Origin of the sequence: Natronincola peptidivorans (assembly GCF_900111615.1) — a bacterium.
Lineage (GTDB): Bacteria > Bacillota > Clostridia > Peptostreptococcales > Natronincolaceae > Natronincola_A > Natronincola_A peptidivorans.
Map to the genome: position 1 here is coordinate 1 of NZ_FOHU01000010.1, position 57,671 is coordinate 57,671.

At 34.4% G+C, this 57,671-nt stretch carries 55 protein-coding genes and 1 other annotated feature (1 of these 56 running past the window's edge); of the genes, 2 read left to right on the top strand and 53 right to left on the bottom strand.

The features are described 5' to 3' along the window. Positions 1 to 2,604, bottom strand: a 2,604-nt coding sequence (locus BMX10_RS18465) for an MBG domain-containing protein (RefSeq protein ID WP_139176440.1), incomplete at its 3' end; no start/stop codon positions are given. A gap of 169 nt (positions 2,605 to 2,773) precedes the next feature. Here BMX10_RS18465 and BMX10_RS11105 point away from each other — a divergent pair. After that, positions 2,774 to 3,397 (top strand): TetR/AcrR family transcriptional regulator, encoded by a 624-nt coding sequence (locus BMX10_RS11105; RefSeq protein ID WP_090443908.1) that lies wholly within the window; start codon positions 2,774 to 2,776, stop codon positions 3,395 to 3,397. 208 nt (positions 3,398 to 3,605) lie between these two features. Here BMX10_RS11105 and BMX10_RS11110 read toward each other — a convergent pair whose 3' ends face one another. From BMX10_RS11110 to BMX10_RS11135, 6 genes are all read right to left on the bottom strand, one after another. Next, entirely contained in the window at positions 3,606 to 4,793 is a 1,188-nt protein-coding gene (locus BMX10_RS11110; protein WP_090443911.1) for a hypothetical protein, read from the bottom strand. Between the two features lie 100 nt (positions 4,794 to 4,893). Continuing rightward, positions 4,894 to 5,631, bottom strand: a complete 738-nt coding sequence (locus tag BMX10_RS11115) for a hypothetical protein (protein ID WP_090443915.1) — start codon at positions 5,629 to 5,631, stop codon at positions 4,894 to 4,896. 11 nt (positions 5,632 to 5,642) lie between these two features. Then, complete coding sequence (locus BMX10_RS11120; RefSeq protein WP_090443918.1) at positions 5,643 to 6,872, bottom strand: hypothetical protein; 1,230 nt, start codon at positions 6,870 to 6,872, stop codon at positions 5,643 to 5,645. A 60-nt stretch (positions 6,873 to 6,932) separates the two neighbouring features. Then, positions 6,933 to 7,538, bottom strand: a complete 606-nt coding sequence (locus tag BMX10_RS11125; protein WP_090443922.1) for a hypothetical protein — start codon at positions 7,536 to 7,538, stop codon at positions 6,933 to 6,935. Positions 7,539 to 7,673: 135 nt separating this feature from the next. Next, the gene (locus tag BMX10_RS11130; RefSeq protein WP_090443925.1) at positions 7,674 to 9,878 is read right to left on the bottom strand and encodes a sensor histidine kinase; all 2,205 of its coding nucleotides are present in this window, start codon (positions 9,876 to 9,878) and stop codon (positions 7,674 to 7,676) included. Between the two features lie 565 nt (positions 9,879 to 10,443). Further along, positions 10,444 to 11,139 carry a response regulator transcription factor gene (locus BMX10_RS11135; protein ID WP_170834789.1) on the bottom strand — a complete coding sequence of 232 codons (696 nt, stop codon included), beginning with the start codon at positions 11,137 to 11,139 and terminating at the stop codon, positions 10,444 to 10,446. A gap of 393 nt (positions 11,140 to 11,532) precedes the next feature. On the opposite strand from BMX10_RS11135, the gene BMX10_RS11140 reads away from it, so the two are divergent. Next, a complete protein-coding gene (locus tag BMX10_RS11140) occupies positions 11,533 to 12,420 on the top strand; it encodes a copper amine oxidase N-terminal domain-containing protein (protein WP_090443931.1) in 888 nt (295 codons plus the stop codon). Between the two features lie 78 nt (positions 12,421 to 12,498). On the opposite strand, the gene BMX10_RS11145 is transcribed toward BMX10_RS11140, so the two are convergent. The 46 genes from BMX10_RS11145 to mtaB form a co-directional block, all read right to left on the bottom strand. Continuing rightward, positions 12,499 to 13,986, bottom strand: a complete 1,488-nt coding sequence (locus BMX10_RS11145) for a UxaA family hydrolase (RefSeq protein WP_090443934.1) — start codon at positions 13,984 to 13,986, stop codon at positions 12,499 to 12,501. A 1-nt stretch (position 13,987) separates the two neighbouring features. Continuing rightward, positions 13,988 to 15,439, bottom strand: coding sequence for a tagaturonate reductase (locus tag BMX10_RS11150; protein ID WP_090443937.1), 1,452 nt, complete (start codon positions 15,437 to 15,439; stop codon positions 13,988 to 13,990). 98 nt (positions 15,440 to 15,537) lie between these two features. Beyond that, on the bottom strand, positions 15,538 to 16,566 hold the full coding sequence (locus BMX10_RS11155) for a zinc-binding alcohol dehydrogenase family protein (protein ID WP_330387889.1): 1,029 nt from the start codon (positions 16,564 to 16,566) through the stop codon (positions 15,538 to 15,540). 85 nt (positions 16,567 to 16,651) lie between these two features. After that, positions 16,652 to 17,578 carry an amidohydrolase family protein gene (locus tag BMX10_RS11160; RefSeq protein WP_090443940.1) on the bottom strand — a complete coding sequence of 309 codons (927 nt, stop codon included), beginning with the start codon at positions 17,576 to 17,578 and terminating at the stop codon, positions 16,652 to 16,654. Between the two features lie 54 nt (positions 17,579 to 17,632). Continuing rightward, on the bottom strand, positions 17,633 to 18,838 hold the full coding sequence (locus tag BMX10_RS11165; RefSeq protein ID WP_090443944.1) for an MDR/zinc-dependent alcohol dehydrogenase-like family protein: 1,206 nt from the start codon (positions 18,836 to 18,838) through the stop codon (positions 17,633 to 17,635). 25 nt (positions 18,839 to 18,863) lie between these two features. Next, complete coding sequence (locus BMX10_RS11170) at positions 18,864 to 19,292, bottom strand: RbsD/FucU family protein (protein WP_090443946.1); 429 nt, start codon at positions 19,290 to 19,292, stop codon at positions 18,864 to 18,866. A gap of 102 nt (positions 19,293 to 19,394) precedes the next feature. After that, positions 19,395 to 20,402: a LacI family DNA-binding transcriptional regulator gene (locus tag BMX10_RS11175; protein ID WP_090443949.1), complete on the bottom strand. Its 1,008-nt coding sequence runs from the start codon at positions 20,400 to 20,402 to the stop codon at positions 19,395 to 19,397. Between the two features lie 212 nt (positions 20,403 to 20,614). Continuing rightward, the gene (locus BMX10_RS11180) at positions 20,615 to 21,604 is read right to left on the bottom strand and encodes an ABC transporter substrate-binding protein (protein WP_090443952.1); all 990 of its coding nucleotides are present in this window, start codon (positions 21,602 to 21,604) and stop codon (positions 20,615 to 20,617) included. A gap of 115 nt (positions 21,605 to 21,719) precedes the next feature. Then, a complete protein-coding gene (locus BMX10_RS11185; protein ID WP_090443955.1) occupies positions 21,720 to 22,700 on the bottom strand; it encodes an ABC transporter permease in 981 nt (326 codons plus the stop codon). Between the two features lie 39 nt (positions 22,701 to 22,739). After that, positions 22,740 to 24,236: a sugar ABC transporter ATP-binding protein gene (locus BMX10_RS11190; protein WP_090443958.1), complete on the bottom strand. Its 1,497-nt coding sequence runs from the start codon at positions 24,234 to 24,236 to the stop codon at positions 22,740 to 22,742. An 871-nt stretch (positions 24,237 to 25,107) separates the two neighbouring features. Then, positions 25,108 to 26,190, bottom strand: coding sequence for a GerAB/ArcD/ProY family transporter (locus tag BMX10_RS11195; protein WP_090443961.1), 1,083 nt, complete (start codon positions 26,188 to 26,190; stop codon positions 25,108 to 25,110). Between the two features lie 247 nt (positions 26,191 to 26,437). After that, positions 26,438 to 27,595, bottom strand: coding sequence for a Ger(x)C family spore germination protein (locus BMX10_RS11205; protein ID WP_090443967.1), 1,158 nt, complete (start codon positions 27,593 to 27,595; stop codon positions 26,438 to 26,440). Next, positions 27,582 to 29,135 carry a spore germination protein gene (locus BMX10_RS11210; protein ID WP_090443970.1) on the bottom strand — a complete coding sequence of 518 codons (1,554 nt, stop codon included), beginning with the start codon at positions 29,133 to 29,135 and terminating at the stop codon, positions 27,582 to 27,584. The genes BMX10_RS11205 and BMX10_RS11210 overlap by 14 nt, the downstream gene beginning before the upstream one ends. A gap of 305 nt (positions 29,136 to 29,440) precedes the next feature. Then, positions 29,441 to 29,860 (bottom strand): type VII toxin-antitoxin system HepT family RNase toxin, encoded by a 420-nt coding sequence (gene hepT, locus BMX10_RS11215; RefSeq protein ID WP_090443973.1) that lies wholly within the window; start codon positions 29,858 to 29,860, stop codon positions 29,441 to 29,443. 21 nt (positions 29,861 to 29,881) lie between these two features. Then, complete coding sequence (gene mntA / locus BMX10_RS11220; RefSeq protein ID WP_170834790.1) at positions 29,882 to 30,301, bottom strand: type VII toxin-antitoxin system MntA family adenylyltransferase antitoxin; 420 nt, start codon at positions 30,299 to 30,301, stop codon at positions 29,882 to 29,884. A gap of 710 nt (positions 30,302 to 31,011) precedes the next feature. After that, the gene (locus tag BMX10_RS11225) at positions 31,012 to 32,226 is read right to left on the bottom strand and encodes a M28 family peptidase (protein ID WP_090443978.1); all 1,215 of its coding nucleotides are present in this window, start codon (positions 32,224 to 32,226) and stop codon (positions 31,012 to 31,014) included. A 53-nt stretch (positions 32,227 to 32,279) separates the two neighbouring features. After that, the gene (locus tag BMX10_RS11230) at positions 32,280 to 33,041 is read right to left on the bottom strand and encodes a MerR family transcriptional regulator (protein ID WP_090443981.1); all 762 of its coding nucleotides are present in this window, start codon (positions 33,039 to 33,041) and stop codon (positions 32,280 to 32,282) included. Positions 33,042 to 33,093: 52 nt separating this feature from the next. Next, complete coding sequence (locus BMX10_RS11235) at positions 33,094 to 33,786, bottom strand: nucleoside/nucleotide kinase family protein (RefSeq protein WP_090443984.1); 693 nt, start codon at positions 33,784 to 33,786, stop codon at positions 33,094 to 33,096. A gap of 476 nt (positions 33,787 to 34,262) precedes the next feature. Next, positions 34,263 to 34,625: a VOC family protein gene (locus tag BMX10_RS11240; protein ID WP_090443987.1), complete on the bottom strand. Its 363-nt coding sequence runs from the start codon at positions 34,623 to 34,625 to the stop codon at positions 34,263 to 34,265. Positions 34,626 to 34,747: 122 nt separating this feature from the next. Next, positions 34,748 to 34,933, bottom strand: coding sequence for a MarR family transcriptional regulator (locus BMX10_RS11245; protein WP_244272701.1), 186 nt, complete (start codon positions 34,931 to 34,933; stop codon positions 34,748 to 34,750). Positions 34,934 to 34,974: 41 nt separating this feature from the next. Next, positions 34,975 to 35,460, bottom strand: coding sequence for a DUF6773 family protein (locus BMX10_RS11250; protein ID WP_090443991.1), 486 nt, complete (start codon positions 35,458 to 35,460; stop codon positions 34,975 to 34,977). A gap of 27 nt (positions 35,461 to 35,487) precedes the next feature. Then, positions 35,488 to 35,682, bottom strand: a complete 195-nt coding sequence (locus BMX10_RS11255; RefSeq protein ID WP_090443994.1) for a helix-turn-helix transcriptional regulator — start codon at positions 35,680 to 35,682, stop codon at positions 35,488 to 35,490. Between the two features lie 244 nt (positions 35,683 to 35,926). Then, positions 35,927 to 38,575 carry a pyruvate, phosphate dikinase gene (ppdK, locus tag BMX10_RS11260; protein ID WP_090443997.1) on the bottom strand — a complete coding sequence of 883 codons (2,649 nt, stop codon included), beginning with the start codon at positions 38,573 to 38,575 and terminating at the stop codon, positions 35,927 to 35,929. A 37-nt stretch (positions 38,576 to 38,612) separates the two neighbouring features. Then, positions 38,613 to 39,446 carry a pyruvate, water dikinase regulatory protein gene (locus BMX10_RS11265; RefSeq protein WP_090444000.1) on the bottom strand — a complete coding sequence of 278 codons (834 nt, stop codon included), beginning with the start codon at positions 39,444 to 39,446 and terminating at the stop codon, positions 38,613 to 38,615. 10 nt (positions 39,447 to 39,456) lie between these two features. Continuing rightward, on the bottom strand, positions 39,457 to 40,095 hold the full coding sequence (locus BMX10_RS11270) for a transcriptional regulator CcpN (protein WP_090444257.1): 639 nt from the start codon (positions 40,093 to 40,095) through the stop codon (positions 39,457 to 39,459). 249 nt (positions 40,096 to 40,344) lie between these two features. Next, a complete protein-coding gene (locus BMX10_RS11275) occupies positions 40,345 to 41,742 on the bottom strand; it encodes a glycine--tRNA ligase (RefSeq protein WP_090444003.1) in 1,398 nt (465 codons plus the stop codon). 57 nt (positions 41,743 to 41,799) lie between these two features. Continuing rightward, positions 41,800 to 41,973, bottom strand: a binding site (T-box leader). Positions 41,974 to 42,033: 60 nt separating this feature from the next. Beyond that, positions 42,034 to 42,537: a DUF4342 domain-containing protein gene (locus tag BMX10_RS11280; protein WP_090444006.1), complete on the bottom strand. Its 504-nt coding sequence runs from the start codon at positions 42,535 to 42,537 to the stop codon at positions 42,034 to 42,036. A 19-nt stretch (positions 42,538 to 42,556) separates the two neighbouring features. Next, positions 42,557 to 43,297, bottom strand: coding sequence for a DNA repair protein RecO (gene recO, locus BMX10_RS11285; protein ID WP_090444009.1), 741 nt, complete (start codon positions 43,295 to 43,297; stop codon positions 42,557 to 42,559). A gap of 31 nt (positions 43,298 to 43,328) precedes the next feature. Next, entirely contained in the window at positions 43,329 to 43,490 is a 162-nt protein-coding gene (locus BMX10_RS18025; RefSeq protein ID WP_170834791.1) for a hypothetical protein, read from the bottom strand. A gap of 108 nt (positions 43,491 to 43,598) precedes the next feature. Next, complete coding sequence (era, locus tag BMX10_RS11290; RefSeq protein WP_090444012.1) at positions 43,599 to 44,486, bottom strand: GTPase Era; 888 nt, start codon at positions 44,484 to 44,486, stop codon at positions 43,599 to 43,601. Between the two features lies 1 nt (position 44,487). Then, on the bottom strand, positions 44,488 to 44,898 hold the full coding sequence (locus BMX10_RS11295; protein WP_090444015.1) for a cytidine deaminase: 411 nt from the start codon (positions 44,896 to 44,898) through the stop codon (positions 44,488 to 44,490). A gap of 31 nt (positions 44,899 to 44,929) precedes the next feature. Further along, positions 44,930 to 46,009, bottom strand: coding sequence for a DUF3048 domain-containing protein (locus BMX10_RS11300; protein ID WP_090444018.1), 1,080 nt, complete (start codon positions 46,007 to 46,009; stop codon positions 44,930 to 44,932). Between the two features lie 25 nt (positions 46,010 to 46,034). Further along, the gene (locus BMX10_RS11305) at positions 46,035 to 46,733 is read right to left on the bottom strand and encodes a diacylglycerol kinase (RefSeq protein ID WP_090444022.1); all 699 of its coding nucleotides are present in this window, start codon (positions 46,731 to 46,733) and stop codon (positions 46,035 to 46,037) included. 16 nt (positions 46,734 to 46,749) lie between these two features. Continuing rightward, positions 46,750 to 47,205 carry an rRNA maturation RNase YbeY gene (gene ybeY / locus BMX10_RS11310; protein WP_090444026.1) on the bottom strand — a complete coding sequence of 152 codons (456 nt, stop codon included), beginning with the start codon at positions 47,203 to 47,205 and terminating at the stop codon, positions 46,750 to 46,752. After that, complete coding sequence (locus tag BMX10_RS11315) at positions 47,189 to 49,303, bottom strand: HD family phosphohydrolase (RefSeq protein ID WP_244272702.1); 2,115 nt, start codon at positions 49,301 to 49,303, stop codon at positions 47,189 to 47,191. Before BMX10_RS11315 ends, ybeY begins: the two co-directional genes overlap by 17 nt. A 44-nt stretch (positions 49,304 to 49,347) precedes the next feature. Then, positions 49,348 to 50,280: a PhoH family protein gene (locus BMX10_RS11320; RefSeq protein ID WP_090444263.1), complete on the bottom strand. Its 933-nt coding sequence runs from the start codon at positions 50,278 to 50,280 to the stop codon at positions 49,348 to 49,350. Between the two features lie 42 nt (positions 50,281 to 50,322). Beyond that, positions 50,323 to 51,519, bottom strand: a complete 1,197-nt coding sequence (yqfD, locus tag BMX10_RS11325) for a sporulation protein YqfD (RefSeq protein WP_090444029.1) — start codon at positions 51,517 to 51,519, stop codon at positions 50,323 to 50,325. Positions 51,520 to 51,531: 12 nt separating this feature from the next. Then, positions 51,532 to 51,807 carry a sporulation protein YqfC gene (yqfC, locus tag BMX10_RS11330; RefSeq protein ID WP_090444032.1) on the bottom strand — a complete coding sequence of 92 codons (276 nt, stop codon included), beginning with the start codon at positions 51,805 to 51,807 and terminating at the stop codon, positions 51,532 to 51,534. A 152-nt stretch (positions 51,808 to 51,959) separates the two neighbouring features. Further along, positions 51,960 to 52,472 carry a hypothetical protein gene (locus BMX10_RS11335; protein WP_090444034.1) on the bottom strand — a complete coding sequence of 171 codons (513 nt, stop codon included), beginning with the start codon at positions 52,470 to 52,472 and terminating at the stop codon, positions 51,960 to 51,962. Between the two features lie 41 nt (positions 52,473 to 52,513). Continuing rightward, on the bottom strand, positions 52,514 to 53,524 hold the full coding sequence (floA, locus tag BMX10_RS11340; RefSeq protein WP_090444038.1) for a flotillin-like protein FloA: 1,011 nt from the start codon (positions 53,522 to 53,524) through the stop codon (positions 52,514 to 52,516). Positions 53,525 to 53,535: 11 nt separating this feature from the next. Continuing rightward, a complete protein-coding gene (locus tag BMX10_RS11345; protein ID WP_090444041.1) occupies positions 53,536 to 54,831 on the bottom strand; it encodes an NfeD family protein in 1,296 nt (431 codons plus the stop codon). Between the two features lie 247 nt (positions 54,832 to 55,078). Next, positions 55,079 to 56,194: an endonuclease/exonuclease/phosphatase family protein gene (locus BMX10_RS11350; RefSeq protein ID WP_090444044.1), complete on the bottom strand. Its 1,116-nt coding sequence runs from the start codon at positions 56,192 to 56,194 to the stop codon at positions 55,079 to 55,081. Positions 56,195 to 56,351: 157 nt separating this feature from the next. Further along, positions 56,352 to 56,795 (bottom strand): GatB/YqeY domain-containing protein, encoded by a 444-nt coding sequence (locus BMX10_RS11355; protein WP_090444047.1) that lies wholly within the window; start codon positions 56,793 to 56,795, stop codon positions 56,352 to 56,354. A gap of 23 nt (positions 56,796 to 56,818) precedes the next feature. Then, positions 56,819 to 57,001, bottom strand: a complete 183-nt coding sequence (rpsU, locus tag BMX10_RS11360) for a 30S ribosomal protein S21 (protein WP_090444050.1) — start codon at positions 56,999 to 57,001, stop codon at positions 56,819 to 56,821. A 129-nt stretch (positions 57,002 to 57,130) separates the two neighbouring features. Next, on the bottom strand, positions 57,131 to 57,478 hold the full coding sequence (locus BMX10_RS11365; protein ID WP_090444053.1) for a histidine triad nucleotide-binding protein: 348 nt from the start codon (positions 57,476 to 57,478) through the stop codon (positions 57,131 to 57,133). A gap of 72 nt (positions 57,479 to 57,550) precedes the next feature. Next, positions 57,551 to 57,671, bottom strand: the 3' end of a protein-coding gene (gene mtaB, locus BMX10_RS11370) for a tRNA (N(6)-L-threonylcarbamoyladenosine(37)-C(2))-methylthiotransferase MtaB (RefSeq protein WP_090444056.1). It continues 1,190 nt past the right edge of the window; 121 of the gene's 1,311 nt are visible here — the last part of the coding sequence; its start codon lies beyond the right edge, outside the window — the gene reads right to left on this strand; it ends in the stop codon at positions 57,551 to 57,553.

Below are 57,671 nucleotides of genomic sequence, written 5' to 3' on the forward strand. Positions count from 1 at the left end.
TATAGTCACTCCGTCCTCTGCTGTTACCTCCACTGTAATTGTGTTAGCACCTACCTTTAATGCTATTGCCTCCGAAGCCTGTCCACTGGTTACCGTCTGATTGTTAACTTTAATGATGGCATGGTTATCCTCTGCCTCAGGGGTTACGGTAATGCTACTGACACTGTTTGTTACACTGGCAGTATAGCTGGTTTCACCTGGGCTAAAGGTTGGATTCAAACCTCCGCTGCTTAGGGTCAAGCTGCTTAAATCTGGGCTGGTATTTATAATTCTAAGGATTCCTGTTTCAAAGGTGATGCTGTAGTTAGTTGATGTTAAACCTGATGGGGTGATGATATAGGTGCCAGCTTCTTCTCCTTCTTCACGATTTAAAACTAACTCTCCTTCAAGATTAGAAGTATCTTCACCTTCGATAAAGCCTGTATAGGTTACTGTGAACTCTGGATCTGTCTCTCCCTGAAGCTTGCTCTTATCATCTGCTGTAATGGTTAATGGCTTAGGTGTTACAGTAATACTAACTATAGCTTCAGCTTCATGATAATGCTGGTCCCCAGCCTTCGTCACGTTAACCTCTGCATCTCCTGAGGCCACTATGGTAACCCTTCCAGTTTCACCGACAGTAATAGCATTGCCAGAGGTGACTTGATAGCTTATAGCACCTGTTCCGCTGCCACCCCTTACCTCGATATCAAAAGAATCATCACCATAGGTTATAGTGGGGGGGATATGCATTATTAAGGAATCCTGGTTTGTCTTGCTAATACTATAATTGGTTATCTGTAAAGGATTTTCAGCATGAAAGCCATTACCCTCTCCCTCCACATATTCTGCTAGAAATGTATATGTACCGTCAGGAAGATTGCATACATTTATGCTTGCTGTACCCCTAGTACTACTACCTTCGGCAATAATTTCAGCCCTTTCGATTTCTTCGCCATTGGCTTTAAAGGAAATTACTCCCTGATGTATTTCCTGGAATATACTAAAAATAATACCATCTACATTTACAGCAAGAACAACTGTATCTAAGGTAGTAGCATCGGTTTCTGGGGAAACAGTAAAGTTTCTTAGTATTAATTTTTTATCTATTTCTGCATTGGTGCTAGTTATATCCACAGTAGCGCCCTCGCCAACCGAAAGACTTCCGCCATTGTCATTATTAGAGCCAGAGCCAATATCCCAACCATCATTTCCCGTTGCTACAACATTGGTGTTTTCCCCTTTTATGTAAACAATACCGCCTTCTCCATTCTTTCCGCCGCCGATGTTTGCTGCTCCATATCCACCACCCTTAGCGATTACATTGCCACCTGTTATGGTTATCGTGCCTCCTGATCCACTATTACCAATATGTATTCCACCGCTGCCAATACCTGCTCCTCCTGATCCACCCGTGGCGGATACCGTGCCACCTGCTATGGTTATTATTCCACCAGATTCATTACTCCCACCGCCGATGCCTGCTCCTCCATGGCCACGAACATACTCATCACCACCCGTGGCCTCTACCTCACCACCTTCTATGGTTATTACTCCACCGGATCCATTGCCTCCACCGCCGATGCCTGCCCCTCCAAAACGATCAGCACTAGTCGAGCCCCCCCAAATCTCACCACTCTTAGCGATTACAGTGCCACCTGTTATGGTTATTGTACCTCCTGATCCACTATTATTATATATTCCGCCGCCGCCGATGCCTGCTCCTCCCCGATAATCGCTTCTACCACCCGTGGCGGTTACCGTGCCCCCTGTTATAGTTATTATACCATGTAATCCATTATGTCCGCCGCCGATGCCTGCTCCTCCCTCATTGCCAGTGGCGGTTACCTCGCCACCTGTTATGGTTATTGTTCCACCGGCTCCATGACTTCCGCTGCCAATGCCTGCTCCATAATAACTTGTGGCGGTTACTGTGCCACCTGTTATGGTTATTGTTCCACCGGCTCCTTCAAAACCGCCGCCGATGCCTGCTCCTCCAAAACCACCCTTGGCGGTTACTGTGCCACCTGCTATGGTTATTGTTCCACCGGCTCCTTCAGAACCGCCGCCGATGCCTGCTCCTGCACCTTGGCTGCTTACCAATATTTCTCCTTGTGTCTCTCCAGCTGCTAAATTGATTGTAAGTGCAATATCGTTTGGTACATGTATCCCTGCTTTACTACTACCGCCACCTATGGTTGACCTACCGCTAATATACAGATTATGCTGAAAGTTGCCTGCATCGCCAAAGTCAATACCGTGATCACCTGGGTCAGGCCAAGCACCAGTTGCTGCTGCAATATTAAGATCTTCTATTGTTAGGTTTAATGCTACTGTCCTGTCACCTGCAACAGAAATATTGGTATTTGTATGCTGATGCTCTGAGCCGTTGCCAATGATTTTAACATCTGTTACAGCATTTCCTATTGTTATGGTTCCTGTGAAATCACTTGACAGTTGGTAATCTCCATTAACAGTGATTGTACCATTTCCGCTGTATACTACCTGAGTTACTGTCTGTCCATGTACACTTTCTGTTGTTACTAAGGCTATCATTCCGTAGGCTGTAAACAAAAACAACAGCATACTAAGACCTACTAGTATTTTATGTATTTTACCCATCATTTTTTTCTCCCCCTTCTTCTAAAATCCTTCTTTATTCACAATGGCTTTGCTTTTTTACTTAAAATGTTTTTTATGCTATACTATTAGTACTTAGATATAATGACTGTAGTCGTTATTGTTTTACTATATCTTTTTTAGAATAATCTGTCAATACTAGGAGTGGATTTTGATGAATCATGTCAAGGAAAATATGAAAACCATTAAAGCTATTGAAACGAAAAAAAGAATTTATGAAAGTGCTTACTTTTTGTTTAAAGAAAAGGGATTTGATAAGGTCAGTGTTGATAGTATCGTGGAAAGGGCAGGTGTGGCTAAAGGGTCTTTTTATGTGCATTTTTCTACAAAAAATGATTTAATAGCTACTTTTATTAATGAATATGTAAGCAAAGTGGATTTGGATTATAAAGCTTATGTAGAATCATTTTCTGTCGATACAAAGGCAGCTGATATCCTTATAGCTTTGGCAGAAAAAACTGCTGATGTTATTACCAAAGATATAGGCTTTGACAAAATGAGAATTGTTTATGAACTACTTATAACTAAAACACAAAACGCTAGCGCTTTATTGAGTTATAACCGTGAACTCTATAAAATAATTCAAGCTATCGTCGCCCAAGGGGTACAACAGGGAGAGTTTAGTACAGAATTATCTGTTAATACCATTGCTAAGCATTGCCTTTTTGCAATGAGGGGGCTTACTTATGAGTGGTGTATTCGTTATCCTGACTTTGTCTTAAAGGATGCTGTGACGGAGCATTTGCAAATCATATTAGCGGGTATAAGAAACAAGTAACCTTTTTACAGAAAAATAGCCAGAACATATTCAAAGTCTTCTGGCTGTTTACTTCATATAGAAATTGTCAAATCTCCTGTTTTGCACAATAACAACAATATACCTTTGCCTTATAAAGCTTTTTGATCTTGGGTGGTATTTCTCTATCAACTAAGTAACCTTATCTTCTCTATAATAAAAGTAAATGTAAGCCCTTTTATTTCTGTATTTAATAGAGAGTAATTAAGTCATACGTCCGATTGCCAATTTTAACATTAGCAGGACGGGATACTTGTTTAATATCCATATCTTTTACGTCCATGTTAGTTTCAAACCAACCTAATAGCTCTACATCATAGCCTGGGAGATACATATTAAAAGAGACTATTTTATCTCCATGGGGTGGATGTACTTGAGAAACTGCAAATACAGCATAGCCTTCGTCTAGATGTTTCGTTATTTTATAATAATCGGAATTGACAAGTTGACCATCAGTCCCACCAAGATCATATCTAAATCCTTCTACAAGTAAATAGATTTCGTCTTTTTCCCGATTTAGAACAACTGAGAAAGTCTCTGGGCTTCCATTCTCACGAAAGTCATATTTATATGTTTTGTTAAACTCATACTTCTCTAGAGGCTTACCTTCAGAAGGTTGACTATTCTCACTGGTTGAAGCTTGATTTTGACTCGATTTCTGTGCTTCTATGGTTTTAATATCAAAGCTCCTATTATTGGTATTGTAAACATATTCTTGTTTGATCTCGATGGTTTCTTTATTTGTACGATTGTCATATGTTGTTAAGGTATATGTAAAATTTGTCAATCCTCCATTTATTTTCCCAGTACTTTCAAAATCTGCGTTAGGAAAAGCAACGCTATGGGAAATCGTAATATCAGATAAAACATGAATCATCCTTGGACTATCATATTTAAATAAATCCATAGAAGTCATTTGTTCTCCCGTTCCACCGGTAGTTACTTCTACAACTAAAAAGCCATCTTTAAAGTCAATACTGGTTCCATATTTCCCTGAATAAATATCTGAGGAAATTCGTCTATATTTTCCATCGGCCCAACTGATAATTTCAACTTTGTCATACCAATCAACACCATAGGGATGGACTAAAACAGCTTCCTCCATACCATCCTCAGTAATGTCAAAATAATAAATTTCCCATGTGTCAAAAATTTCTTCTGTAATATTTATAATTTCTTGCTTTACGAATTTATAAAGGGCATCCCTATCCCGCAAAGCATTATTTTCTGCTGCCTTTTCTGCTTCTAATTCTGCCCTAATCTCTTCTCTCAGTTCCTCTTCTGATTTTGCATCTGTACTATTGGCAGGAGTAGAACACCCTACTAAGCTTGTAAAAACAAATGATACTACAATAATTAAGCTTATTAATTTTTTCATCTTCACCATCACTCCCTAATTTGTGTTTGGAATAAAATTTCTACATTTTTACACATAAAGTCCCTTCTAATTTTAGTACTAATCAAGTGCAGTAAATATATTAATCCATTGGTGCAAATATATTAATCTCTTCTATTTTAACATCTTCGCTCATATCATCCTTGCTGGAGTAACTCCTTGATGTGTTATAGAAGAATCTCATTCGTAAACCTCCAAAACCTCCAGCAGTTGTCCCTTTGGGGCTGTTGTCTTCTTTATATTGGAATGAATCAAATATATACCCACCACCATGAAAATCCTCTGCATTTTCAAAATTCTTTTCACAATAGGCAATGGCTTTTAAAGCAGGATCTCCTATATTAAAATCATAGCTAAATCTATATTTGTTTGAGGTTATGGTTATACCGCTTGGATATTGATCAGCGGGTAATTTTTTAGTATTATGACCGAAATAAAATTCAATGCCATCATATTCAAGTATAGATCTATAATCAACGTATGCACCATCTTCTTTAGTTTCAAATGTATAATTATGCCCTAATTTTTCTATTATTTGGTCCTTTGTCATAAATACTGATAAAGCTATGGGCGTTACTTCCTCTATCGTTGTTTGTCCAACAGGTGTACTCTCTTCTTTCTGTTCTTCCTTTTGTTGCTTCTCAGCCTCTAGTTCTGCTCTTATTTCAGCTTCCAGTTCTTTTCTAAGCTTTTCTTCTGCTTCAAGCTCTGCTTTTATTTCCGCCCTTAGTTCTTCTTCTGTTTTTTGTGGTGAAGAGCACCCGGTTATTATGGTGAATAATAATGAGATAACAATAAATAGACTTAATAGCTTTTTCATAGGCTCCCCCCTTAGTCATATTTCCAGGGAATTCTTTCACCATTAATGGTTACTGAAGAAGAATCCAAGTCGGTTATATTCATCTCGTCTAGTAGCAAATATCCAGTATAATAACCTATTGGTTCCACGTTAAACCATACATCAAATGGTCCCGAGGGTACTATTACATACCGAAAGAAAAAGACAGAATTATAAGCATATTGATGCTGATCAATTGCTAAAACAAAATAACCTGGCCATTCGGAATCAGGAATAATTGTATATCTATCGCTGATTCTAGGTGGATCTAAAAAATAAGACCAATTCCCCAAATTTCGAAATTCAATTCTATCACCATTAACCTCAAAGTATATTTCATTGTCGTTAGGTCTAACTAATTTAAATTTATCTAGGTTTCCATCCTGATTTAAGTTATACAATGTATACTCTTTGTTCAATTCATAAAATTCTCGAAGGCTACCTGAACTAGATTGATTTGATGACCCTTGTGCCCCGGAGCTGCTTTGATTTTCTCGTTCCTTTACTGCCCTTTCAAATTGTGCTATTCTATTCCTTTCCAACTGACTTCCCAAAGGGTAAAAATCTCCATAACCTCGGGGGAAGTGTGCAGTATAATCTAACCCTGCTTGTAATATAACAAGAGTGGTATATTGATCCAATCTAACCTCTTCAACGAATGTACCTTGGCTAATAAGGTAGATGTCCATTGTGTCCAACTCTATGAAAAATGTTAATATCCCAACGCCATGAATTGGCCCTACTGAAAAATAAATCTCTCTACCCCCATCTGACAGTTGTGCCTTAGTAACCTCAGGGAATTGCATGTTATGTGTAAATTCACCTGTTTTTTCATATGTCCTATAATTGTAATTTCTATAAGCATTTATAAGGGTTACTGTATTGTCAGAGTTATTATAGGTAAGCTTTAAATCACCATTTTCAACTTTGTAGGTAAAGCCCTTGGACAGATCATCTCTTACGGGTTGGCTTGTTACCCCTTGACTGCCATTTGAACTCTGATTTGTTTGATCATTAGCTTGCTGCTGGGCATTATTATTTGATTGTTTCTGGTCATCATTCTTTGCTTGTTCTTCTGCTTCCTTAGTAGCTTGTGCTTCCATCTCAGCTCTAATCTCTGCCCTTAACTCTTCTTCTGATTGTTGATTAGAGGCTTGTTGTGAGCAACCTATTAAAGAAAATAACATCAGTGAAATACAGATGATTGTAAGTACTTTCTTCATAACTTCATCTCCTTCCTCTCCTTTAAACTTTTTTCAATATGCCATTTACTAATATGGGATCTATTCCTTTGCTATTTTATAAATATTTTCTTCAACAGGAGTTACATCTGGATCCATCCTCCATTCGTAAAGAATAAATTCTATTTCCCTTCCCCCTACCGTTCCTGTTACCATTATATGAGCTCCGTCAAGTGGGAGTTCTGCGTGCACAATAACAAGGGCGTTTTCAATGGTTCCAATAGGAAAAATAGGATCAGGGTCAGCAAACATACCTAAGTGATAATCAAATCTGACGTTTTCTATCTTTCCAAATACGGCAAATTGAAGTGTATAGGTTCCCACATTAAAGCTTTCTTTTGGACCAACATTGTATTCGATTATATCAAGTTTATCTTTATTAACACCATCATAGAAATGGGCAATTACGGCTTCATATTCATTAAAATTAACATAGGTTCCATGGGTGGTTTCATTCTCAAATTTTGATTTTTCTTCTGCTTCTCTCTTTGCTTGATCTTCTGCTTCCTTTGCAGCTTGTGCTTCCATCTCAGCTCTTATCTCTTCCCTTAATTCTTCTTCTGATTTTTGATTAGAGGCTTGTTGAGAACAGCCTATTAGTGATACTATCATTAGGCATATAAGTATAATCCTTAATATTTTTTTCATAAACACTCCACTCTCCTATCCCTTGATTTCATTTTTTATACATGTTGATAAAAAATACTGCTTTCAAATATATACTATAATTTTGCAATATAGATACTTTTAAATGTTTTTTATGAACTGTGCTTATTGCTATAGCTATATTTCCACAAAGAAAGTAGTTCCCTTATTAACCTGACTTTCTGCCCATATTTTCCCACCATGCTTTACTACAAGCTCCTTAGCAATACATAATCCAAGTCCAGTTGATTGTGAGTCCATATTGTTCTTTGATCTATAATATCTATCAAATACACGGTGTATTTCTTCTAATGCTATACCCATACCGCTATCTTCTATGGCTATTTGAATTTTTTTATCCTCTTTATGCTTAGTAGTAATCATGATTTTCCCACCCTGTGGTGAGTGTTTAACTGCATTATATATAGTGTTGACTAACACTTGCCTAATTCTAGTATAGTCAATTTCTAATTGACGGTCTTTTGTTGCTTCCAATTCGGTAATAATGTTTATATCTTTCTTTTCTGCAGTGTTTTGTAGATTGAATACTACTTCTTCAATCAATTTGTTTATATTAGTCTTTTTTTTGTTTAGCTTTATTTGATTATTTTCTAACTTTGATATTGTAAATAAATCTTCTACTAAACGGGAAATATATAGAATGTTGGACTGGGTTCTTTTAAGATAGTTATCTATAGGGATTTTATTTCTCATTTCCTCATCTAAAATAGTATCCATATAACCCATAATGCTCATAATGGGTGTTCTAAGGTCATGGGATATGTCTGCCATAAACTTTTCTTTTTGCTTAATACTATTTTCCAATAGTTTTTTTGTATCAATAAGCTTTCTTAAGCTCCTTATTAGCCCATAACCAATGATCATTATCACAAAAGAAAGGATTACTACCATAATTTTAAGCTTTTTTTGATTATCTGGAGGGGGAATAATTAGGGGCAAAATTATATTTGTTTTCCATGCCTCGCTACCCTCTAGCTTCTTCACATCTTCATAGCTATTTACATACACATTAGGGTATACCATTGGAAGAAGCTCTACTTGTTTTGCTGAGTAAAAATCAACATTGGGAGCTAAAATAGGTTCAAGACTCCTATAATCATAGGGAGTAAACCTTTCAGGATACGCATAGTCTAAAGCTGGTTTTATCATTTCAAAAACCCTTGGGTCTATTGTTACAGTAAAGCCCATATCTTCTATATAGCCCTCAGTGGTATAGAAATACTTTGCAATCTTATATGCTTTATTATTTGTTATTGAGTTAAGCCCTTCTATAACATATCTGCTAATGTCTGAAGTATCCAATATATTTGTTTTAACATCATAGGGCTCCCCAGAAATATAATCTAATAAAGAACCATGGTCTTCAAAAATTCTTTGTTTATCCTTCTCTATTACATTGATTAGGTTTATACTAAAGTCCCTTCTCCTATCTTCATCAAAGTGATATAGGTTTTGGTGGAAGTATTCAATCGTTTCTAATAGATTACTGCCTTTATATACTTCATTAAAACTCTTAGCCCTATTAGATAGGCTAAGGGGGGTTCTCCAAAAATACATTCCCTCATGATACCGATAGTGGTTTATAGCGATTATTTCTTCTAAGCCTGTTAAATAATCAGTCTTGATATGGGTAATAGTAAAATCCCTAAGATTTCCATTTATTTCACTTGTAACGGTATAGTTTTCACCTGCTAATGATACTTCTTTCTTAATTAAAATTACTCCGTCTAATACATCCACCATTCTAAAACCATCATAAATATAAAGATTCATGTTATATTCAAAGGAACCAGGTAGTCCACGCTTACCTATATGCACCAAAAAACCATCCTGGAAAGTGAAGCTATTCTCATATCTAGCAAAAGGGATATATGAGGGAATTTCTATGAAGTGATGATCCGTTGCCTTAATTACTATTACTTCTTGAAGTCTTCCTTTACCATTGGAGGTTGTAAATACAACCTCCTCCCTACCATCCGAGTCTAAATCAAAGAAGTTAGGTCTCCACATATCAAAATCATTTTTCATATATTCTGGATATTTACTGAAAATAAAGTCATAAACTTTGTCTAAATCATGAACACCCTCTTTAGCTTCTGAGGTTCTGTCAGACTTTAGGGGCTGTTCAATACCCATCTCTAGTATTAATTGTGTTTTAATTTCTCCCCTTCCTTCTTCTCTCTGCCTTTCTTTTTTAAATTCAGTTTCAACCTCGTCTGGCAAGTCTTCTCTTCCTTCTTCTTCTGTTGTATTTGCAAAGCATCCTACAAAAGTGGTCATTACAAATACAATTAGTATAAACAAACTTATTACTTTTTTCATAAGAAAATTCCCCACAATATAATTATTTGATATTAATCATATCTTAATAATTAGGTCTATAGTTCCATCTAGTGCTGCATACATCTCCCATTGCAATCATTGAATGACAGGCAAAGCCCTTATTGAAATCCTGTTGATAGAAGCCTTAACCTGAGGTGCTATTCTAATTTTCTGTTTCCCGTATACTCCTTATCGACTTGCTTTTAAACAAAATTCCTTAAGCTTGTCCAACCATACTGTCCTGGGTTACTAGGAAAACTTCTAACCAGAGTATTAATTAAACAGAGTTTAAGCTTAAAAATAATGCTGCCCTCAGAATACACTATAATTTTTCAGAATATACTATAATTTTACAATAAAACATAACATTGAAGAACCTTTTTCCCTATATCTTTAACCAATCTTTAACAACTGTTAATTTTTGTTAATCCTTTTTTCTTTGATTTGGCATTAGTCGTTTATGTAAGCAAAAACAAAAAAGATATGCTTTTACATATCTTCTTTATAAATTGCTATTATTTTTTCATATATTATGTATCACCATCACCTATTTATTTTATTATGATTAAACTTTTAATAGATAGCCTTCTCCTCTAATATTAATAATAATGTCCTTATCATTACTAATAATCCTGAGTTTATTTTTAAGGTTGCTGACATGTACCTTAACTGTCCTATAATCATCAAAGGCTTCAGTTTTCCAGATATTTTCATACAATTCAGCGTATGATATCTTTTTACCTTTAGAGTTTAGCAAATAAACAAGAATGTCAAATTCCAATGGTGTAATGCGGACAATCTTGTTACAATTTGATACGGTATACTCCTCGGTGTCTAAAATCAGATCTTTGAATTCTACATATCTATTATAGTTTTCGTGACTATGTATGTACTGTTTAGCCCTTCGTAAATTTGCCCTTACCCTTGCAATTATTTCTTTAGGCCTAGCTGGTTTTACAATATAATCATCTCCGCCAAACTCTAGGGCTTTGATTACATCTTCTTCTAACTCTAGGCAGCTCATAAATATGATTGGGCAGTACATAAATTCCCTTATCTTTTTGCACAATTCATATCCTGTTGCATCAGGCAGTATAATATCTAAAATAATTAAATCATAATTATTTTCCTTCACCATTTGTAAAGCTTGAGAATAATTATTTGCTGTAGATACACTGTATCCTGCATCATCTAGATAAAGTGCAACGATTTCTACAATGTCAGGTGAATCTTCTACCAATAAAATTCTTTCTCTTTCCATCATCATCACCACACAAGATTATGACATCATTTTTAATATGCTTTCAATAAGGGCTTTGGCCGTCATTCACCTTTTTCAGTAGGTGATTGAACTTCCACTAAAAAATAAAGTTGAACCCGCCGCCTATAGAGGCAGGGACATTTTCATTTAGTTATACTAGTATAGGTAAAAAGTACTATAGAATTATTATATAGCAGACATAGAAATCTAGTCAATAAAATAAAATGCAACTTTTTCTAGCACCTCTTTTTTCATACAAAGAGAGCCTCCTATAACTAAGGGAATTTAGCCGCACAATTAATACGTCAATAAATCTTTAATATTTCTTTAATCAAAAAACTGGACAATGATGGTATAATATTTAAGAATTTTATTTTTAGGAGGGATATTTAGATGAAAAGAAAATTTATGGTTGTATTTTTCGTTGTCTTGCTCTTGCTGACGTTAACGGTACCTGCTTTAGCTGCAGATCCTATCAATGTAATCGTAGACGGCAGAAATCTTGCCACCGATGTTCCTGCCCAAAGTGTTAATGGGCGGACATTAGTTCCTGTGAAGCCTATTTTTGAGGCCCTTGGTGCCAAGGTTTACTGGGATACTTCTACAAGAACAGTAGTGGGCAGCAAAATAGATGCTGAAGCCACTGTAGTAAAACTGACCATAGACAGTAAAAAATACATTAAAGAAAACTTTGCTCCTTACCTTCGCAATGATTTACCATTGGATGTACCGGCTATGGTTATTGATGGCAGAACCATGGTGCCAGCCAAGGTTATTGCTGAAAGCCTAGGGGCAAAAGTTCAGTGGGATGGCACTACAAAAACCGTAATTATTAGCAGCATTCCTATACAAAAAGAAAGTAAAGGATCATCATCAGAAGTAGATGAATGGCTTCATAATGCTACTAGTGACTCAAAACAACATAAATTAAGTCATCGTGTTTTCCACTATAATGATGGTTCCATATATGATGGAACATGGTATGATGATATGAAACAAGGCTGGGGAACATATACTTATCCTAGCGGAAACAAATATGAAGGTCAGTGGTTTAAAGACGAAATGCACGGCCTAGGGACTTTTTACTATGACAGTAGCATCAAATACGTAGGCCAGTGGAATTATGGGAAACAACATGGTTTAGGTGCTTTAAGCTGGACAAATGGCGATAAATATGTTGGCCAATTCAAAGATAATAACATGCACGGTTATGGTGTATATACTTGGGAAAATGGACAGGTTTATAAAGGTCGGTTTGTAGATGGAAAAAGGGTAGATTAAAAGATAACCTTGAATAAGAGTGCACTAATGTAAGTGCACTCTAAAAGTTCTGATAAATTATGGATTATATACAATTCTTTATAATGTCACACCTGTTTTGAATATAGATATTTCTCTAAAGTTGCTTTTTTCGTTGTTTACCAATTTACCATTAGCCACTTCAATAATATATTTAATGAATCTTTCTAAAACTTCTTCCATTGTTTCATCCTCTACCAATGTACCTGCATTAAAGTCAATCCAGTGCGGCTTAAGGAGAAAAAGCGTTGAGTTAGTGGAAATCTTCATGGTTGGTACAAAGCTTCCAAAGGGAGTTCCTCTACCTGTTGTAAACAACACCATTTGACAGCCAGATGCTCCTAATGCTGTTGCTGCAACAAGATCATTGCCTGGGGCATTTAATAGATTCAAACCTTTCTTTTTTACTATTTCCCCATATTTTAGTACATCAACAACTGTAGCAATACCACCCTTTTGTGTGCATCCAAGGGATTTCTCTTCAAGGGTAGTAATCCCTCCTTCTTTATTACCTGGGGAAGGATTTTCATATATTGGTTGCTTATGTTCAATAAAATATTGTTTGAAATCATTAATCAAATCTACTGTTTTATTAAACACATCTTCATTTTCGGCACGATTCATTATTATCGTCTCTGCTCCAAACATTTCTGGTACTTCTGTAAGAATCGATGTGCCTCCTTGTGAAATCAAGAAGTCAGAAAAAGCCCCTACCAATGGATTAGCCGTGATACCAGATAGTCCATCTGATCCACCACATTTCAATCCAACCTTTAGCTGGGAAATAGGTACAGCTTCTCTTTTATCCTTTGTCATTTCTTTATAAAGTTCATTAAGTAGCTTAACACCCTCTTGAACTTCATCTCCTACCTCTTGAGTAACAAGAAATTTAACTCTGTCTTTAGCATACTCACCTAGGTCTTCCTTAAATGCAGAAATGTAATTATTTTCACAGCCCAATCCAAGCACTAGTACTCCACCAGCATTGGGATGCTTTACAACATCACATAAGATTCTTTTTGTATTTTCATGGTCATCACCCAGTTGTGAACAACCATAATTATGCTTAAATACTTCAACCGCATCAATACCATCTGGCTTAGTTTCCTCTTTAAATTGCTTAATAATTACTTCTGCAATCCCGTTTACACATCCGACAGTAGGTACAATCCATAATTCATTTCGGATTCCTACATCTCCATTTTTTCTACAGTATCCATTGAAAGTTAAATTCTTAGTATCTGCTTTTAGTTCACTCAAGTGTTGTTGAAATCTATATTCGCTGACACCGTTTAAGTTGGTCTTAGTATTATGGGAGTGTACCCAGTCACCTTTTGATATTGCCTTTGTTGCATGTCCAATAGGCGCACCATACTTAAAGATGTTTTCTCCCTCTTTTATGTCTATAATTGCAAATTTATGACCTCTATTTATTTCTTCTTGTAGTTCTACTTTCCCATTATTGGATTCAATGATTTCATCCTTTTTTAGGTCAGTTAAAGCTACCATTACATTATCTAATTCATTAATTTTAATAAATGATTTCATATTATCTCATCACCTCATGCAATGCTTCTTTCATTCCATCTGTTTCAATTTTACTTAAGTATTCAACTACTATATTAGTTAGCCCACTAATTTGGTTTAAGTCCATTTTCCAGATTTTTTCGTTGGCCAATATAGTAGATACTACATTCACTAATTGTGCCTGCGTATTGTCATATACTTTCCATAAAGTATCATATTGCTCTAAAATATCTTCATCATCACATAATCCAATCTTTTCTCCATTTCTATCTCCCTTATAGAAAGCAATCAATGCAGCTAGCGAAAAGGTTAATTTTTTGGGTAGTTCTCCCTTTCTATTTTGATACTCTAAAATAGATGGTAGCACCCTGGTCTCAAATTTTGACATCGAGTTTAGAGAAATACTCATTAATTGATGCTTTATGAATGGGTTTTTAAATCGATCTAATACATCATTTGCAAAACTTTCTAACTCAGCTTGTGGCAAATCTAGAGTTGGAATAATTTCATCAAAAATAGTTTCTTTTATGAATTGGCCCACTACCTTGTCTTCTACAGCCTCTCTTACTGTATCAATTCCATATAAATAAGCTACAGGTACCATGCTTGTATGGGCACCGTTTAAAATTCTAACCTTTCTTGTTCTGTAAGGAGTCATGTCATCCACAACTAAAACATTTAATCCTACTTTTTCAGCTGGTAAAACTTCTTTCAGCCAGGCCGGTCCTTCTATGACCCATAAGTGGAATGGCTCTCCTTCTACTACTAAATCATCATCATATCCTAAATCTTCACGAATTTCTACAATTCTCTCCTTAGGATATCCCGGTACAATTCGGTCAACTAAACTGTTACAGAATGTATTTGCTTCATCAATCCACACTTTAAATTCATTCTCTAAGTTCCAAAGCACAGCAAGCTTTAATATGATTTCTTTAATCTTTTCCCCATTTTTATCAATTAACTCACATGGAATGAAAACAAGTCCCTTGTCCTTATTTCCATCAAAAAATTTGTATCTATGATATAATAGGGCTGTCAGTTTTCCTGGAAAACTAGTCTGTGGTCTATCTTCTAATCGATCCTTATTATTATACATGATACCGGCTTCGGTGGTATTAGAGATAACAAATCTTAACTCAGGGTTTTCTGCTATCGCTAAGTAGTCATCGTAATTGGTATAAGTATTCACTCCTCTACTAATACAGTTCATCACTTCGTGATCACTCACAACCTCACCATCTCTTATCCCGTTAAGATATAAAGTATATAAGCCATCTTGCCCATTTAGCTTGTCTATTAACCCTTGATCTAAGGGTTGAACAACAACCACTCCACTATTAAAATCTGCTTCTTTGTTCATCTTATCTATGACCCAATCAGCAAAAGCTCTTAAAAAGTTGCCCTCTCCAAATTGCACTATTTTTTCAGGATAATTCTTATATTTCGGATAATTGTTTTTATTTAATTTCATTCTTCTTCCTCCTCAAATTTATAAACAGCCACCACACACAGAATCAGTACTATTAAAAGCCCTTTGAGTAACTAAAAAAGGATTTTTGTTTCATCGCTTTATATTTTATCAAACTCAACTAATACCTTTATTTTACTACCATCATTATCTTTTAATAGATCAAATGCTTCTTTGACATTCTCTAATGGTAAGATATCTGATACAATCTGAAGGATATCGATATTATCTTTAGAAACCAAATCAACAAGGGGTACAAAATCATTAAGACTATTTCTAGAACCATAAACATCTAATTCCTTTTTTAATAGGATAGAATGATTGAAGGTTGTTTCTCTTTTACCATTCCCGATCAATCCGATCTTACCACCAAAGCATGCACTTTCAATACAGTTTAAGAAGGTTTCAGGCATTCCTACTGCCTCTAGACAAACATCCATGCCATTTCCATTAGTAATATCTTTTACACGTTCTTTTAAATCTTCATTTTTTACATTAATAATCCCATCTACGCCCATTTTCATTGCTGCTTCCAGTCTTTTATCAAAAATGTCAGATATATACACCTCAGCACCTCTTAATTTTGCTGCAAGTGCTGCAAAAATGCCGATGGCCCCTGCCCCAATTACTAATACTTTATCACCTGTTTTAATATCAACCCTGTTAACAGCATGATACCCGATACTAAATGGTTCAATGAGTGATAATGTTTTTGCATCTAGCCCTTTCCCATCCACAATTCTTTCTATTGGCATTACAATATACTCTGCAAAAGATCCATCTCTTTGCACACCCATTGTTTCATTGTTTTCACAGCAATTAACTTTTCCCCTTGTACAAGAATAACACTTTCCACAATTAAAATATGGAATAGCAGTTACAGTCATACCTTTATGCAAACCAATATCATTATCTTCAATTTCTACAATTTCAGCAGAAAATTCATGGCCTGGAACTCTTGGATATGTGGCAAAAGGCTGGTTTCCTGTATATGTTTGAATATCTGAACCACAAATACCACAGTATTTTATCTTTAGAAGAGCTTCTCCCTTCTTAGGTGTTGGTCTATCTAGATATACTATTTGAATTCCTTTATCATCTATTTGTACTACTTTCATTTTTCCGATCATTTTTCTCCTCCCTTTTCTATATATGATGTTTGTATAGTTTCAATTATCAACTTTAATATATTTACTAAAAATTGCTTAGCTGTTTTTAATCTTCCACCATATTTTTTACATATTCTAGTGGGCGTAAGTTAGTAAACCCATAAAACTCCCTAGCATTTTCACCTAAAAACTGTTTCTTTTCATATAGAGTTAGTTCCTTAGTTTTTAAAACAAAGTCATGGGACATTGTATAGGTTATGGCGGTCATTGTTCTGGGATAATCAGATCCCCACATCAACTTATCTACCCCTACCAAATCAATAGCTTCTTTGATTGCTTTAATGGCGCCAGGATAAGGGTAAAATTCATTATGAAATAACCAGGTTATGCCACCTGATTCAATTCTTACATTCTTATTTTCTGCTAATTTAATCTGTTTTTTCCAGTGGGGTCTATTAGCCATACCAAAATGCCCTATAGCTATTTTTAAATTTGGATGCTCCTGAATGACTTCCTTCATTTCCGGAACCTGTTCATCACCAGGTGCTAAATCTATCGATAAAATAACATTATTTTCTTCCATAAGTTTAAAAGACGACATCATTTCTTTGTTTGTTAAAAAAACCCTTTCAGGTAAAGAAGTAAGCCATTGAGCTGGTATTTTTATTCCATCAAATCCTTGCTCAATCATATTTTCTATTTCAGTTATAAAGCCTTCTTTTCTAACCTCTGCTAACCCACACACAAATAATCTTCCTAGAAATTTCTGCTTCGATTCTAACACATACTGATTCTGGTTGCCATCTATATACTCTTGAGTAATTACCGCTGCAGCAACTCTAGCATAATCCATATTTGATATCAAAGTTTCAACACTGTTTTTTCCATCAACCATGTAAGGTGGCATCATTTGTTTTGTTTCCCCCATAAAATGGGCTTTGCCTCCACCTAGACTTTGAACTTTTTTGCCTGCCACACTACCTTTTAATTCTTCCCAAAGATGAGCATGAGCATCAATAATCAAATATTCCATTATATCTCCTCCCAGTAATTAACACTAATATTATTAGTATATAGCTCTAGCACTTTATTTTGTATGATCAATATATTGTGGATTCCATAATGTAGCAGTTTTAATTGGAGACCCCTTGGCAAATATTTTATTCTTAAAAAGGCCCACAATGTCTTTCTCTAGCTCCTTTAGATCAACCAATTCAACATATTTATCAAAATCTGATTGGCACAAATATTCAATTGCTTCTTCCATATGTTGTTGTCTAAAATTGATTGATCCATATATTAGATGATTTTTAAATCCGAAAGGCATTGTATCTAATTGAATTTTCGGTCCTAATGAAAAACTATTGAAAATTCCGTTTGTTCCTAAAACCTCATAATCAAAAGCTATTCTATGTTCAATGCTAGTTCCCGCAGAGCCGACAAATGCTGTTGCTTTACCATCTAATACTTCAACGATTTTATCAGCCAGTTTTTTTTCATTTTCATATATGTTACTTATATAGTTGGCATTCAATTTTTTCAAAGTTTCTTGTTTTACTTTTGAAATATTTTCTTCTCTACCTATGAAAACTATTTTGCTTTTAGGGTATCTTCTTATTATGTTATCTGCTATAAACATACCCGTTGTTCCAAATCCAAATATGACTACTCTTTCAAAAATTTTCTGTTGAGCAATTTTTCTTGCTTCTTCCTCTGTACATTTATGTCTTGCTAATTCTATTCTAAAGTTATGGGCAGACCCTAAATCTTCCATCCTTTCTAACTGAAATATTCCACAAGCGTAGGGATCTGCAAATGTTAGTTTCTTTGCAAGAGAAAGAGGTATTTTGTTTTCCTTTATATACTTTTCTGGAATAGGTAACAACATATCTGGATGAAAAAAGTTCTGTTTTGCCATCATCCCATCTGCTTTGTCACACCCATATTCAAAGTATTCTTCGTCTTCTGAATATCTAGTTGGATCCCAAGAATCTCCACCCCTTATCAGAACTACAGCAAATTTTTTTTGAGATGGAATATATACTACACCTTCATGCCCATTAATTAATCTGTTTTTTCCATCAGGTAGCTTTCCCTGTAATTCTTCTTCTTCACTCATTTTGAACAATTCATAATCAGTTCCACAAAAGCCAACACAGACAGGCTCACATAATATCCCTTGCTTGATGTTTTCACCACGCAATCTTTTTCGCAAACTATTTTCTATATCTATTTCACCGAATTGTAATGGTTTATTTTTATTATTCATAAAATATGTAGCGGTAGTTTTCATATCAATTCCCCTTTTACTTTGAAATTTACAAAAGTACTACACCTTTACTGATAATTATATTTGCATATTGAGCTTTTTCTGAGGTAGCAACAATAGCATAAGCCTTTTGAGCCCTGTTATAAAACTCAAATCTATCTATTTTATTAAGATTACCCGTATACTTATATTTTCCCAGTATTTCTTGATACTGTTTCCAAATTACTGGATTTACAGGGTCATCCTCACATACCTCCATTAGAGTAATAGGATTCTGAATATAAGTATCAATAGGCATAAACTTAAGTATAGCATCTAATATCTTGGGAATATCATTGCCATCACTCCTTATGCATCTTTTTCCATGGCTAGTTGCAGGAAAATTACCGTCTGCAATTACTATTTCATCACCATGTCCCATTTCCATCATTACCTTCATCAATTCTGGAGAAATTATTGTAGGTATTCCTTTTAACATTCTTACGTCATCCCTTCTGTGTTTCGAACATTATTTCTGCATTTTTTGAAACGTTTTAATTTTTGAATATAAACATGGTGAAAATCTATGACTTGTTTCACTTTATAATATATTTCTTATTGAATCAGTTGTTATTATTTTGGTTGCCAATCTTTTAATAGAAGGAAAATTTGCCATATCTCTCTTCATTCTCTTAATTAAAAACTCCGCAGCCTTCTTTCCTATATCTTCTATGGGCTGGATTACTAAAGAAATCGGTGGTTCTGTAATTTCAGCTAATTCTGTTTGATCATATCCAAAAATTGATATCTCTTGACCTATAGTATAGCCTCTATCTAAAACTGCCTTGACAGTACTTATTGTCGTTTCGTAATTTGTAGCAAAAATTGCTGTGCAATCCGTGTTTTTCTCTAATATTTCATTAACTGTTTTGCTACCCCCAATTTTTGTATAATCACTATATCCAATTAAATTATCATCAATGGGTAAATTATAGTCTTGAAGTGCCCTCTTATAACCAAGCAATCTTTCATAAGCTGTATAAATCTTTTGATCTCCTGCAATAATTCCTATTTTTCTATGGCCTCTTTCTATTATATGTTGCATTACTACATAAGAAGCATTTACATTATCAGATACAACTGCATCACATGTAACACCTTGAGTTAATCTATCAATCAAAACAGCAGAAACACCACTGTCAATTGTTTCTTGTATATTTTTACCAGAATCGTACCGATCCACTGGCATTATGATTATTCCATCTACATGTTTATCTTGTAAAAACTTTAATTTTTGCTTTTCTATTTTCACATCATCTCTTGAGTCACAAACCAATATACTATATCCAAAGTCATCTAAATAATGTTCTATACCTTCAATTATTTTAGTACTATAAATATTAGATAAAGTTGGAATCAATATACCAACAGTCATTGTAATATTTGTTTTCAAACCTTTAGCCATAAGGTTTATACTAAATCCCAATTCTTCAATTGCTTTTTCAATTTTGTGACGATTTTCTATTTTCACTTGGTATCCGTTTAAATATCTAGAAACAGTTCCAACAGAGGTTTGTGAGTGTAATGCTACATCTTTAATTGTTGCCATTGCTCAATCTCCCCCATCAATTCTCTTATTTTTTATTACTAAGCATACGGGAATTCTAAAATTTGTTTATATTATACCATAAAGTTAAGCAATATTTTAACAAGACCTTTTATATATCATCATAAAGTAATCTAATTAGTGTCATAGATAAAGTTAGAAACTACCTTGCTAACTTTACCTATGACTATATATAATATTATTATTCTATTTCACTATTTCCCTAAAGGATAAAGGGCATCCTGAGACTCTTTATCACTCATATTTTCAGGTGTTACTATTACAACACCCGTATCCAACTCTCTTGTAACCGCCTCTCCTCTAATATGCTTTACAATTTCCTCAATTCCTGCATAACCCATTTGATAGGGCATTTGTACTGCAGTAGCTCTAAGTATACCTTTCTCTAGCAATGGGATAATATCATCTGATGAATCAAAACCAACTAGTACTACATCTGATCCTCTTTCCTCTAAAGCTCTACCTACCCCTACAACAGTAGGCTCATTTGCTGCATAAATAGCCACTAAGTCTGGATGTGCAGTTAATAAGTCTTCAGCTATTGATAAAGCTCTTGATCGATCAGCATTTGAATATTGTGTTTCTAATAATTGAATATCTGGATACAACTCTTCAATAGCATCTCTAAATCCTTTTTCTCTTGCTATAGCAGTAGCTGCACCAGCTGTAAAGTTAACAACCCCTACTTTCCCTTGTCCACCAATAATTTCGCCTAGTGCTCCCCCAACAGCATAAGCTGCAGCTTCATTATTGGTAGTAGCATAACTAATATATCTATCCATCTCTACACCAGAATCTACTAAAGCAACTGGGATTCCTTGGTCTACTGCATTATTTAGCACAGGTGCTAATGATGTTGCGTCTGATGCAGCAATTACGATGCCATCTACTCTTTGATTAATTGCAGTCTCAACAATGTTTATTTGACCATTAATATCTGTTTCTCCACCAGGTGCTCCTGCAAAATACATATCTACCCCTAATTCTGCTGCTGCAGCCTCAGCTCCTGAGTTTACTACTTGGAAATAAGGAATATCTGTACCTTTAACAATAACTGCGATATTTATTTTTTCATTATCTTCACCTTCACTTACTGTATCATTTCCACCATTGTTGGTAGAACAGCCTGCTAATACCCCTATGGTTAATAGTAAAATTAGTAAAGCGCATATGGACTTCTTCATTTTTCATTTCCTCCCTATTATAATTTTTATTACTGATTTTTCTGATGTTAGTGCGCAAATAACACTCCCTTCCTTAGTTTGTTATTTTAATGCTGTGTACTAAAGTTTATTGATACTAACTCTCTTTTCTGCGTCTTACTGTATCAATATACACAGCAATTATAATAATTGCACCAATTGCTATCTGTTGCCAAAATGCATTAATGCTTAATAGATTAAGGCCATTTCTCATTGTTCCTATAATAAATGCACCTATAATTGTTTCTCGAATCTTACCTGCTCCTCCTAATGGGCTACACCCACCTATAATTGCAGCTGCAATTGCATCTAGTTCATATCCCAACCCTGCTGCTGATTGTGCAGATACTAAACGAGAGGTCATAATTACACCTGCTAAGCCTGCCATTAAGCCTGATATTACATAGACGCCTATCTTGGTCTTTTTAACATTAACGCCTGATAGTAATGCAGCCTCTTCATTGCTTCCTAGACAATAAATATATCTTCCAAAGGAAGTCCTTTTCAAGACATATCCTAATATTGCTGCTAATGTAAACATAATGATAACAGGTACAGGTACTATACCTATTCGTCCTCCTCCAACAAATGCAAATTGTTGTGGTAATCCAGATACAGGCATTGCTCCCGTTATAACATTTGCAGCTCCTCTAGCGATACTCATCATACCTAAAGTAACTATAAATGGTGCTATTTTAAAATTAGATATAATTACACCATTTATTAGACCACAAAGACCACCCATGCCTATACCCAACAGTATGCTTAACCATATAGGTAATCCAGCCAATAGTGCTTTACCAGTTACAACACCTGATACTGCAAGTATAGATCCAACAGATAAGTCAATACCTGATGTAATAATTACATAAGTCACACCCATAGCTAAAATTGCGATAATAGATGTCTGCAATGCTATCGTCAACAAGTTATTTACAGTAAAAAAATGTTTTGAAAATATGCTGAAGAGTACACCCATACTTATCAACCCTAGTAGTACTCCTAACTCATTTAAAAGATTAGTAATATTTAGTTTGCTTTTCATTTCTTTTATCCCTGTAATTGCACCTATAATCATTTGTACATCCCACCTTTTAGTTTATTAAAAGTAATCAAATTATTTGATAGCATATGATAGTATGCTCTTCTCCTTCAACTCTTCTCTTTCAAGCTCACCTGTAAATCTTCCCTCTCTCATTATTACAACTCTATCACTTATCCCAATGATTTCTGGAAGTTCAGAAGAAATCATTATTACACCAACTCCTTTTTTTGCTAAGGCAATCATTAATTCATATACCTCATACTTAGCTCCTACATCGATTCCTCTAGTTGGCTCATCAAAAATAATAATTTTAGAGTTTTTCATTAGCCATTTAGCTATTATAATTTTTTGCTGGTTACCACCACTTAGGTTTTTAGCCAATTGGAACATTCCTGGTGTTTTAATTTTTAATGCATCAATATATTTCTCTGCAGACATTTTAGCTTTTTGTCTATCAATTATTCCATTAGTGGCTATTTTGTCAAGACTAGGTAAATTTATATTGTACTCCACTGAAAGGTTTAATGCTAAACCATCTTTCTTTCTGTCCTCTGTCAAATATCCTAATCCATAATTTATAGCATCTATAGGCGACTTAATCTCTGCTCTTTCTCCTTGAATATATACTTCAAAATCGTCACACTTATCTTTTCCAAATAAGACTTTAGCAAATTCAGTTCTACCAGCCCCAACTAAACCATAGATGCCTAGTATTTCCCCTTTATATAGTTTGAAATCTTCAATGTTCAGCTTGTTCTTTGCAGTTAGCTTTTTTACATTTAATAGAATTTTACTTTTATTTATATTTTTCACCTCATACGGCGGAAATTTATCCTCTAAATCTCTCCCCACCATTGCAGTAATTATTTGATCTACTGTAGTATCCTTATAATTTACAGTTTTAATATATTTTCCATCTCTTAAAATCGTAACCCTATCTGCTATTTCTTCAAGTTCTTCTAACCTATGAGAAATATAAATAATCCCTACACCTTTTTGTTTCAATTCCTTTATAACCTTGAATAATTCAACAATTTCACTTTCAGTTAATGCAGCTGTAGGCTCATCCATTACTAATATTTCAGCATTCATAGATAATGCTTTTGCTATCTCTACCATTTGTTGTTCGGCAACACTTAAATTTTTAACTAATGTTTTAGGTTTTATATTTAAGTGCAATTTACTAAGAATTTCCTCGGTTTGTTTATTTAGTTTTCTATCATCAATAACAAAATTCAAAACGCTATTTTTAGGCTCACGTCGAATGAAAATGTTTTCGGCAACACTTAAATCAGGAAATAGATTAAACTCTTGGTAAATAATGCTTATACCTAATTTTTGTGAAAGTTCAGTATTAAGATCTTCTATCTCTTCACCTTTAATATAGATTTTTCCATTATCTTTTTTGTAAACTCCCGCCAACACCTTCATTAATGTTGATTTCCCCGCTCCATTTTCGCCAAGGAGTGCATGTAACTCACCTGCACGAACATCTATATTTACATTTGATAGAGCTTTTACACCTGGGAAAGATTTTTCAATTCCCTCCATTCTAAGTAATTCTTTCATTATAAACACCGCCTATTAATTAGTATAAAGTATTTAAAATAAGGTAATTATATCAATTGATTTTTTAGAGTTGAATCAATTCAATTTTGCAAAGTACAAACACTCTATTCTTGTATATATGTAACATTTAATTATATTCCCTCCCCTGTACAAAAGATATATAGCTTACACTCAAATTTAGTGATAGTAGAGACGTAGGATTTGAAACGTTTCAATTTATGAAAAAACAAAATAGTTGGATCGAAAATACTAATTTGTTAAATTCTAATATCTTTGGAAATATTCCGAACAAACCATAGCTTTGTTATTTTTGAAACGTTTCAACTTTTCGTAAAATTTAATATTGTATAACTAGAATATTCTCCCCTAGGGAATTTAAACAAAGCTTATGAATAACCAAGTTTAAATTTAATTTCAGATTAAACAATACTATTATTTTAACTAATTATAAATACTCTGTAAAAAAGCTAACGTTTTCATTAAGTAGTTTTATTATAATTTAAAATTCTATTAAAATCAAGTATATTTTGAATTTTTTAAATAGACTACCACTCCATTGAGTTTGCTAGCGACCTTCCGTAAGGTTATTAGTAATGTTAAGGATTCCTTATTAAGATTTTAGGGGTTAAGGAAATGACAGCAAGGCTTAGGAAAGAAAACTAAGTCAGCACTGGTAAGAGGTGCTGACTTAGTTGTAAATTATTATTTTATATAAAAATAAAGCAGAAGAATACAATTTAAAATAGAAGTTTCCACACAGTCTGACGTCCCATGGACCACTTATATTCTTATCCTTATCGACTTATGTGTTAGTTAAAAATGTAGTTATACCTGCAAGGGCAAATAATTAAGTGAAAAAGTCCTGAGGCTATCAATTACTTCTTCTAACTCTCAACTCCGCCGCAGCATAAATAAGTAAAGGTAATATAAACTGAAAGGGTATAGCATAGTATCTATAAATATTTATAGCCCAATCAAACATTTCCATTACATTCCCATACAATAAAGATGCTAAACTCATCATGACTAATGTTACAGGCACAATAACGGATTTATGATCACTTAGGCTAAAAAAACTGGCTATGCCTTTACTTGCAACAAGGACACATATACTTACCTTAATAAGACCAAAAAAAGATAGTGCCACAGCTATTGTTATCTCAGTTCTCTCAAGTAATTCTCCTATGCCAATCAGCTTTGTTGCCGTATAGGTAGGAAAATATGTGATTTGTACTAAATCCACCCCCATAGTTAGGAGGTTTCTTAAGTTTGTTCCTAGCCCCAGCAGTCCAGATATAAGTAAGCCTATAAAAAATACTTTGTATATTTTTTCTTTTTCCTTAAGGGTATTGAATACGCCAATAAACAGAACAGCCTCTAAAAATGGGAAGGATAATACTGTAAATACACTACCCATCACCGGTTCCATCCCTTCAAATAGTACAGGTTTTAGATGATCAATATTCATATTAGGAATAGAAAAAATCATATTATTTAAAAACAATATCAAGATAACTGGTAACATAAAAGAAGCCCATCGACCTATAGCTTCAATGCCGCTTTTACAAAATACAATGATAGTCACCCCTGCAGCAATAATTGTAACAGTTTGAGGTGTATTGATAAAAGTTACAATTTGAACAAATTCAGAAAAGTTTCTAAATATCAATGCCCCCAAGTGGATTGCATACCAAATATAAAATAGGGTTATCATTCTGCCAAGAACTGCTCCAAATAGTTGATTTGCTATTGAATATAAATCTTTATCGGGAAAAAGGTAAAGGATCCTACCATATATGAAGTACATTGGAAGCGCTGCTGCCATTGCAAGCAAAAGAACAATCCATACATCCTGTTTAGCTTCAGCGCCTGGTGTCAAAACCAATGCAGTCCCCAACAGAAAAAAAATCAGAATAGATATGGCTTGTTTGGTTGTAATCAACTGTTTTCCCATAGTTCATCCACCTTTTCTTTTCATACTATAAGCGAAAAACAAAAACTACCATTCTCTCTAAAGGGTCTGCTGGAGTGGGTAACTTTACATCAAGGATTAAAAGAACTTGAATCATATAAGAAACAACCACCATAATTGAGTAAATCCAAAATAGTTTCCACTGTTTTTTTAAATAGATTGGTGTTAAATCAAATAGTATTAATATACTATAAAATATAGTAACAATCGTTATTAAAGCCATTTCCCATTAGTCACCTACCTTAATAGTATTGGATAAAAGGTTTGTGTTTATTATATCTACCATTGTATCTACTTCTATTTCTAAATTAGCAAAAATGTTTTCCCAGTTTTCTTCTAATTTTCTCCAAAGCTGAGGATTTTGATTTTTGAGAATTTGGCCAAAACCAAAAATATCACATTGGTAATCCCTTTGAACTTTTTTGATTAAAATCTCTATGTCTTTTCTTAGAGACGCTTCAAACAGTTTTTTTACATCATTAATACTTTCCTCACTGATACTATCACTGATGTCCCATTCATGTATAACTGCTTTTATATTGGTTTTTATTTCCATAACTACCTTTTCATTTTCATATCTATGCTGTATTTTTGTTTTATTTTCTTTGATACTTAATGATATATCAGATGCTGAAGCCTCTGAAGGATAAGACTCCACTAATACACCTCCTTTTATTTCATTAGTTATAAATAGGTAAGTTTTTGCTTCTTCCCCATCTAAAAAACCTACCAAGCTATCCTTTTTAAACATTGCAAGGCCTGAGACTTCAGGAGTCTTTTCACCCTCTATTGTACTTAATCCTATGGTTGGTATAACAGTAGAGATCCCTGAAGCCATTACTTTATCTATCACTTCATAGACTTCATAATTAGGCGCTTTAGATAAATGTTGCTGTGCATTAAGCATTTCAACTATTTCAAAGGATAGAATTTTATTTGACGGAGTATCGTAGGGTAAAATATCACTTGCTTTGTTTTCTTTAGAAACTAAGACCTTCATTGTCAATCTAGGTTCTTGACTCCTTATAATAGGTTCCAGTACTTTAACGATTCCCCCTCTAGCAATTTCTTCACTTAGGATTAGCACATCCGCATGGCTCCAGTAATACCTATCTGTAGAAATCTTAATAGCATTTCTGACTGCATCAAATACAGTTGATCCCTCTACTTGTACTACTCTAGAATCTGGTTGTACGTCTCCCCCCTGACTTTGTTCTAGATCAACAGTTTCTATAGTTACTAAGTAGTTATTTCCGCTGCCAGTATCTATTGCTAGCCCCGCCACAATGATTAAATCCTCAATCTCTACATAATCCCAACATCCAGTAAGTAAAAATATAATAACAAAAACCATGGTGATAACCTTAGCCTTTTTATTTCTTATCAATTTTTCTTCCTCCGTCTCTTTGTCTCTGTAGGTTATTAACAAGCATAGATTTAGGTCTAAATTTCATATGCCACCAGGGTACCCTTATGGTGACATCCTGCAGCTCTTCATAATCTAATATGCTTGTGTAAGCCATATATTGTATTCCAAAGGAACGTATACTAAACAAATAAATTAAAACTAAGGAAATACCAAAGATAATGGCATAAAGACCTAAAACGGCAGCTATTAGTAAAAACGCTAGCCTTAAAATTATAATTGTTCCTTGAAGTTTAGGAATCATAAGCCCTGTAATTCCAGACATAGCAACAATAATTACCATTGGTGCACTTACAAATCTAGCTTCCACAGCAGCCTGTCCAAGCACTAATGCTCCTACAATGCTTAAGGCTTGACCAATATAATTTGGCATTCTTGTTCCCGTCTCTCTGAGAATTTCAAAAACAATTAATAACCCTAATATCTCCACTATTGAAGGGAATGGTATCCCTTGTCTAGCTGCTGAAATACTAAGTAACAAATTAGTTGGAATAAGCTCTTGATGATATGTAATTAGGGCTAAATAGGCGCCAGGTATACTCACGGTAATCATAAATGATACTATCCTTAATAATCTATTAAAAGAGGCAAAATAAAAATTTTCATAATAATCTTCGTTAGCCTGGAAAAATTCAATAAAGATATGAGGCAAGGTTAAAGCTATGGGTGTTCCATCTAATACTAGGGCAATCCGGCCCTCCAACAGCTTACCTGCTACCACATCTGGTCTTTCTGTATTACCAATTGTGTTAAAGATGGAATAGGGCGAATCCTTTATTAGCTCTTCTATATATCCTGTATCCAAGACCCCATCTATTTCTATAGCATCTAATCGTTTGTTTAACTCCTCTACTATTTTTTCGTTGGCGATTCCTTCTATAAAACAAATAAAAGCCTTTGTCTTCGTTTGCATTCCAAATGTTCTAGATTGAAATTTGAGATTAGGGTTTTTTATCTTTTTCCTGATTAACATTTGGTTGGTCATTAATGATTCTGTAAAGCCTTCTCTTGGCCCCCTTATAACCTTCTCAGCTTCCGGCTCTTCTATGCTCCTGGTCTCTCCCCCTTGTGTATCTATTATTAATGCCTCGCTACAATTTTCAATCAATAGAACAGTTTCTCCGCTTAAAATAGCCTCCACAAGTTCTTCAATATTCCACGTCTCCTTTACAGTATGTACAATGATTGAGTAATTCTTCAATTCATCAATTATTGTTTCTGAAGTTTGGATTATGGAATTTCTAGTTATTGGCCATATAATTCCTTGATTAATGATTTCATCATCTACCATTCCTGCTATGAATACGATACAGCATTTCACTTGAGGATTTTGTTGGTTTGAAAAATGACGGAAGATTATCGATTCATCATTATGAAATATTTCTTTGAATATTTTTACATTATGGTCTATAGAGTTAGAGAATTTGTATTCCTTTGAGTTAATAACATGAGGATCTCTAAACTTTATCTTTTTACTATTTGAGGGTCTAATTCTAGACATAAAATCATCCTTGTCTAATAATAGATAATTGGTTTCTTCTTATTATTAGTCAAAAGTTATAGTATAATCCTTATTTCTTTTCGAAAGAAAAGTGTACTGTTCCTAAAATGATTAGGTAACAGTACACTTTTTACATTATATATGAAAGCAATCAAATCTTTATCCACAAGATGATTAAAGATTCAACCATATCTTTTTTAACCCTGCTTCCATTGATCTTTATTGTTAATCGCCGCCTGGGCTGCTGCTATGAAAATAGGCCACTCACCACTTCTTACTATTATGAGGAACTTACGCTAATTAGACTAACCATGAAAATACCGAATAATTTCCTTCATATATAATTTTAGATCTTTAAGATCCTCTGTAATAATTTTATAAACCATTCCCCGATCTATCTTCACATAGTCATGAACCAATATATTTCTAAAAGAAGCCATGTTCCCAATATTTTCTTTTAGTTTTAAAGATATAATTTCATTTTCATATAATATTTCAAACACATCTCTATTAGTTTCTGGTTTTCTGTATCTCATATCAGAAATGATATGGTTCCCAATATCTATGGCACATTCTATAGATAAATGCAAAAACCTTTCGCTAGATCCATATATAAAAGGATCTTTTACATACTCAACTTCTGTATATTTTTTTATATTATCTAAAAAATGAATATATTCCTTTAGCTTATTTAATCTGGTCATTAATATATCTTGGTTTACCACTAATATCACCAGCTTTCTGAGTTAAATCTCTTTTTTTATTGCTTCTATCATAGCTTTATTATAAGCTTCTGCATAATATTGGAAGTCAAAGTATTCTCGTAAAACTAAAGATTCAAATTCTGCTCTTCTTTTACTTTCTTTTAAAAGAATCCCTTTCCTTACTACTTCATATTTAAGCAGTGGTGTAGCACTATTAAGGGATATAACATCTAGTTTCCTTTGAAAATACTTCATTCCCATATCAACTATATTTCCTTTAATTATGACTTCCTTCTTAGATTCATATTTTTCTTGAAACATAATCGCAATATCAATATCACTTTCTTTATTATATTTTTCTGTAGCAAATGATCCAAATAAATAAACAAACTCTATAGGATATTGCTTGTTAATTTGATCTAGAAATTCACCTAGTTTTTCTAGCAGACCCTCTTTTCCCATAGTGCCACCCTTTCTTTCATGCATCAGAATTAGCAAAAATCAACTTCTAGGTATTTTGCTACCTATAACCCTAATTTTATTCAAGATACTTCGCCATTAGTGTCTCTACTTCCTTTATTTCAACTTAAATATTGCTGATATTTTCCTTTACTGAATTCATATCCACTGGCTCTTCTTCTTCAAAAGTGTCTACATATCTTGAGATATTTAAATTTTTCTCTTCAATCTCTGATAGAACCTTATTTATCTCTTATCCAATTTCAATTCCTCTGCTTGATATTCAGGAACACACCTTGTATGTATCATCATTTTATCACTATATATACAAACATACAAACTTTAACAATTGTATCTTCTTGAAAAGAACATACCACAGGGACGTTTTGCTTACCTCTAGTGTCAAAGAGGTAGTGATCATCAAAGGTCCTCTTGGCCTACCAAAAAGGGTATCGTCTTCTAAATAATAAATGACAATACCCTTACTTTATTTTATATTTAAACTATCAAACCATTTGTATATAAAGTTTTTGAGCTTTAGCCATGTAGTTTTAAGCTCTATTTCAATTGGTCCTTGTTGTTAATCGCCGCCTGGGCTGCTGCTAACAAAATAGACCAATCACCATTTTTTGCTATTATGGAACACTTTTAATCAAGTTCATATTATAGAATTAATCAAAAATTTAAACCTTTTTTCACTTGAAGACACACCATCAAAAGATATTACTGATAATATCCTTTAAAGCTTTAACCAAGTCACATAACAGCTCTATATTCACATTGTTCATTGTATCCTTTGGCGTATGTGTAATGTTCATAACAACATCTCTCACATTTGATGATGTCACGGCTATACAGGGAACACCCTTCTGGAGAAACATAGAATGATCCCCTTCGTACCATTTTTCTCCCTTGACAAGGGTTTTATATTTATCAAGACTTATCATTGCCTCTTTTTTCTGATCATCTCGTAGATTATAAAATGAAACTGCTGTTTTTGAATCCTTATGTCCTGCTCCATCAATATTGATCACCATTTTAATATCTTGGAAATCTCCATTATTTTGCTTTAAATATAGCATTTGTCCTGGTACTGAATAATAATCTTCACCATTAAAGGCTACAAATTCAATGTCATTAGATGCCTTATAATCTCTTAGCTGTTCAGCCAGCGCCATTAATACAGCTACCCCCGTTGCGTTATCTAATGCCCCTGGAGTATTTTTCTTAGTATCGATATGTGCACATAGTACTACTCGCCCTTTCCCCTCACCCTTTTTCCTTGCAACTACATTATAACCTTTAGCAGGATTTCTTTTTGATTCAATAGTCAATTCAACTTTTAGTCCATTTAACTTTATAAGCTTCTCTCCATCTATGTCTTTCATATAAACAGATGGTATATCAAAATCTCCATCTTCAAATATAGGAAAAGGATGCAAACAAACTGATACACTCTTTACACAACCAGTAACACAAATAATTGCCTTAGGGTTTTTCTCTTCTAATAAAGATATCATCTGTTTGTGCTCCTCTGGATTGTAAAAAATAAAGTTCTTAGGCATAATCTGTTCTTGCGTTAATTCTTTATGAATTAGCAATATTTTCTCATGAGCATCCACTGTTCTTAGTTCCTCTAGGGTAGATACAACCACTAATTCTGCATTAATATCACAGGGTAATGAAAATGGACTTGCAAATGCCTCATACTGCTCCTCTCCAGTTCTTAGGTATACTTTACCACATTCCCAGTCGATACAATCAAAACCATCCTTCTTCAAATCGTAGCCAAGGGATTTCATAATGATATAAAAGTAATCTACAGCCTGATTATTTCCACTACTTCCTACACTTCGCTCATCTATTTCCAAGGTTAGCTTTTTTAAATATGAATCAATTAATTCTTTACCCGTAACACTTGATTCCAATGACTACACCTCCAAGACTTACACAAAATTCACTGGGTTAATATTTGTTTTACTTAGGGAATTCTAGGTTCCTTTGACTCAATCATCATTTCAAGTTGTACAATTACTTCCTCAGCGTTCTCTATAGTTTCTATTAATGTTGTTATCCACCGATCAGTAGCACTAATTATGTCTTCTTCTAAAGATGGAGTATCAATTATTTCTTTAACATCACTGACCTTTCCCTCATCAATATATTTAAACATACGAAGTATAGACATCATACTATAATTAGCATTTCTTAGAGTACGGATGACTTTTAGACGTCTAATTTCATATGCACCATACATTCTATAGTTATTATTTGGACTCCTAGGAACCTTAATTAGTCCATTTCTTTCCCAATCTCTTAGAACATCTATGGAGATATTTAGTAGGTTAGCAACATCTTTTCTCTTCATATAAGTTTCTTCCCCTACTGTTACTTCATCTTTTAGCCATTTGTATATTATTTCTAATGCTTCTTCAGCTTTAGTCAGTTCCTTTTGTATATGAATCCTATAGTCATAGGCCATATTTAAAGCCTTTTGTAGGTCTCCCTGTGCTCCAGTCTTTACAATGTCCGTAGCTAGATTCCGTATGTTACCCTCTATAAAGTTACACCTTAGGGCTATTCTGGCAAGTCTCATCTGCTCTAAATGGTCTTCTGTATAGAGGCGGTACCCTTTACAGTTTCTAGGAACAGGTTGTAGCAACTTCCATTTTTCATATAACCTTACTGTATTGGGATGAACGCAAACCAGTTCGGCAATCTCTGACGTCTTATAATACTTCATGATAAAACCTCCTTACAGAATCTCATTTGTAAACAGATACTTCATAGTAATCTCATGTAATTTTTTTTAAAAATAAGGTTGTAATTTCATTAGCCATGTCGTCAACAGTAGTTTTATCTTCTCTATAGAATATTTTTATTCCATTTTCCCTGCACTCTGTTTCTATTTGCCGATTCATTAAGATATTGGTGTCTAAAAACTTACTCCACTTTTCCTGGGGTGATGGTAGCTGTAAAATCATTTCTTTCATTGGCTGCCTCTCTTTACAATCCTCCCATATTCTAATGCAAAGGTCATCTTCAACCTTGATACAGCATATTTGATGTGTATCTAGCACTCTGGCAAGCATTGCTGGGTTTGTTATGCCTCCATCTACTAATATAGCTTGGTCCTTATCTATTTTCTGTATATCTTCACAAAATAAGTTCAATTGTTCAGCAGTTGCAGCAATATTAAATTGATTATTTTCTTCCCATGAAGAAAAAGAAAGGGCCCAGTCCAATGGATTTTCAGCAAAAAACCATGCCCAATTGGCTGGATGTAATTCCTTGGAATACCGTTTAATATACTTGCCAAAGATATATTCATCCATGTTGTAGTATAATAATCCAGATGTTTGAGCAATTGCTTTGCTAACTGTACTTTTTCCTGAACAGGAACCCCCAACAATCCAAAATATATTTTTTCGATTTTTTAGTACCTTGCGGGCTTCATTCAATAAATTTTCATTAAGATGATATCTCACAAATAGACCCTCCTCTTATATATTTACCAACTATCTTATTATACCTTTATATGAAACCCCGGTGACTTACTGGAGGGTGAAAAAAACGTAGTCATTTGTATATAATAAATTCCAATCTGAATACATTTCTATGTAAGATATTAATAAAATAGGGTATTAAGCTTAAAATCATTAATGAAATCAAGCTCAATACCCTACAGTTTTTATATTATAGTCCATTTTAGGCTTTTAGACTATTTGTTTTATTGTTTTTATTAATATTTGTTAATCCCAACACTTTTGTTATCATATACCGACTCTATAGAGAGTAATCATTTTTGCGTATACGTCTAAGTTCGTGTGTATACGTCTCCAATTAAATAGGAAGACGTTGCCGATTAGTTTGAATGACGTATTGACGCCTGAGCAACTGCTAACAAAATAGACCAATCACCATTCTTTACTATTATGGAACACTTTTTGTACCCATAAATTTTCTACATATTTTCTACAAGCTGAATTCTTAATCCATTAGGGTCCACTATATAGAAAAACTTTATATGTGGGTTTGGTTGAAAGGGACCACTCTCAACAGCTATACCTTTTCCCTTTACAAAATTCATCATCTCATCAACTGATTTTACTTCAAATCCCCATGAAATATCTGTACCTACATTTACATCATTACTGTTCTCGTCACATATAAGTTCTATCTTTGTATCTCCATCTCCTAAGAAGGCAATCTCCATACTAGGTCCAGCTTTAAATCTTTTATCCAGTGTAAGCCCAACTATTTCTTCATAAAACTTTAATGATTCATCCATACTTTTAACTCTTAATGTACTCCAACAAAATTTCATAATAATCCTCCTAAAATTTTTTTCACTTTTAAAAAACACGTTGTCATAACAACTATATTAATAAAAAAAGTTACTTAAGATTATAATACATTTTACTTAATAGATTCTTTACATCTAGAATTTTATCTTTTTCTATTCCAATTGTTGCTTCCTCCAACAATTGTGTAACTATAGGAATTAATTAATCCTTTGATTTGTAATTTTTCAAGAATACGATTGGTATTTGGCTTATCTTTAAATATGGCATCTGCCAACTCCTTAGGAGTAATACCTTCTTTTTTAAGTTTTGTATTTAATCTATTTAGCATAAATCCTATATCTCTTAATCTTTTAACATTGTAGAGTTTCCCTATTCTTCAGCGTTTTTCTGCTCTCTTTTCTTTGAGATGTAATAAATTAATAAACAAGCACCCTCTGTTAGTAGGAACATATATAAGGCACTATAGACAAATACAGTAATAGATAAACCTGAAAACTTACCATTTAAGTATAGGTTTGTGTTTCTAAATGCTGTAAATAGTCCAAAAATTACCGATGCTGTTCCACATGCAAGTGTAATAAATGTAATTGGCTTCATTCCCTTAATGGGAGAGTAATTAGATAATCCCTTGAGAGTTGACTTGGTGGATAAATAAACGGCTCCTACCATAAATAATATAAAGACATTAAATTCTTTAATGACTCCTAAATTAATAGATAATGATTCTGCTATGATGTAAATGAAGGCTAAAATCATTATTATATTAAATGCCTCAGCCTTAATCTTATTTGTATCATGATCGATCCTTTCATCCTTTACTATCTTTGATGATATCCACTTTTTTATTGATTTCACTTAATACAGCCTCCTTATTCCACTCAATTATTTTTGCCAAAACAAATCATCCAAGGTTTTATCTAAAGCCTTAGCTATTTCAATACATAGCTTTAATGTGGGGTTATACTTTCCAGCCTCAATCAAGCTAATAGTCTGCCTAGTCACACCCACTATTTTGGCTAGATCTTCCTGTGTCAGATCCTTTTCTACTCGAGCTATTTTAATTTTACTGACTGCCACATCCTCACTCCTTATATTGCATATTTCAATATATTGTATTCATATTGTAATATATATATTGCATTAAGTCAAGTATATTTGTTATTGTACTAAGTAATATAAATTTAAAAAAGAACCAGTATCAGTGATTTAATTAATATCACTTAACTGGCTCTAAAGGTCTAATTATTCATTTTTAAATAATCTAACTTTATTTTCCTTATGCTGCTTTATATCACTTTGTTTTTGCATGCTGTTTTAAGCTCTATTTCGATTGGCCTTTATTGTTAATCGCCGCCTGGGCTGCTGCTAACCTTGCAACCGGTACTCTATAGGGTGAGCAAGATACATAGTCTAATCCTAATATATGACAGAACTCTATGGAGTTAGGATCTCCCCCATGCTCGCCACATATGCCTAGCTTGATATCTGGTCTCGCTTCTTTTCCAAGCTTCACTGCGATTTCCATTAGTTTTCCTACGCCTTTTCTATCAATTCTTTGGAAGGGGTCCTTTTCTAGTATATTTTTCTCTTTGTACTCTTTGATGAATTTACCTGCATCATCCCTAGAGTAACCAAAGGTCATTTGGGTTAAATCATTGGTGCCAAAGGAAAAGAACTCTGCTTCAGTGGCAATATCATCGGCTGTTATGGCTGCTCTAGGTACTTCTATCATGGTGCCTATTAAATAATTAAGGTCAACCCCTTGCTCTTCTATTACCTCTCTTGCCTTCCTTAACACAATGTCTTTATTGTATTGTAATTCCTTTAATTCTCCCACTAGAGGTATCATTATCTCTGGGATAACATCAATACCATCTTCTTCTTTTACAATAATGGCGGCTTCAATAATTGCCTGCACCTGCATTTCATAGATTTCTGGGTAAGTTACTGCTAATCTGCAGCCTCTATGCCCCAGCATCGGATTCATTTCCTTTAAGTCCTCGACAACCTCCAGCAATTGTCTATAGGGGACTTGCATTTTTTCTGCTAAATGTTTTATATCCTCTTCTTCATGAGGTAAAAATTCATGTAATGGTGGGTCAAGCAGCCTAATGGTTACTGGTCTATCCCCCATTGCTCTAAATATCTCAACAAAGTCCTCTCTCTGCATTGGTAATAATTGAGCTAAAGCATTTCTTCTCTCTTCTTCTCTTCGAGATAGAATCATTTTTCGCATTACAAAAATTCTTGACTCTTCAAAAAACATATGCTCTGTCCTGCATAAACCGATTCCCTCAGCTCCAAATTCTATCGCCTGTTTGGTATCTCTAGGTGTATCTGCATTGGTTCTTATTTTTAAGCGTCTTAAAGCATCTGCCCATTTCATTAGCTCAAGGAAATTCTCTGTCAACTGTGATTCTTCAGTAGCTATCTTTCCTTCATAAACTACCCCTTGATTTCCGTCTAAGGAGATATATTCTCCTTCTTTATATAGCTTTCCACCTACTTTAAAAGTCTTATCCTGTTCATCTATTCTTACATCGCCAGCTCCTGCAATACAGCATTTCCCCATCCCTCTTGCTACTACCGCTGCATGAGAGGTCATGCCGCCTCTTGCAGTTAATATACCCTCCGAGGCTACCATGCCCTCTATATCCTCTGGAGAGGTTTCCGTACGTACCAGAATAGCCTTTTCTCCTCTATTATTGGCATTCACCACATCCTCTGGTGTAAAATAGATCTTGCCGGTGGCTGCTCCTGAGGAAGCTGGTAATCCTTTAGTAATCACAACTGCTTGTGCCAACTCTTTTTCTTTAAAGGTAGGGTGTAGCAGTTGTTCTACCTGTAGAGGATCTACTCGCATAATTGCTTCTTCTTTAGATAGTTTTCCTTCTTTATACATATCTACTGCAATATTTACTGCTGCTAAGGCAGTCCTCTTACCATTTCGTGTCTGTAGTATATATAACTCTTGGTTTTCGATAGTAAATTCTATGTCCTGCATATCCTTGTAGTGGGCCTCTAGCAGCTCTGCTACCTCTTTAAACTTATCGTAGGCATTCGGCATCTTTGCCTTTAACTCTATGATAGGTCTAGGGGTTCTAATTCCCGCAACTACGTCTTCTCCTTGAGCATTCATTAAAAATTCTCCAAACAGCTTATTTTCTCCAGTAGAAGGATCTCTAGTAAAAGCTACTCCTGTTCCGGATGTATCTCCCATATTACCAAATACCATCGATTGAATATTGACAGCTGTTCCTAGGACATCAGGAATATCGTTTAATCTTCGATATACCTTTGCTCGTGGGTTGTTCCATGATTTAAATACTGCCTCTACTGACATAAATAACTGTTCTTTTGCATCTTGAGGGAAATCTAAACCCGTCTCCTTCTTTACTACCTTTTTATACTTTTCAATAATATCCTGCAAATCTTCTGCCGTTAGCTTAGTATCTTCTTCAATCCCTTTTTCCGCTTTTTTCTTCTCTAGAATGCTATCAAATTTATATTTTGGAATTTCTAACACTACATCTCCAAACATTTGAATAAATCTCCTATAGCTGTCGTAGGCAAAACGGGGGTTATTTGTAGCAGAAACTAAGCCCTCAACAGAGATATCATTCAATCCAAGGTTTAGTATAGTATCCATCATTCCAGGCATAGAAACAGCACTACCAGAACGTACAGAAACTAACAAAGGATTTTGAGATGTTCCTAGCTTTTTTCCCATCTTTTCTTCTAAATTCCTCAAATGTGCTAGTATTTCACCCTTTAGCTCCTCCCACAGCCTTCCGCCTTCTTCATAGTACTGATTACAGGCTTCCGTTGTTACAGTAAAACCACTGGGCACAGGTAGTCCTATGCTGGTCATTTCTCCAAGGTTTGCTCCTTTTCCACCTAATAGTGATTTCATCTCAGTTGTTCCCTCATGAAAGCCATATACGTACTTTTTCACTATTTCCACCTCCATAGAAATTGTTATGTATACTATCCCTTAGCTTACCCTTTTACTTCCCGTTAATTACTTTATAGCCTATCTCTCTAAATATTTCTAAGATAATGCTGGCACTTTCTTCTACAGCCTTTGTAGATACATCTATTACAGGACATCCTAGTTTCTTCATAATTGCATCGGCATACTCCAATTCTTCTAAAATCCTTTCAATACTAGCATAATTTGCTTCACTCTTTAAACCAAGTGCTTTTAGCCTTTCTTGCCTTATCTCAATAAGCTTCATTGGATTTGTTGTTAGTCCAATAATTTTTTTGGAAGGAACATCGAATAATTCCTGGGGTAAAGCAACCTCTGGTACCAATGGCACATTGGCAACCTTGATATTTTTATGGGCCAAATACATACTCAAGGGAGTCTTAGAAGTTCTAGATATCCCTATTAGTACAATATCTGCTTTTTTCAGACCTCTTGGGTCTTTGCCATCATCATATTTTACCGCAAATTCAATGGCTTCCACCTTTTTAAAGTATTTTTCATCTAGCTTTCTTATTAAACCTGGCTCCCTCTTAGGGGTAGAGTGTAGTATATTGCTAAAACCTTCAATTATTGGTGACATAATATCAATACAAGGTATGTTATATTTTTTTGTTTCCTCCTCAAGAAAGATTTTTAACTCTGGTACCACCATAGTAAATATTATGATTGATCTCTGTTGTTTAGCTTCTTGAATCATTTCTGTAATTTGCTGTTTTTCATTAATAAATGGATATCTTCTAATTTCATAGTTTTCAAATATAAATTGACTAACAGCAGCCTTTGCCACCTGCTCTGCCGTTTCTCCAATAGAATCCGATACTAAATATATCAACAAACTTTCCTTATCCATATAATTCCTCCTACTCTTTACATAATTCTACAAATAATCTGGTAATGTTGCTTTTAGATATCTTTCCTATTACCTTTAGCTTTGCTTTATGATCAATCATTACCTTTTCAACTACTGGTAAGCTATCTACCTCATGGCTTGTAATTTTCTCCGCTGCCTCCAAAATACTTTCCTCTGGATAAACGGTAGCAATATTTGGCATCCTCGTCATAATCATAGCCACTGGCACTTTGTTTATGTCAACGCCGCCAATGGCATTTTTCAAGAAATCTTTTCGCGATACCACTCCGGCCAGCCCTTCCTTGGCTACTACATAAATACTTCCTGTGTCCTCCAAAAACATTGTAACTATAGCATTATATACAGACATATCCTCTGTAACCACTGTAGGTAATGACATAATATCTCTAACCTTGGTATTCTTTACAGATTGTGCTAGTAAGTTTGCATGAGGCTTTCCTGTATAAAAATATCCTACCTTCGGTCTTGCATCCAGTACACCTGACATTGTAAGTATTGCTAAATCTGGTCTTAATGTAGCTCTTGTAAGCTTTAACATTGCCGCTATTTCTTGGCTTGTAATTGGTTGGTTTTCTTGTACTATTTCTACTATTTTATTTTGCCTACCTGTAAACTCTATATGTATCACCTCTTTATGTGCTACTCTATTTTTATATGTGTTATACTTTATAAACAATTTATCATATTCTACTTAGTTTTGCTATACTATTTTGCAATTATTCTTAAAAATTTACACTATTGAATAGTCTTTATTAAATTCAATGTGCTAGAAAACCCAGCTGCCACAGTGTATAAAGTCATACCTTGAGGTGCTGGGTTGGGGTTTTTCAATCATCTAGCTGGATATCTTAAACTCTGAGTGAAAAATAATGGTGTACTAGAACTTCAATCGTTTCTCTAAATATTCTTCTAATTTATCTATAGCGATTCTTTCCTGTTGCATACTATCTCTTTCCCTTACGGTTACACATTGATCCTCTAATGAGTCATAGTCAAAAGTAATGCAGTAAGGGGTTCCTATTTCATCATGTCGTCGATATCTTTTTCCAATACTTCCTGCCTCATCATAATCAACCATGTATTTATCTGATAACTTTTCATACAGTTTTAAAGTGTCTTCCTTAAGTTTTTTGGTTAGTGGAAATATTGCTGCCTTATAAGGTGATAGTGCAGGGTGTAGCTTTAATACTACTCTGGTATCCTTTTCGTCAATTACTTCTTCTTCATAGGCATCCACTAAAAAGGCTAGGGTTACTCTATCTGCGCCTAAGGAAGGCTCTATACAGTAAGGCACATATTTTTCATTTGTTATAGGGTCCTGATAGGTAAAGTCTACTCCAGAATGCTCACTATGCTGTTTTAAATCATAATCAGTTCTATCGGCTATCCCCCACAGCTCTCCCCATCCAAATGGGAACCTAAATTCGATATCTACAGTAGCATTACTATAATGAGAAAGCTCATCTTCAGTATGCTCTCTTAGTCTTATATTGTCTTCCTTCATATTTAGATTTATAAGCCAATTTTTACAGAAGTCTAACCAATAATCGAACCATTCCAAATCCTCTCCTGGTTTACAGAAAAATTCTAATTCCATTTGCTCAAATTCTCTAGTTCTGAAGGTAAAGTTACCTGGGGTGATTTCGTTTCTAAAGGATTTTCCTATTTGTCCTATACCAAAGGGAACCTTTTTTCTAGAGGTTCTTAAAGCATTTTTAAAATTAACAAAAATACCTTGAGCAGTTTCTGGTCTTAGATATATTTGTGTACTAGTATCCTCCGTTACCCCTTGAAAGGTTTTAAACATTAGATTAAACTGACGAATATCTGTATACTCATTGGCACCACAGTCTGGACAGTCTATGGCATTTTCTTCAATGAAGGCTTTCATTTTTTCATTACTCCAACCGTCTACACTGATATCGTCAATGTCCTCCCCTTGCTTTTTCAAATAGTCTTCTACGAGCTTATCGGCTCTAAATCTTGCCTTACACTTCTTACAATCCATTAATGGGTCGTTAAAGCCTCCAACATGTCCTGAAGCTACCCATGTTTTAGGATTCATCAGTATGGCTGAATCCAATCCAACATTATAAGGACTTTGTTGAATAAATTTTTTCCACCATGCTTTTTTTACATTGTTCTTCAGTTCAACTCCAAGAGGACCATAATCCCATGTATTGGCCAATCCTCCATATATTTCTGAACCAGGAAATATAAAACCTCTAGCCTTTGCCAATGCTACAATCTTTTCCATTGTTTTTTCCTTTGTCATAGTATCTCCTCCTATTAAAATTTTCTAAAAAAATAAAAGCCCTCCATCCCTAATAACCTTAGGGACGAAAGACTCTTCTTCCGCGGTTCCACCCTAGTTGATACATAAATGTATCCACTTTGAGATTCTTAGCTCAAAAGTGCCCTTCATTGATAATCTACACTGGACTTCCACCTTCTCCAGCTCGCTTGAGTATTTTTATCAATTACTCTTCTTTTTCATAGCTAATGATAGTATTTAATTTACTATAAAATGTATCAAATATTGATAATATTGTCAATAGCGATTTTATTAAAAGTCTGAACCACTTTCATCAAGATCATCTAAAATATCATCTGTCTCTTGATCAGTAGGATTTCCTTTCATTTTGCTCCTAAACTCGTCTACCTTTTCTTCTGCTATTTCATTTAGGTCATAAATCTTTCCATCATTTTGAACAATTTCAATTTTTGTCTTTGTTACCAATGCAGCAGAGATGCCAAGTATAGAAACTAGCGGAGCCAATACAACCCCAATAGCTCCTGCGGTAACTGGAATATTTAGTATTACGTCGTTGTCTTTTTTTAAAATGACTCTAGTAACGTTTCCTTTTTCTATGACTTTTTTCAACTTTTCAATCATTTCATTGCCAGCCATGCTCATATTTTTTGTCCATTTGCTATCGGATTCCTCTTCTAATGCAATCAACGCCTCTACAACATTTCCGTCTGCGCTTTCTAAGGCATCCTTCGCCTTTTTATAAGATACTCCAGTTCTTTCTCTAATAATGTCAATTTTTTCAAGATTAATATCCATTTCTTATCCTCTCCTTTTTTTACAATTTATCTGCTAATTCAATACTTTTGAAGTCATATTTATTAATATGTACTAAAATATAATGCTTTAATATTCTTTTTAGATTTTCATTTAAGGAATCACTTATTTTTAGTTTTTGAATCTCTACTATATCTCTAGATTGTAGATACTTTGCTAATCGGAGAGTAATATCAGATATTTTCATTGCATAGGGGTCCTGATTAAAACATAGGTTGCATAATACCCCACCCTCCTGTGAACTAAAACGCCAATTGCTTGATTCTTTCTTGCCACAACTAACACATTGATATAATTCTGGCCTAAATCCACAGTAGTTTAAATAATTCATTTCAAAGCTTCGTATAATGGTATTCATCTCTATATCTGATTGGGTCAATAGATGCAAGGTTTTCCCAAGAAGATTAAACAGGCGATTGTTGGTCTGTCCTTCATTAACGGTAGCCTCCACAAGCTCTACTAAATATGCTGCATAGGATAACTTCTTTACATCTTCCCTCAGCTTATAAAATATTTCCTTTGGTTCACATTGGCTGACAGTATAAAGACTCTTTCCTTTATAAAGAAGAAAGTCGCTATAGCAAAACGGCTGAACGCCAGCGATAAGGCTACTCTTGGGTCGTTTTGCGCCTTTGGCTATAGCATTTATTTTCCCAAGTTTTCTAGTAAATATAATTAAAAGACTGTCAGATTCCCCATATTTTTTGCTTTTCAATACAAAACCCTCAGTTTTCACAAGCATTATCCAAATCTCCTATTATTTAAACCCTTCATTATATTGAGTTGATTTTTACTTCCTCCAATAAATCCACTTCTGTTGATCCTATTTTATAGTCTTTATTGATTTTTTGTGAATCATTATATTTTTTGTGATATAAGTACGCCTCAATATTTCCAGTGTTTTTAAATATATCCCACATTTTTTTATTTAGCATAATGTAGTCCCCTTTCACTATATATTTTAGGTGCTATAAAAATAGCTTTCCTATCTTATTTTTAGTAATCAGGAGACTTCTATACATTGTAAATAATGTAATTGTTCTTTACTCATACCCCAAAGTTTTCAAAGTATTTTGATTATTTCTCCAATCCTCTTTGATTTTTACCCATAGTTCTAAATAAACCTTGGACCCTAAAAGTTTTTCGATGTCTTCTCTAGCACTCTTTCCTACACCTTTTAGTTTTCTTCCTTGTTTTCCAATAATAATACCTTTATGTGATTTTTTTTCACAATAAATCGTAGCGTGTATATCTACAATATCTTTTCCTTCTCTCTTTTTCATCATAGCAGTTTCCACAGCTACTCCATGGGGAACCTCTTCATGGGTGTAGTGCAGTATTTTTTCTCTAATAATCTCTGCTACGATTACTCGTTCTGGTTGATCTGTAATCATATCACCTGGGAAATACTGTGGTCCCTCTGGAAGAAAATCTATTATTTTGTCTATCAGTACCTGCAGATGAGCTCCCTCCAAGGCAGATATGCCAACGATATCACTGAAAATATCCATAGTTTTATACTTCTCGTAGATCTGATTGAACTGTTCTTGAGTAATTTTATCAATTTTATTGATTGCTAAAATTACTGGAGTTTTTATCATTTTAAGTTCTTCAATAATATGAGCATCTCCAGCTCCAATACTGAGACTGTCATCTACTACAAATAAAATCACATCCACTTCTCCTAGGGTTTCCCTAGCAGCTCTTAACATATAGTCCCCTAGTTTGTGCTTTGGTTTAGTGATACCAGGGGTATCAATGAAAATAATCTGAAAATCATTTTCTGTATATATACTTTGTATTTTATTTCTAGTGGTTTGAGGTTTGTCTGACATAATGGCTATTTTTTCCCCAATCACTCTATTCATTAATGTTGATTTCCCTACATTTGGTCTGCCTACAATGGTGACAAAGCCTGATTTGAATACCATTTTAACAACATCCTTTCGGTTTATCTAAATCTTCAGGTGTAAAGGAGTTAGGTAATAAATCATCTATGGTAAATAGTTTATACTCTTCTTCTGTTTTTGCAATGATTAACTTAATATCCTTACCATATTCTACAATTACCTGTCTACATATACCACAGGGAAAGGTATATTCATCAGTAGCCCCTACTACAGCAATTGCTTCTATATCCTTATCACCTTCTGATACTGCTTTAAAGATAGCCGTTCTTTCAGCACAGTTGGTTCCCCCATAGGAAGCACACTCAATATTGCATCCTGTATAAATTTTTCCTGATTTCGTAAGGAGTGCAGCACCCACTGGAAAGTTTGAATAAGGTACATATGCTTTTTTTTGTGCTTCTCTAGCCTTTGCGATTAACTGACTATAGCTCATTATGGTTCCTCCCTTTTAATCATCAGCTATACTATTGCAGCTCTATTTCTCTATTATTAGGGAATATAGAAATCCAAGTTTTCCCCTTATTTAGCTTCAACTTATTCCCATTAGCATCTCGATATTGAGTAGGTGCATTATGGGCACTTTTACTCCAGGTTATAGGAATGGCTTTCCCATTAGTAATATATACCCCATTGCCGCTGCCAATTAACTCTATATCTCTTCGTCCCTCCGTATCTCCTGGGATTACTCTTATATTAGCATATTGAATAATAAGATTCTTCACCTCTAGCTGTTGATTATTATTTTCATCAATATGGGCATCATTTAACTGGTATCTTTTATAGCTTTGTGTATCATTGTCGTATTGATAGGTTGATATATAATCCTTTGAAAATGGAACAACAACAGTTTCTGCTTTTTCTCCTGTCGGTATCCATTCTTCCTCAGCAAAGTTAAGCTTAGATGGTAGATCTCCTCTCGGCTCACTTCTATAACCCACAGTTTCCCATGCCTTCATTATTCCTTCTGCACTTGTATAGAGGCTATGTTCATACATTCCTCTTTTTCTAGATCTTACTGGGTCCCTCCAAGCCATGATACTCTCTAAATAGGATAAACTATTTAAGTTGGCTGGCGTTAGGTTTTTTATTGCCTCAAAGGCCTGTGGACTGCCTCCATGATGAACAAAGATAGCATCATGATCAAAAGCAAAATTCAAATAATAATGTCTGGTGCTTCTAATAGGTCCTATTTTTTCAGCATCAAAATCTTGAAATACTGCGACTAATCTTGTAATATTGCCTTCTGCCAAGGTTTCATAGATAATATCTGCTTGGGAAATGCCACTTTGAGGCAGGGCTACCTTTATATTATTAATCATGACTGCCACGGGTCTTCTTTTGGCAGCTTCTTCGTCAATCCATAGTCCTGTCAATGGATTTATAGCTAATCCTTCATAGGACACTTCTACTATTTCTTCCTCTGTTTCTACAACTTCTATAGGGATATTGGTTTCTTCTTTTACTTCTGTTTTTCTACTACAGCCTAAGAAAGTAATAATTATGCTGATCAGTAGAATGCCTGAGATGATCTTTTTAAAGTTCATTTATTTTCTCCCCTTTTGGAATGATTTATCCAGTTATTTGGAAAAGAATAATCGTTATTATTATTCCTAGTATGCCGCCTGCTAATACTTCGAGAAAGTTATGTATTTTGGTTTCGATTCTGCTTTGACAGACTAATAACGCCATTAAAACTGCTAATGTAGCAATAAACATATTTTCAGTAATAAATGTTATGGCTGTAGCTAAAGAAAAAGCTATGGCTGCATGACCACTAGGCATTCCTCCCTGTACAGGGGTTCCTCTCCCAAAATACGCTTTCAATGCTATAGTAGAAAAAATTGTAATAATTAATACAATAAAGGTAATATGAATTGGAGATTGTCTTACACGATGTAAAACAATATGACTATACGGATTTATCCTATGAAAAAAAAGTAAATAGGCTACAATAATCGCGTTGATAGCAGCGATTAAGACTGCACCAGCAGCTACATTTTTTGCTATCTTTGCAAATATATGATACTTATCTGTAATCAAATCAATTGCTGATTCAATAGAAGTATTAATCATTTCTGCAATAATTACTATGGATATCGTCAGAAACAATATAAGTATTTCTATCCGAGTTAAGTCAAAAAATAGACTTAAGGCTAATACAGCTATGGATACAAAAAAATGTATTTTCATATTTCTTTGAGTTTTGAGGGCATAAATAATCCCCTCAAAAGCAAAGTTAAAGCTCTCAATGAGTTTTCTAACCTTCATATTAATATACCCTCTTTTATCCTCGGTTTACCCCTAGCTTTGTTAATACAGCTTCTTCCTTGAGCCTCATTTCTTTTGTACTTTCTTCATCCATATGATCATAGCCCATTAGATGAAACATGCTGTGGACAGTTAAATAAGTCATCTCCCTTAGAAAACTATGACCATACTCTTCTGCTTGCTCTACCGCCTTTTCTACTGATATCACAATATCCCCCAATATTTTTTCTTCCATAACAGGGTCATCATCATCCATCATAGGAAAGGATAATACATCTGTAGGACAGTCTTTATCTCTATAGGTTTTATTCAGTTGCTGGATCTCTTTATTATCTACTAGGGAGAGACTCACTTCAAAATCTTGGTCCCAGCCTTCATAGGCTAAAGATTCTTTTGCTGCTTTCTCAAGTGTTATGATAACTTCTTCTTCTATTTCTACATTTGTTTGTCTATTATCAACTACTAGTTCCATAAGCTTTTCTTCCCTTCAATTCCTTAATATCATTATCAGGATATTCAATTCTTTCATGGAAAATCCCCTGCATAACTTTAACAAAGGTTTTTTTGATAATCTCTAGCTCCTTTAAGGTCAAATTACATTCATCTAATTGTCCATCTTCTAGCTTTTCCTGTACAATCTTGTGAATGAGCTTTTCTATTTTATCCTTTGAGGGACTAGAAATACTTCTAACAGCAGCTTCAACAGAATCCGCCAGCATAACGATGGCAGTTTCTTTGGTACATGGTTTTGGGCCGCTGTATCTAAAGCTTTGTTCATCAATATTTTCACCATTTTCACTGTTTTTTGCTTTATGATAAAAATATGCTACTAATGTATCCCCATGGTGCTGATGGATAAAATCCATCACCTCTGGAGGAAGTTTATGCTTCTTCCCCAACTCAATCCCATCCTTGACATGCCCAGTGATAATCAAACTGCTTAAAGAGGGGGTAATGTTTTCATGAGGATTTTCAGATGTAAGCTGGTTCTCTTTAAAAAAGTAAGGTCTTTTTATTTTACCGATATCATGGTAAAAGGCTCCCACCCTGGCTAATAATGAATTGCCTCCTACGGCATCAGCAGCTGATTCACTTAAATTCCCTACAATAATACTATGATGATAAGTTCCTGGTGCTTCTATCAAAAGCTTCTTTAGTAAGGGTTGATTAGGATTAAATAATTCTACTAGCTTTAAAGGTGTAACCACCCTAAAAATGTGTTCCCACAGAGGCAATGTACCTACTGTTAGTATGGAACATATGAGCCCATTTAAAACTCCATAAAAACCAAACATCAGTACATTAACTACTTCATTACTATGAATAAATCCAATACCTATTATAGTTATAATATTAGCAAGACTCACGACAGCACCTGAAACAAAAATCGTAGCCCTCTGTTGCATATTAACTACTGTGAAAACTCCTGCGATTCCCCCTACAATTGCCATTGTAATAAAAATGATATCATTACCAGTAATAATACTAATCAATATCGTTAGGCAAAGATTCACTAATAGTGCAATTCGTGGTTCTATAAGTATTGCCAACAGCATAGCTGACACTGCAACTGGCATTAAATAGATAGAAATATTAGCCAGTCCATTGGCTATAATCAGGGTGCCAAACATAATGATAAAGATTAAATAAAGCTTATCGATCTGATTAAAAATCTCTTTATTGAACACATATATATATGCTAGTAATAATAGTTGTAGTACCAAAACAATAGCAGCTATTCCCAAGTATAGCATTACATCTACTTTACTATCATCCGTCAGGATAGCTAATTCTCTTAATAACTCCAGTCTATCAAATGTAGCAATGTTACCCTCCTTTAGGATTACATCACCTTTCTTAATCATAATTCTTTCAACACTTTCTACTGCTTGTCTTCTAAGCTGCTCTGTAGCCTCGATATCGAAAAACATATTGGGTCGTATCGTAGCCTGGGTTACTGCTATAGCTAAATCCTGTAACTGAGGATTAAAATCCTCTAAAAGTAAAATATATTCTTTTATATTGCTTTTCTCGCTTTGCAGATCTTCTACCTTGATACCCGCATTCATACTCTGAGCAATAATTTCGTAGATATAGGTTTCTAAATAATTTACTTTTTCTAGTGACGTTGCTAATGCAACATCCAAGTTTTCTATCTCTAGATTTAGATGGTTTTCTTCTTGTAAAACAGACATCTTTTCTTCTTGTGTCAATTCTTCATCATTTCTTATCTCGTAAACCAAGTGAAAAAAGCTCTCTATCTCTCTTTTTACTTCTATATGAACACCTGTGTCATAGCTGTATATCAATTCCACAGATTCTGAAGCCTCATCTCTGAGTTTTTGAGTAGCCCATCTATCTTCAATATCCTTAGGTGAATATATATCAGCAGGTGCTCTTTGACCTAAAGCTAAGTCAAATTTCTCCGGCTTAAGGTTAAGGGTTAAAACAGAAAATATGCTGACAAAAAAGATAATGGCAAAAAGAATGTATTGCAGTCTTCTCATTTTAAAAATCTTTCCAATAAAATTATTTGAAAGCTTGTCTATCAACTTATTATAAAGTTTCATTGTATTTCCTCCTAATTTTTTACTTGAGGATTAGTTTATTCTTCTCACTTATCTTTCTTATTTTCAGCTATATCATATGCTTTTATAATTTTTTGTACCAATTGATGCCTTACAACATCCTTTTCTGTTAAAAAACAGAAACCTATTTCATGTATATCCTTCAACACCGCTACAGCATTCTTTAATCCTGAAAATTTACCTCTTGGCAAATCAATTTGTGTAATATCTCCAGTTACAACTGCTTTAGACCCAAAACCTAGTCTAGTTAAAAACATCTTCATTTGTTCCTTCGTTGTATTTTGCGCTTCATCCAATATGATAAAGGAATTGTCTAATGTCCTTCCCCTCATATAGGCTAAAGGAGCTACTTCTATAAGTCCTCGCTCCATATACTTTTGAAATTTGTCTACTCCTAAAACATCAAACAATGCATCATATAGCGGTCTTAAATATGGGTCCACCTTATCCTTTAAATCTCCTGGTAAAAAACCTAAGCTTTCCCCAGCTTCTACAGCAGGCCTGGTTAAAATGATACGGTTCACTTCTTCATTTCTAAAGGCTTTTACCGCCATAGCCACTGCTAGGTATGTTTTCCCTGTTCCCGCTGGGCCAACCCCAAAGGTTAAATCCTTACTGCTGATCTCTTCAAGATACTTTTTTTGTCCTATGGTTTTAGGCTTGATAGGTTTTCCCTTGGCTGTTATGATAACAGCATCTCCTATCAGATCCTTTATTTTATCCTGCTTACCCTCCATCAGCATGGTAAGGATGTAGGTTACATTTTGTAGGTTTAAGTTCTCGCCTTTATTGGACATTTTTTGTAATTCTGTAATTAATCTTTCTCCAATCTGCAAATCTTCTTCTTCACCAATTAATATGATTTCACCTTCTCGAGAGATAATATCTATTTTAAGATGCTTTTTTATCGTTTTAATATTTTCGTCAAAATTTCCAAAAAGCTCCCTAGCAAAGTTCATATCCTGCACCAAAATTCTTTTTTGTCGTATCTTTTCCAAAGACTAATCCTCCTCAATATGTAGTTTCTTTTGTTCTCCTATATCTTCTAAAACCTCAATAATCACATTCCCATGCAAAATATTATTTTTAATGACATACTCCGAATTACTATTAAAGATTTCCATTTCCTCTGGTATTTCCTCCAGCAGCTTTTCTACTAGCATTTCATGTAATTGATTTTTAGCCTGTTCTATGTCTACAGTTTCTTCAATTTCTATAGCCTCATATATTTCCTCTGTTATAATTTCGACGGGTAGCCCTTTATTCCTCCATTGGATAGGCTTTTTTGATGTTTTTTCTAGAATAAAAACTTGGTAAGGATTAACCCCTCGACTTAGAGCCAGCTCTATGTCTCCTATCCTTATCACTCTTCTGGTAAATCTTTCACCTGTTTTTTCTTTTCTCACCTTTACTAATTCTACTGTATCATGAGCTTCATAATAGGTTCTTGCGTATACTTCCCCATAGGCGTGAAGATATAAAGGATTTTCCATAGCTTCTCTTTCTACAATGCCCGTTATTAAAAGGTCCCCTTCAGAAACAATGTCCCCTTTTTCAACAACAGCATCTCCACTTCTAGCAATCACTTTTTCTATAACCCCATTTTTTTTAGCCACTACATCACAAGGAACATCTTTTTCTAACTTAGGCGGTGGTGCAATTTTTTCTACAACTTCTATTCTAGCATGTATTCCATTTAGTTCTATACCTATCCATGTTAAATCTTGTATATTTATCAGTAAATTATTTTCTATTTCTCTCAGGTTAAGAAAATATTTATTAACACCAATCTTTAGTCCGGATTCTTCTAATGCATTTACGATTTCTTCCTTAGAAACCTGTTGATTTCCAGTGACTTCGATAACCAAAATAAAGCTGGATAATATTAGTACTATAGTTAAAGAAAAAAATGCTCCTAGTATAAGCATTTTTCTTTTCTTCATTTTACTAAACCAAAATGGGTATCCGTTTTTTTGGGATATGTACACTTTACATCCTGCTCTCCTAGTAAGCTTCCTTATAGCTTTAAAACCCCTAATGCCTACCTTTGCCTCTAATGTTGTATAATTAATCCTTGTAATATCCCATAGATATATGTTTCTAGCTATACACATATTGATAAACTTTTCTAATGCTAAACCTTCTATCCTAATAATAACATAGCCTCTAATATAATTCCATAGCTTTAGTATTAACAATGAAACCACTCCCTAATCCGTAAATTCTACCTGTACAATTTCCCCTACTATAACAATTTCTTCTAGAACAATATTCTTTAGAAGGAGGTTTTTTCCTAGAATTCTCAGGACCCCACTTTTGGTACTAATCCTTATTCGATTATTGGTATATTCTATAATGCCTTTATGATTTTCTATATATATTTGGAGATTACCAACCATTGTGATTTTAGGTATGTCTAATACGATATCCTTGGGTAGCTCTAAAATTTCTGCTAAGCTTTTTTTAATTTCCTGATTTTTTTTCATTTGGCACACCTCCCCATATATACAATTTTTATGCTTCAAAATTTTTGTGTAGACCTTTTTCTTAAAGATTCAAGGGAGTTATATACAAAAAAACAGCCCCCATAACGTATTGGTTCATACGCGTGGTTGCTGAATTTTTTAAGCATAATATTCTATTTTCTTAAAGCCTTTGGTTTTCCCAAAACCTCTGACATAATAATTCCTTGCAATAAGGTTTTTTTGTCAAAAGTTATATCATAGCCTGCGGTATCATCACCTATTTCATTGTCATATACTGTAGCTGCATGTACTTGCTTTTTAGGTGCCTTAGCTCTATTTGCGCTATAGCTTTCTTTCTTGTTATTGCTATCAGCAGGCTGCTGGTATGGATGCTCTTGCTCATAGCCTCTGTACTCATAATTAATCTCATGATCAGGTGCTTCATCCGCATATTTTTTTGTATCTTCTTCCATTTCTTCCGGTGTAGATTTTTCATTAAATACGTCACCAAAATCAGTTTTTAGTTCCTTTACTAAATCCCCTAATCTCCCTCTATAAACTTCACCCTTTGGCTTTTCTAAGCCTGGTGCTGGTCTTTGTGGCCTAGAAGTTTTTTTCTGGTTTTTGTCCTTCTTAAAAAAAGAACTTACTATAGCAATCATGATAAATATAACAATACTTTCCACAGCTTCATCACATCCTTTTTTAAAGGGCGGCTTCTAACTTCTTATTTCTTTCTATCCTTGGATTCTTTACCGTCTGCTCCTTTATTTACATCAGAAATAGCTTCTCTCATATTGGTATCTGCTAATACATTTTTCATATTGTAATAATCCATCACCCCAAGATTTCCTTCTCTCAAGGCTGTAGCCATAGCTTTTGGTACTTCAGCTTCAGCTTCTACAACCTTCGCTCTCATTTCTTGAACCGCTGCCTTCATTTCTTGCTCCTTGGCAACAGCCATAGCTCTTCTTTCCTCTGCCTTGGCTTGAGCGATACGTTTATCTGCTTCAGCTTGGTCTGTCTGTAATTGAGCACCAATATTTCTACCGATATCAATGTCGGCGATATCTATCGATAGGATTTCAAAAGCTGTTCCTGCATCTAAGCCTTTGCTTAGTACAGTTCTCGAAATCAAATCAGGATTTTCTAAAACATCCTTATGGGTACCGGCAGAACCTACAGTAGTTACGATACCTTCCCCTACCCTTGCAATGATGGTTTCCTCTCCAGCTCCACCAACTAGCCTTTCTATATTGGCTCGAACAGTAACTCTGGCCTTTGCCATCACTTCGATACCATCCTTTGCTACAGCGGCAATTTTTGGTGTTTCAATAACCTTAGGATTAACACTTACCTGTACCGCCTGTAATACATCTCTACCAGCTAAATCAATAGCTGCTGCTCTTTCAAATTCTAGATTGATATCTGCCCTTTGAGCAGCGATCAGTGCATCTGCTACCTTGTTAACATCTCCTCCAGCTAGGTAGTGGGCTTCAAGCTTGTCGATGTTTAAATCTAAGCCCGCCTTGGTAGCTTTTATCATAGGATTCACAATTCGGATTGGTAATACTCTTCTGAAACGCATTCCAACCAGCGTAAAGATCCCAATCTTTACTCCTGAAAAGTACGCTGTTATCCATAGTCCTACTGGAATAAAGCTTAATAAAATTGATAGCAATACAAAGGCAATTGCTATGATGATTATTACTGAAACAAATCCTGGTACAACTGTCATAATTCACCCTCCTAATTAATTTTTTTAACAATAATTCTTCTGCCTTCTACCTTTATAACTTTTACTTTGCTTCCAACTTCAATAAAAGCTCCTTCAGAAACAACATCCAATAATTCTCCATTGATGTCTATAGATCCTGCTGGTCTAAGGTAAGTAACTACAATCCCTTCCAACCCAACATATTGACTGTATTTATTGGTGGCACTATAACCCTCTTCCTTCTTCATTTGGGTTCCCAATATAATACGATCAAAATGCTTACTTCTAGGAGCATACTTTAGTATCAGTATAAAAGCAATAATCGTCAATACAAAGGAGATAAACAGAGAAACAACAGCACTGGTAGCACTATTGGAGGCCATAACAATACTAATGATTATGGCAATGATCCCTCCAATGCCTGGTATGCCAAATCCTGGAGCAAAGGCTTCTATCAATAGCAGGATAATTCCCACTAAAAAAACCATTAGTACTGCTACTCCAGCATTTCCCGCTAATATAGCACCCCCAAAATAGAGGGCAAAGGAAACAAAGCTGACGGTACCTCCTACTCCAAAACCTGCAGTAAATATTTCCATCAATAACCCTACAAAGCCCAGAGTTAATAGAATAGGAGCTATATATGCGCTAGTCATGGTTTGAGCCAATCTTACTCTTGTGGCTATTTGTAGTTCTATAATGTCTGTATAATCTATTGAAGCTGATTGCAAAATTTCAGTGATATCTCTCTCTACGTAATCTATAAATTCTAATTCCTTTGCTTCCTGTGTTGTAAGATTTAGCAATCTATCCTTTTCAACTACATCTGGTATTTCTATACTGGCATCTGCCATAGCAGCCACCAGCTCAGGATCTCTCCCCTGTTCTTGAGCGACGGATCTGAGGGAACTGGTCCATTCAGATAGTATTTTTTCAGTGTTTGGTATGGTTTCAGCTGACCCAATTGTGCTGCTGGGAGCCATAACAATAGTATCAGCAGAAATTGTTAGTAATACTCCTGCAGATACTGCTTTTGTGTTGACAAAAGCTATGGTTTCTAATTGTGTATCTAACATAAGTCTACTGATCTTAGCAGCAGAATCCACTCTTCCTCCATAGGTATCTATTTTAAATATAATAGCTACAGCATTAGGATCTTTTTCTACAGTTGCTATACTTCCTTTTACATATTCGTATACTGCTGGACCTATCTCACCTTCTATTGGAATTACATAAACATTTTTCGTTTCGTTGGTACTAAAAGCTTGAAACGGTAAGATGGAAAAAAGTAAAACAATCGTTATCATATAAAGCCATTTTCTCTTCACCTTATCACCTCTTTCTTAAACCATTATAACATTATTTAGATCATAATTATATTCATTGCTGGAAAAATCTTTTAATGTAATCTATTTGTAATATAATGAATTCATCTATCAATATATATATTCAATTATCAAGCATTTTAAACTTTTATTATGAAAGTAATGGTAAAATTTTATTTATGAAACTTAAAAATCCAGTTGTCCCAATGCATACAAAATACAAAAGGATACTGGATCTTAGGAATCAAAATTATTCTAGCTCTATCGTGGCTGTAATAGGATAATGATCAGATGCTCTACTTTTTATTACATTATAATCCTTTAGTTGAATCTTGTGATCTAAAAAGATATAATCAATTCTTCCAGACAATACGGGTAAATCAAAGGTTGGCTCAGCATCTTTTCCAACAGCATGGGCTGTATCTAACAATTCCTTAGATAAAAGCTGTACTTCTTCACTATTGGGTCTAGCATTTAAATCTCCTACTAGAATTTTCTGATGAGGAAGAGTTTCTAAATATTTACTAATTGTATTAACTTGCCCTTTTCTTTCCTGTTGATTTAACCCTAAATGAGTCACTAAGAAGTTTAATTGTTTACCTTCTACATTTATAACAGCACTTAATAATCCCCTTTGTTCTCTACCACTGGGTAAATACAGGTTCTCATAGCTTTCTATAGGGTATTTACTCAATATTCCATTGCCATACATACCGCCCAATAGGTTAAAGTTATAGCCATAGACATACTCCATCGATAGTTTTTCACTTAAATATTTTATTTGGTCTTGAAACCTTGAACGTACTACGCCATTATCAAGCTCTTGTAAGCCAATGATATCAGCGTCACTGGTTCTAATCACTTCAGCGATTTCATCTAAAGAGTATCTCCCATACAGATTTCTTCCATGATGTACATTATAAGACATAATTTTCAATGTATTTACACTACCTTTATCCATAGTATATTCCATCGTTTGTAGATTTGAATCTACTTCAATTTCTTGTATTTCTATAGGTAGTCTTATATTGCCACCATTGATTAAAATCAATTCCTGAATTTTTTCTATTGCCTGTACTTTATTTGTAATATAAAAAATATTCCTATTTAACTCTGGATTGTTTTTAGTAACATAATCTTCTAGCTTTAAAAAGTGTGTCATTTCCCCTTCAGAATCAAAGCCTTCAAGAATTATTTTTTCCATATTTCTATCAGTAATAATTTCTATATGAGAAACCATTCCTGATTGTATATATTTTACAGCCTTTATTTCTCCAGTAGCTGATGTATTGATTTGTAGGGTAAATCCCAATAGAAAAAATAGTGCTAATGTAAAAATAATGAATACATTTCTGTTTTTTACCATGATGATTACCCCTTTGTCAGAATATTATAAGTAGTTCTATTATAACATAGAGATAAGCTTATTTATCTAATTACTTGTTAAAAAATAGTATCCAATTGTTGTAAATAAAACACCCTGCAAAAAAATAAATAAACCCGGATATACTCCGGGTTATTTTTTATTGTAATTGTTGTTTAACAATTTGATTAACTATTTTGCCATCGGCTTTGCCTTTTACCTTAGGAATGACAGCTGCCATTACCTTTCCCATGTCCTTCATGGAGTTAGCACCTATTTCAGATATAGTTTCCTTTACAACATTGGCTACTTCTTCTTCAGACATCTGCTCTGGTAAGTATTCTAGTAGGATACTAATTTCCTCTTGTGTTTCCTGGACAAGATCATCCCTACCACCTTTTTGGAACTCGTCTACAGCGTCTTTTCTCTGCTTCAGTTGTCTTGAGACTATCTCGATAATATCTTGGTCTTGAAGCTCCACTCTTTTATCTACTTCTGTCTGTTTTATGTCGGAACGTATCAAAGTAATAACATTTTTTCGAAGCTGTTGCTTGTTTTTCATGGCTTCCTTAAGGTCATTAGTTAATCGTTCTTTGAGGGACATATTTTTCACCTCTACTTACTTAATTAGAATCTTTTATTATTTTTTTTACGAGCAGCTTCAGCCTTCTTCTTACGTTTTACACTTGGCTTTTCATAATGCTCTCTTTTTCTTACTTCTGATAACACCCCAGACTTTGCGCATTGTCTTTTAAATCTACGAAGCGCATTATCTAATGACTCATTATCTCTAATTTTCACTTCTGACATTTTACTTCTCCCTCCCTCCGCGAGCACCCGCTGTGCTTTATCTATAGCTATAAAGCGCTATATTTGCAAGTGGGATAATACAATACTTTGTTATTATACATTAAAAATAAGTGTTATGCAATATAATTTTTAACCTGGCGGCCATAACATTTGCCTCCCACCTAATAGGTGAAAATGAAGATGTGCTACTGTTTGACCTCCTTTAGCACCACAATTATTCACTATTCTAAAGCCTTCCTTGTCCATACCAAATTCTTCAGCTAAATGCTGTGCGGCCTTAAATATATAAGGTAGTATTTCTTGTGTATCCTCCTCTGTAACCTCAACCATTGAGGCTATATGTTTCTTGGGGATAATCAATATGTGATTAGGTGCTACGGGGTTGATATCTTGAAAAGCTGCCACCTTATCATCTTCATATAGAAATTTAGTTGGTAATTCTCCTTTTACAATTTTGCAAAAGATGCATTCAGACATAATACACCTCCTTATCCAATAGCTTTATACTATATATAGTATTCAACGGAAAGCACAAAACTCCTTTTCATTTTATGAATTTTGTATAATTTTGCCCATCATATATTCCCCCTGAAAGCTTTCTAAGTTAATATTTAAAATTTTTCCTTCAAGGGATTGATCTCCTTTTACTACCACCTTCAGATAATTATCG

Coding starts and splice junctions, on each gene's coding strand:
- BMX10_RS11105 (WP_090443908.1), top strand. CDS start 2,774: ATGAATCATGTCAAGGAAAATATGAAAACCATTAAAGCTATTGAAACG.
- BMX10_RS11110 (WP_090443911.1), bottom strand. CDS start 4,793: ATGAAAAAATTAATAAGCTTAATTATTGTAGTATCATTTGTTTTTACA.
- BMX10_RS11115 (WP_090443915.1), bottom strand. CDS start 5,631: ATGAAAAAGCTATTAAGTCTATTTATTGTTATCTCATTATTATTCACC.
- BMX10_RS11120 (WP_090443918.1), bottom strand. CDS start 6,872: ATGAAGAAAGTACTTACAATCATCTGTATTTCACTGATGTTATTTTCT.
- BMX10_RS11125 (WP_090443922.1), bottom strand. CDS start 7,538: ATGAAAAAAATATTAAGGATTATACTTATATGCCTAATGATAGTATCA.
- BMX10_RS11130 (WP_090443925.1), bottom strand. CDS start 9,878: ATGAAAAAAGTAATAAGTTTGTTTATACTAATTGTATTTGTAATGACC.
- BMX10_RS11135 (WP_170834789.1), bottom strand. CDS start 11,139: ATGGAAAGAGAAAGAATTTTATTGGTAGAAGATTCACCTGACATTGTA.
- BMX10_RS11140 (WP_090443931.1), top strand. CDS start 11,533: ATGAAAAGAAAATTTATGGTTGTATTTTTCGTTGTCTTGCTCTTGCTG.
- BMX10_RS11145 (WP_090443934.1), bottom strand. CDS start 13,986: ATGAAATCATTTATTAAAATTAATGAATTAGATAATGTAATGGTAGCT.
- BMX10_RS11150 (WP_090443937.1), bottom strand. CDS start 15,439: ATGAAATTAAATAAAAACAATTATCCGAAATATAAGAATTATCCTGAA.
- BMX10_RS11155 (WP_330387889.1), bottom strand. CDS start 16,566: ATGATCGGAAAAATGAAAGTAGTACAAATAGATGATAAAGGAATTCAA.
- BMX10_RS11160 (WP_090443940.1), bottom strand. CDS start 17,578: ATGGAATATTTGATTATTGATGCTCATGCTCATCTTTGGGAAGAATTA.
- BMX10_RS11165 (WP_090443944.1), bottom strand. CDS start 18,838: ATGAAAACTACCGCTACATATTTTATGAATAATAAAAATAAACCATTA.
- BMX10_RS11170 (WP_090443946.1), bottom strand. CDS start 19,292: ATGTTAAAAGGAATACCTACAATAATTTCTCCAGAATTGATGAAGGTA.
- BMX10_RS11175 (WP_090443949.1), bottom strand. CDS start 20,402: ATGGCAACAATTAAAGATGTAGCATTACACTCACAAACCTCTGTTGGA.
- BMX10_RS11180 (WP_090443952.1), bottom strand. CDS start 21,604: ATGAAGAAGTCCATATGCGCTTTACTAATTTTACTATTAACCATAGGG.
- BMX10_RS11185 (WP_090443955.1), bottom strand. CDS start 22,700: ATGATTATAGGTGCAATTACAGGGATAAAAGAAATGAAAAGCAAACTA.
- BMX10_RS11190 (WP_090443958.1), bottom strand. CDS start 24,236: ATGAAAGAATTACTTAGAATGGAGGGAATTGAAAAATCTTTCCCAGGT.
- BMX10_RS11195 (WP_090443961.1), bottom strand. CDS start 26,190: ATGGGAAAACAGTTGATTACAACCAAACAAGCCATATCTATTCTGATT.
- BMX10_RS11210 (WP_090443970.1), bottom strand. CDS start 29,135: ATGTCTAGAATTAGACCCTCAAATAGTAAAAAGATAAAGTTTAGAGAT.
- mntA (WP_170834790.1), bottom strand. CDS start 30,301: ATGGGAAAAGAGGGTCTGCTAGAAAAACTAGGTGAATTTCTAGATCAA.
- BMX10_RS11230 (WP_090443981.1), bottom strand. CDS start 33,041: ATGAAGTATTATAAGACGTCAGAGATTGCCGAACTGGTTTGCGTTCAT.
- BMX10_RS11240 (WP_090443987.1), bottom strand. CDS start 34,625: ATGAAATTTTGTTGGAGTACATTAAGAGTTAAAAGTATGGATGAATCA.
- BMX10_RS11245 (WP_244272701.1), bottom strand. CDS start 34,933: ATGCTAAATAGATTAAATACAAAACTTAAAAAAGAAGGTATTACTCCT.
- ppdK (WP_090443997.1), bottom strand. CDS start 38,575: ATGGAGGTGGAAATAGTGAAAAAGTACGTATATGGCTTTCATGAGGGA.
- BMX10_RS11265 (WP_090444000.1), bottom strand. CDS start 39,446: ATGGATAAGGAAAGTTTGTTGATATATTTAGTATCGGATTCTATTGGA.
- BMX10_RS11275 (WP_090444003.1), bottom strand. CDS start 41,742: ATGACAAAGGAAAAAACAATGGAAAAGATTGTAGCATTGGCAAAGGCT.
- BMX10_RS11280 (WP_090444006.1), bottom strand. CDS start 42,537: ATGGATATTAATCTTGAAAAAATTGACATTATTAGAGAAAGAACTGGA.
- recO (WP_090444009.1), bottom strand. CDS start 43,297: ATGCTTGTGAAAACTGAGGGTTTTGTATTGAAAAGCAAAAAATATGGG.
- BMX10_RS18025 (WP_170834791.1), bottom strand. CDS start 43,490: ATGCTAAATAAAAAAATGTGGGATATATTTAAAAACACTGGAAATATT.
- era (WP_090444012.1), bottom strand. CDS start 44,486: ATGGTATTCAAATCAGGCTTTGTCACCATTGTAGGCAGACCAAATGTA.
- BMX10_RS11295 (WP_090444015.1), bottom strand. CDS start 44,898: ATGAGCTATAGTCAGTTAATCGCAAAGGCTAGAGAAGCACAAAAAAAA.
- BMX10_RS11300 (WP_090444018.1), bottom strand. CDS start 46,009: ATGAACTTTAAAAAGATCATCTCAGGCATTCTACTGATCAGCATAATT.
- BMX10_RS11305 (WP_090444022.1), bottom strand. CDS start 46,733: ATGAAGGTTAGAAAACTCATTGAGAGCTTTAACTTTGCTTTTGAGGGG.
- ybeY (WP_090444026.1), bottom strand. CDS start 47,205: ATGGAACTAGTAGTTGATAATAGACAAACAAATGTAGAAATAGAAGAA.
- BMX10_RS11315 (WP_244272702.1), bottom strand. CDS start 49,303: ATGAAACTTTATAATAAGTTGATAGACAAGCTTTCAAATAATTTTATT.
- BMX10_RS11320 (WP_090444263.1), bottom strand. CDS start 50,280: ATGAACTTTGCTAGGGAGCTTTTTGGAAATTTTGACGAAAATATTAAA.
- yqfC (WP_090444032.1), bottom strand. CDS start 51,807: ATGAAAAAAAATCAGGAAATTAAAAAAAGCTTAGCAGAAATTTTAGAG.
- floA (WP_090444038.1), bottom strand. CDS start 53,524: ATGACAGTTGTACCAGGATTTGTTTCAGTAATAATCATCATAGCAATT.
- BMX10_RS11350 (WP_090444044.1), bottom strand. CDS start 56,194: ATGGTAAAAAACAGAAATGTATTCATTATTTTTACATTAGCACTATTT.
- BMX10_RS11355 (WP_090444047.1), bottom strand. CDS start 56,795: ATGTCCCTCAAAGAACGATTAACTAATGACCTTAAGGAAGCCATGAAA.
- rpsU (WP_090444050.1), bottom strand. CDS start 57,001: ATGTCAGAAGTGAAAATTAGAGATAATGAGTCATTAGATAATGCGCTT.
- BMX10_RS11365 (WP_090444053.1), bottom strand. CDS start 57,478: ATGTCTGAATGCATCTTTTGCAAAATTGTAAAAGGAGAATTACCAACT.